The sequence below is a fragment of the Neorhizobium sp. R1-B genome, from assembly GCF_004368875.1.
Lineage (GTDB): Bacteria > Pseudomonadota > Alphaproteobacteria > Rhizobiales > Rhizobiaceae > Neorhizobium > Neorhizobium huautlense.
In genome coordinates this window covers 168,567-226,237 of the sequence record NZ_SOEM01000006.1, presented here as the reverse complement: position 1 = coordinate 226,237, position 57,671 = coordinate 168,567, and the positions used below count along the sequence as shown (strand labels likewise).

The 57,671-nt window shown below is 59.1% G+C and carries 48 protein-coding genes; 24 read left to right on the top strand and 24 right to left on the bottom strand.

The window, feature by feature from the left end:
* Nucleotides 1-80 precede the first annotated feature (80 nt).
* From tssA to EDE05_RS11555, 14 genes are all read left to right on the top strand, one after another.
* Entirely contained in the window at nucleotides 81-1,142 is a 1,062-nt protein-coding gene (gene tssA / locus EDE05_RS11620) for a type VI secretion system protein TssA (protein WP_281033728.1), read from the top strand.
* Nucleotides 1,143-1,229: 87 nt separating this feature from the next.
* Nucleotides 1,230-1,754, top strand: coding sequence for a type VI secretion system contractile sheath small subunit (tssB, locus tag EDE05_RS11615; RefSeq protein WP_112797085.1), 525 nt, complete (start codon nucleotides 1,230-1,232; stop codon nucleotides 1,752-1,754).
* Between the two features lie 126 nt (nucleotides 1,755-1,880).
* Nucleotides 1,881-3,362, top strand: coding sequence for a type VI secretion system contractile sheath large subunit (gene tssC, locus EDE05_RS11610; protein ID WP_112797081.1), 1,482 nt, complete (start codon nucleotides 1,881-1,883; stop codon nucleotides 3,360-3,362).
* Nucleotides 3,363-3,436: 74 nt separating this feature from the next.
* Nucleotides 3,437-4,825 carry a type VI secretion system contractile sheath large subunit gene (gene tssC / locus EDE05_RS11605; RefSeq protein WP_134101162.1) on the top strand — a complete coding sequence of 463 codons (1,389 nt, stop codon included), beginning with the start codon at nucleotides 3,437-3,439 and terminating at the stop codon, nucleotides 4,823-4,825.
* Nucleotides 4,822-5,652 carry a type VI secretion system accessory protein TagJ gene (locus tag EDE05_RS11600; RefSeq protein ID WP_112797075.1) on the top strand — a complete coding sequence of 277 codons (831 nt, stop codon included), beginning with the start codon at nucleotides 4,822-4,824 and terminating at the stop codon, nucleotides 5,650-5,652. Before tssC (EDE05_RS11605) ends, EDE05_RS11600 begins: the two co-directional genes overlap by 4 nt.
* A complete protein-coding gene (tssE, locus tag EDE05_RS11595; RefSeq protein WP_112797073.1) occupies nucleotides 5,645-6,154 on the top strand; it encodes a type VI secretion system baseplate subunit TssE in 510 nt (169 codons plus the stop codon). Before EDE05_RS11600 ends, tssE begins: the two co-directional genes overlap by 8 nt.
* Nucleotides 6,147-7,931, top strand: a complete 1,785-nt coding sequence (tssF, locus tag EDE05_RS11590; RefSeq protein WP_112797071.1) for a type VI secretion system baseplate subunit TssF — start codon at nucleotides 6,147-6,149, stop codon at nucleotides 7,929-7,931. The genes tssE and tssF overlap by 8 nt, the downstream gene beginning before the upstream one ends.
* Before the next feature lie 10 nt (nucleotides 7,932-7,941).
* Nucleotides 7,942-8,973, top strand: a complete 1,032-nt coding sequence (gene tssG / locus EDE05_RS11585) for a type VI secretion system baseplate subunit TssG (protein WP_112797069.1) — start codon at nucleotides 7,942-7,944, stop codon at nucleotides 8,971-8,973.
* Nucleotides 8,963-10,159: an FHA domain-containing protein gene (locus EDE05_RS11580; protein WP_134101160.1), complete on the top strand. Its 1,197-nt coding sequence runs from the start codon at nucleotides 8,963-8,965 to the stop codon at nucleotides 10,157-10,159. The genes tssG and EDE05_RS11580 overlap by 11 nt, the downstream gene beginning before the upstream one ends.
* Entirely contained in the window at nucleotides 10,149-11,489 is a 1,341-nt protein-coding gene (gene tssK / locus EDE05_RS11575) for a type VI secretion system baseplate subunit TssK (RefSeq protein WP_105370954.1), read from the top strand. The genes EDE05_RS11580 and tssK overlap by 11 nt, the downstream gene beginning before the upstream one ends.
* On the top strand, nucleotides 11,486-13,033 hold the full coding sequence (tssL, locus tag EDE05_RS11570; RefSeq protein ID WP_134101157.1) for a type VI secretion system protein TssL, long form: 1,548 nt from the start codon (nucleotides 11,486-11,488) through the stop codon (nucleotides 13,031-13,033). Before tssK ends, tssL begins: the two co-directional genes overlap by 4 nt.
* The gene (gene tssM, locus EDE05_RS11565; protein ID WP_134101155.1) at nucleotides 13,030-16,509 is read left to right on the top strand and encodes a type VI secretion system membrane subunit TssM; all 3,480 of its coding nucleotides are present in this window, start codon (nucleotides 13,030-13,032) and stop codon (nucleotides 16,507-16,509) included. Before tssL ends, tssM begins: the two co-directional genes overlap by 4 nt.
* A 40-nt stretch (nucleotides 16,510-16,549) precedes the next feature.
* Nucleotides 16,550-17,908, top strand: a complete 1,359-nt coding sequence (gene tagF / locus EDE05_RS11560) for a type VI secretion system-associated protein TagF (RefSeq protein ID WP_245519898.1) — start codon at nucleotides 16,550-16,552, stop codon at nucleotides 17,906-17,908.
* Nucleotides 17,898-18,812, top strand: a complete 915-nt coding sequence (locus EDE05_RS11555; RefSeq protein WP_134101150.1) for a serine/threonine-protein kinase — start codon at nucleotides 17,898-17,900, stop codon at nucleotides 18,810-18,812. Before tagF ends, EDE05_RS11555 begins: the two co-directional genes overlap by 11 nt.
* Nucleotides 18,813-18,818: 6 nt before the next feature.
* Here EDE05_RS11555 and EDE05_RS11550 read toward each other — a convergent pair whose 3' ends face one another.
* The 9 genes from EDE05_RS11550 to EDE05_RS11510 form a co-directional block, all read right to left on the bottom strand.
* Nucleotides 18,819-19,955 carry a polysaccharide biosynthesis/export family protein gene (locus EDE05_RS11550; protein ID WP_134101147.1) on the bottom strand — a complete coding sequence of 379 codons (1,137 nt, stop codon included), beginning with the start codon at nucleotides 19,953-19,955 and terminating at the stop codon, nucleotides 18,819-18,821.
* 154 nt (nucleotides 19,956-20,109) lie between these two features.
* Nucleotides 20,110-21,603 carry an acetyl-CoA hydrolase/transferase family protein gene (locus tag EDE05_RS11545; protein ID WP_134101145.1) on the bottom strand — a complete coding sequence of 498 codons (1,494 nt, stop codon included), beginning with the start codon at nucleotides 21,601-21,603 and terminating at the stop codon, nucleotides 20,110-20,112.
* Between the two features lie 104 nt (nucleotides 21,604-21,707).
* A complete protein-coding gene (locus tag EDE05_RS11540) occupies nucleotides 21,708-22,430 on the bottom strand; it encodes an ABC transporter ATP-binding protein (RefSeq protein ID WP_134101142.1) in 723 nt (240 codons plus the stop codon).
* Nucleotides 22,427-23,176 (bottom strand): ABC transporter ATP-binding protein, encoded by a 750-nt coding sequence (locus tag EDE05_RS11535; RefSeq protein WP_134101139.1) that lies wholly within the window; start codon nucleotides 23,174-23,176, stop codon nucleotides 22,427-22,429. The genes EDE05_RS11540 and EDE05_RS11535 overlap by 4 nt, the downstream gene beginning before the upstream one ends.
* The gene (locus tag EDE05_RS11530; protein ID WP_245519903.1) at nucleotides 23,173-24,189 is read right to left on the bottom strand and encodes a branched-chain amino acid ABC transporter permease; all 1,017 of its coding nucleotides are present in this window, start codon (nucleotides 24,187-24,189) and stop codon (nucleotides 23,173-23,175) included. Before EDE05_RS11530 ends, EDE05_RS11535 begins: the two co-directional genes overlap by 4 nt.
* Nucleotides 24,190-24,212: 23 nt before the next feature.
* A complete protein-coding gene (locus EDE05_RS11525; RefSeq protein ID WP_105370945.1) occupies nucleotides 24,213-25,070 on the bottom strand; it encodes a branched-chain amino acid ABC transporter permease in 858 nt (285 codons plus the stop codon).
* Nucleotides 25,071-25,247: 177 nt separating this feature from the next.
* Nucleotides 25,248-26,426, bottom strand: a complete 1,179-nt coding sequence (locus tag EDE05_RS11520) for an ABC transporter substrate-binding protein (RefSeq protein WP_134101133.1) — start codon at nucleotides 26,424-26,426, stop codon at nucleotides 25,248-25,250.
* A gap of 288 nt (nucleotides 26,427-26,714) precedes the next feature.
* Nucleotides 26,715-27,938, bottom strand: a complete 1,224-nt coding sequence (locus tag EDE05_RS11515) for a LysR family transcriptional regulator (RefSeq protein ID WP_245519897.1) — start codon at nucleotides 27,936-27,938, stop codon at nucleotides 26,715-26,717.
* Between the two features lie 88 nt (nucleotides 27,939-28,026).
* Entirely contained in the window at nucleotides 28,027-29,202 is a 1,176-nt protein-coding gene (locus EDE05_RS11510) for an ABC transporter substrate-binding protein (RefSeq protein ID WP_134101131.1), read from the bottom strand.
* A gap of 704 nt (nucleotides 29,203-29,906) precedes the next feature.
* Between EDE05_RS11510 and EDE05_RS11505 the strand changes: the two genes are divergently transcribed.
* Nucleotides 29,907-30,647 (top strand): alpha/beta hydrolase fold domain-containing protein, encoded by a 741-nt coding sequence (locus EDE05_RS11505; protein WP_245519896.1) that lies wholly within the window; start codon nucleotides 29,907-29,909, stop codon nucleotides 30,645-30,647.
* Between the two features lie 61 nt (nucleotides 30,648-30,708).
* On the opposite strand, the gene EDE05_RS11500 is transcribed toward EDE05_RS11505, so the two are convergent.
* The 7 genes from EDE05_RS11500 to panC all read right to left on the bottom strand — a co-directional run bounded on the left by EDE05_RS11500 (nucleotide 30,709) and on the right by panC (nucleotide 38,942).
* Nucleotides 30,709-32,526, bottom strand: a complete 1,818-nt coding sequence (locus EDE05_RS11500) for a DEAD/DEAH box helicase (protein ID WP_134101125.1) — start codon at nucleotides 32,524-32,526, stop codon at nucleotides 30,709-30,711.
* 251 nt (nucleotides 32,527-32,777) lie between these two features.
* Entirely contained in the window at nucleotides 32,778-33,632 is an 855-nt protein-coding gene (gene nadC / locus EDE05_RS11495) for a carboxylating nicotinate-nucleotide diphosphorylase (protein WP_134101123.1), read from the bottom strand.
* 1 nt (nucleotide 33,633) lies between these two features.
* Nucleotides 33,634-35,175, bottom strand: coding sequence for an L-aspartate oxidase (locus tag EDE05_RS11490; RefSeq protein ID WP_134101120.1), 1,542 nt, complete (start codon nucleotides 35,173-35,175; stop codon nucleotides 33,634-33,636).
* The gene (gene nadA / locus EDE05_RS11485) at nucleotides 35,172-36,143 is read right to left on the bottom strand and encodes a quinolinate synthase NadA (RefSeq protein WP_134101117.1); all 972 of its coding nucleotides are present in this window, start codon (nucleotides 36,141-36,143) and stop codon (nucleotides 35,172-35,174) included. Before nadA ends, EDE05_RS11490 begins: the two co-directional genes overlap by 4 nt.
* 67 nt (nucleotides 36,144-36,210) lie before the next feature.
* Entirely contained in the window at nucleotides 36,211-37,125 is a 915-nt protein-coding gene (locus EDE05_RS11480) for a hypothetical protein (protein WP_134101231.1), read from the bottom strand.
* 123 nt (nucleotides 37,126-37,248) lie between these two features.
* A complete protein-coding gene (gene panB / locus EDE05_RS11475; protein ID WP_105370936.1) occupies nucleotides 37,249-38,070 on the bottom strand; it encodes a 3-methyl-2-oxobutanoate hydroxymethyltransferase in 822 nt (273 codons plus the stop codon).
* Nucleotides 38,067-38,942, bottom strand: a complete 876-nt coding sequence (gene panC / locus EDE05_RS11470; RefSeq protein WP_134101114.1) for a pantoate--beta-alanine ligase — start codon at nucleotides 38,940-38,942, stop codon at nucleotides 38,067-38,069. The genes panB and panC overlap by 4 nt, the downstream gene beginning before the upstream one ends.
* A 320-nt stretch (nucleotides 38,943-39,262) precedes the next feature.
* On the opposite strand from panC, the gene EDE05_RS11465 reads away from it, so the two are divergent.
* The 7 genes from EDE05_RS11465 to EDE05_RS11435 all read left to right on the top strand — a co-directional run bounded on the left by EDE05_RS11465 (nucleotide 39,263) and on the right by EDE05_RS11435 (nucleotide 46,325).
* Nucleotides 39,263-40,867 carry an ABC transporter substrate-binding protein gene (locus EDE05_RS11465; protein ID WP_134101111.1) on the top strand — a complete coding sequence of 535 codons (1,605 nt, stop codon included), beginning with the start codon at nucleotides 39,263-39,265 and terminating at the stop codon, nucleotides 40,865-40,867.
* A 61-nt stretch (nucleotides 40,868-40,928) separates the two neighbouring features.
* Entirely contained in the window at nucleotides 40,929-41,945 is a 1,017-nt protein-coding gene (locus tag EDE05_RS11460) for an ABC transporter permease (protein WP_134101109.1), read from the top strand.
* A gap of 37 nt (nucleotides 41,946-41,982) precedes the next feature.
* Nucleotides 41,983-42,852 (top strand): ABC transporter permease, encoded by an 870-nt coding sequence (locus EDE05_RS11455; RefSeq protein ID WP_134101228.1) that lies wholly within the window; start codon nucleotides 41,983-41,985, stop codon nucleotides 42,850-42,852.
* A gap of 28 nt (nucleotides 42,853-42,880) precedes the next feature.
* Entirely contained in the window at nucleotides 42,881-43,738 is an 858-nt protein-coding gene (locus EDE05_RS11450; protein WP_134101106.1) for an ABC transporter ATP-binding protein, read from the top strand.
* On the top strand, nucleotides 43,735-44,493 hold the full coding sequence (locus EDE05_RS11445) for an ABC transporter ATP-binding protein (protein ID WP_105370931.1): 759 nt from the start codon (nucleotides 43,735-43,737) through the stop codon (nucleotides 44,491-44,493). Before EDE05_RS11450 ends, EDE05_RS11445 begins: the two co-directional genes overlap by 4 nt.
* Before the next feature lie 30 nt (nucleotides 44,494-44,523).
* Nucleotides 44,524-45,273: a FadR/GntR family transcriptional regulator gene (locus EDE05_RS11440; RefSeq protein ID WP_134101103.1), complete on the top strand. Its 750-nt coding sequence runs from the start codon at nucleotides 44,524-44,526 to the stop codon at nucleotides 45,271-45,273.
* Nucleotides 45,274-45,287: 14 nt separating this feature from the next.
* On the top strand, nucleotides 45,288-46,325 hold the full coding sequence (locus EDE05_RS11435) for a dienelactone hydrolase family protein (RefSeq protein ID WP_245519895.1): 1,038 nt from the start codon (nucleotides 45,288-45,290) through the stop codon (nucleotides 46,323-46,325).
* A gap of 21 nt (nucleotides 46,326-46,346) precedes the next feature.
* On the opposite strand, the gene EDE05_RS11430 is transcribed toward EDE05_RS11435, so the two are convergent.
* The 3 genes from EDE05_RS11430 to EDE05_RS11420 form a co-directional block, all read right to left on the bottom strand.
* Complete coding sequence (locus EDE05_RS11430; RefSeq protein ID WP_134101098.1) at nucleotides 46,347-47,495, bottom strand: mandelate racemase family protein; 1,149 nt, start codon at nucleotides 47,493-47,495, stop codon at nucleotides 46,347-46,349.
* A gap of 525 nt (nucleotides 47,496-48,020) precedes the next feature.
* Nucleotides 48,021-48,284 carry a hypothetical protein gene (locus EDE05_RS11425; RefSeq protein ID WP_105370927.1) on the bottom strand — a complete coding sequence of 88 codons (264 nt, stop codon included), beginning with the start codon at nucleotides 48,282-48,284 and terminating at the stop codon, nucleotides 48,021-48,023.
* A gap of 82 nt (nucleotides 48,285-48,366) precedes the next feature.
* Nucleotides 48,367-48,603 (bottom strand): hypothetical protein, encoded by a 237-nt coding sequence (locus EDE05_RS11420; protein ID WP_112797045.1) that lies wholly within the window; start codon nucleotides 48,601-48,603, stop codon nucleotides 48,367-48,369.
* 703 nt (nucleotides 48,604-49,306) lie between these two features.
* On the opposite strand from EDE05_RS11420, the gene EDE05_RS11415 reads away from it, so the two are divergent.
* A complete protein-coding gene (locus EDE05_RS11415; RefSeq protein WP_134101095.1) occupies nucleotides 49,307-49,645 on the top strand; it encodes a hypothetical protein in 339 nt (112 codons plus the stop codon).
* A gap of 289 nt (nucleotides 49,646-49,934) precedes the next feature.
* Entirely contained in the window at nucleotides 49,935-50,090 is a 156-nt protein-coding gene (locus tag EDE05_RS26800; protein WP_166675449.1) for a hypothetical protein, read from the top strand.
* Nucleotides 50,091-50,344: 254 nt separating this feature from the next.
* On the opposite strand, the gene EDE05_RS11410 is transcribed toward EDE05_RS26800, so the two are convergent.
* The 5 genes from EDE05_RS11410 to EDE05_RS11390 all read right to left on the bottom strand — a co-directional run bounded on the left by EDE05_RS11410 (nucleotide 50,345) and on the right by EDE05_RS11390 (nucleotide 57,420).
* Complete coding sequence (locus EDE05_RS11410; RefSeq protein ID WP_166675448.1) at nucleotides 50,345-51,061, bottom strand: ThiF family adenylyltransferase; 717 nt, start codon at nucleotides 51,059-51,061, stop codon at nucleotides 50,345-50,347.
* Between the two features lie 64 nt (nucleotides 51,062-51,125).
* Entirely contained in the window at nucleotides 51,126-52,571 is a 1,446-nt protein-coding gene (locus EDE05_RS11405; RefSeq protein WP_134101090.1) for a hypothetical protein, read from the bottom strand.
* A gap of 268 nt (nucleotides 52,572-52,839) precedes the next feature.
* Entirely contained in the window at nucleotides 52,840-54,534 is a 1,695-nt protein-coding gene (locus EDE05_RS11400) for a S8 family serine peptidase (protein ID WP_134101225.1), read from the bottom strand.
* A 35-nt stretch (nucleotides 54,535-54,569) separates the two neighbouring features.
* The gene (locus EDE05_RS11395) at nucleotides 54,570-55,595 is read right to left on the bottom strand and encodes a phosphatase PAP2 family protein (RefSeq protein ID WP_134101087.1); all 1,026 of its coding nucleotides are present in this window, start codon (nucleotides 55,593-55,595) and stop codon (nucleotides 54,570-54,572) included.
* Nucleotides 55,596-55,638: 43 nt separating this feature from the next.
* Nucleotides 55,639-57,420 carry an SARP family transcriptional regulator gene (locus EDE05_RS11390; protein ID WP_166675447.1) on the bottom strand — a complete coding sequence of 594 codons (1,782 nt, stop codon included), beginning with the start codon at nucleotides 57,418-57,420 and terminating at the stop codon, nucleotides 55,639-55,641.
* Nucleotides 57,421-57,671 lie beyond the last annotated feature (251 nt).

The window sequence follows — 57,671 nt, the reverse complement described above, 5'->3', positions numbered from 1 at the left end:
CACGGTTGACAAGCCAGTATAGGTCCAACAAGATACCGCATAACGTACTGGACCCGGTGATTTTAGGGGGAAAATTAAGAGTGAATGTCCTCGCAATAGTAGATCCACTTGCGGAAGACAGACCTTGCGGAGAAAATCTGCGCAACAATACTTCTTTGCGACAAATATACTATAGAATTAAGGACGCGAGGAGCGCTGCAAGGACCGCAGAACGCGGCATGGCGCCAGGAGAAATTATTGGTGTTTCTCCTGAATGGAGTGACGTTAGCAATCTGGGATTGCAAATTCTTTCTTCCCAGAGTAAAGATATCGAAGTATTGGCTTGGCTTGCAGAGGCCCAACTGAGGCTCCGGGGCTTTGAAGGATTGCGCGATGTCTACATCGCGATGATGTCGCTTTTAGACAATTATTTTGATGCACTTCATTCCATCGGAGACGAGGACCTTGACGAGCGCTTCGCCCCGCTCGCCGGCCTCAATGGTGTCGGTGGAGAAGGCACGATTATTCAGGCGATCCGACTGACTTCATTGGTTCCGGGCGGAAAATTCGGGCAACTGTCGCTTTGGGATTTTCAGCTGTCACAACGCGCAGGTGAAGAGTCCCGCCGGGAGCAACTCCAGCAGGCCGCAGCAGACGCCGGTGTCGCACGAATGTCTGCCCAGCTGAATGTTCTCATGGAATGCATCGCTGCTTTCGATCGCCTGGTGGAAATACTTGACACTCGCTGCGGCGAGCATGCCCCGCCCAGCTCGAATACACGCAGGGTGTTACATGAGGCCGCGTCCGCAATCAGGGTCATTGCAGGTCTCAGCGCCCCAGACGCGGCGGAGCCGCTTACGGCAGGTCCGGACTTGAAGGCGGCGAATGCCAATCAGGCAGAAGAATCATCAATCCCGATGCGTATCCCCCCTGCGGAGTCGATCCGCTCACGCGAGGAAGCGTTGGAGCTTCTGACGTCCGTTGCCCGCTATTTTCGTCGGACCGAGCCACATTCTCCGATCTCGATGTCGATAGAGACGCTCGTCCGCCGGGCCCGGATGGATTTTTCGGAGCTTCTTGCTGAATTGCTTCCGGAACAGCAGGCGCGCAATGCCGTCCTCTCGGCGGCCGGCATCAAGCCTCTGGCTGAACGGGGAGGCTGAACGTTCTCCCAATCATGAGGGCATGGCCCGCTCATCAGTTTTACAGTCCTAAATCGCGATCCGCCGACGGCATTAAGGAGAATTCGAATGGCAAGTGTGCATGAAAAATTGGAACGGGTGCGCAAACCGCGGGTCCACATCAAATATGAGGTGGAAACCGAAGGCGCGATGGTGGTCAAGGAATTGCCCTTCGTCGTGGGGGTTCTCGGCGACTTTTCCGGAAATCCGACGCAGCCCCTCAAGCCGTTCGGCGAACGCAAGTTTGTGCAGATCGACCGTGACAACTTCGATGATGTCATGCGCCGCATGACACCCGGCCTTACCATCTCGGTTGACAACACATTGCAAAACGACGGAACCCAGCTGCCGGTTTCGTTGAAATTCGAAAGCATGGAAGATTTCGAGCCTGGCTCGATCGTCAATCAGGTGCCGGCGCTGAAAGGGCTCCTGGATGCGCGAAACGAACTGCGGGACCTGATGAGCAAGGCCGATCGCTCCGAGGAGCTGGAGCGGCTCCTTGAGGACATCCTCCAGAACAAGGCGGATCTTTCTCAACTCGTTGCTCAGCTTGGCGGCAACAAAGCCGATGAAAAAAAGAACCCGGTCAATTGAATGAGGGATGTGCGGGCCGGAAACCCGGGCATCTTCAAATTCTTGCTTCTCTTTGGTTGAGCAACGGACTTCTCGGGAAAGGACCTCGTCCTTCAAAACCGCGGCTCTCAAAAAAAGGATCACGACATGAGCGCTGACACGCAATTGCAGACGAAGGAAGAGGTCGGATTCGCTCCGGATCAGGATCTGCTTTCAAAGGTCGTCGCTGCCACCCGGCAGACAGAACCCAACCGAGCCCAGGACTTGCTGCGTACCCTGACAGACCAGGCCCTCAAGGGCACCGTCACCTATGATCGCAATCTGACGATCACCCTGAACAATGCCATTGCGGAGATCGACAAGAAAATCTCCGAGCAACTTGCCGCCATCATGCAGGCTCCCGAATTCCTCAAGCTGGAAGGCACCTGGCGGGGCTTGAACTATCTCGTCAAAAACAGCGAGACGAGCGCCAACTTGAAGATCCGGGTTTTGAACGCCTCGAAGCGGGAGATTTCCAAAGATCTGGCCAAGGCGGTCGAGTTCGATCAGTCACGGCTTTTCAAATCAGTCTACGAGGACGAATTCGGAACGCCTGGCGGCGAGCCCATGGGCGCACTCGTCGGCGACTATGAATTCGACAATTCGTTCGAGGATGTCCAGCTTCTGCAGGGCATCTCTTCGATTGCCGCGGCAGCCTTCGCGCCCTTTATCTCGGCGGCAAGCCCACGCATGTTCGGCTTTGAGGATTTCAGAGGACTCGCCAAACCCCGTGACCTCGAGAAGATCTTTGAAACAGCCGAATACGCAAAGTGGCGTGGCCTGCGCGACAGCGACGATTCCCGCTTCGTGACTCTGGCCCTGCCGCGTGTTCTTGCCCGCATGCCCTATGGCCCGAAGACCAGCCCGATCGACGAATTCAACTACGACGAGACGAACGGATCGAAGACCGGTGAGTTGCCGCACGGTTCCTATTGCTGGATGAACGCCGCCTACGTGATGGGAACGCGACTGACGGAGGCTTTCGCCAAGAGCGGTTGGTGCACGGCAATCCGCGGTGCCGAAAACGGGGGCAAGGTGGAAGGCCTGCCGATGCACATCTTCTCCAGTGATGATGGCGATCTCGATCTCAAGTGCCCGACGGAAGTCGGCATTACGGACCGTCGGGATGCCGAATTGGGCAAACTCGGCTTTCTGCCGCTCTGCCACTACAAGAACACCGATTATGCTGTGTTCTTTGGGGCCCAGACCACGCATAAGCCCAAACTCTACGACCGGCCGGAGGCAACTGCAAACGCTGCCGTTTCGGCCCGCCTGCCGTATATGATGGCGACCTCGCGCTTTGCTCACTACCTGAAGGTCATGGGCCGCGACAAGATCGGTTCCTTCATGGAGGCGGAAGATTGCGAAGCCTGGCTCAACCGCTGGATTTCGAACTATGTCAACGCGAACGATGACGCGGGCGAAGAATCGAGAGCCAAGTACCCTCTAAGGGAGGCCAAAGTCACGGTGCAGGAGGTTCCCGGAAAACCCGGAGCCTACAATGCGGTGGCCTGGATGCGTCCCTGGCTGCAGATGGAGGAGTTGACCACCTCGCTCCGTATGGTCGCTCGGATCCCCTCCAAATCCTGATGTGACCGCACGCGCGGCGCCATCCCCTGCGCCGCGCGTGACCTCTCGATTCACGGATTGACCACAGGACGGCTATGGCTTCGAGCAGCACATGGCAGCGCCGCGCAGATCAGGTAATCGCCTTGATCGATGAAGCGCTTAACCAGCAGATCAACATGATCCTGCATCATCCGGACTTCCAGGCTATGGAAGCACGGTGGCGGGCGCTTGCCATGCTGGTGCGGCAGGCCGGCCGCGGTGGTGACGTCAAGATCAAGCTCTTAAGTCTTGGCTGGCGAGACCTTGCGCGCAGTATGGAGCGCGCCGCAGAATTCGATCAGAGCCACCTCTTCGAACTCGTCTACAGCCGCGAATTCGGCATGCCCGGCGGTGAGCCTTTCGGCCTGCTGGTCGGAGACTACTATTTCTCCCCTGACGAACCGGAGGGCGGCGATGCAATCAGCACGCTCTCGCAGCTCGGCATGGTAGCAGCAGCAGCTTTCTGCCCCTTCGTAGCAGGCGCCTCGCCCGGAGCGATCGGGCTTGAAAGTTTCGACGAACTGAACCGTGTCCACGATTTTTCATGGCTCGCGAACGATCCTCGCCGAATCCGCTGGAACGGGCTTCGATCCCGCGAAGATTCCCGTTTCCTTGGGCTTGTGGCGCCGCGCATCCTGCTGCGACCGCCGCTTGAACCTTATTCCCGCCGACGTGACGATGGTTTCCCTTTCCGGGAAAATACCTCCGCCGACGGCAGTTCTCTTTTATGGGGCAACGGCGCATTTGCCTTTGCTACAGTCGTGATCCGCAACTTCATCGAATCCGGCTGGTTCGCAGACATTCGCGGCGTCACCCAGGATGCCATCGATGGCGGCTTACTCGGCGCCAGCGAATTGAGGCCGTATGACTTCGGTACCGAAAGCAACGGGCTTTCAGCTCAGGCGCCGGTCGAAATTCGGATCACCAGCGCCCAAGAGCAGCAATTCAGCGATCTGGGAATAATCCCGATTGCCACGACCTATCTTTCTGCTTCGGCGATCTTCAACTCGAACCAGTCGCTGCACGCGCCGGCGCATTATTCCAACGAGCACGCGCGGCAGAACGCGCGCCTGGCAGCAATGCTGCAATACGTGCTCTGCGCCTCGCGTTTCTCGCATTACCTCAAGGTCATCATGCGCGACGAGATCGGCCAGCTTTCCGATACCATTTCGATCGAGCGGAAGCTGACGGACTGGCTTACCGGCTACACACTCGGCAACGACGATGCCGATCTGGCGTTGCGAACCCGTTTTCCGCTTCGCTCTGCCGGCATCGTTGTCAGCGAGATTCCAGGCAAGCCCGGCACCTTCTCGTGCACTGTCCGACTGCAACCCCATTTCCAGCTGGACGACGTTTCAACAAGTTTCCACCTCATCGCCGAGACCGCGACCTCCGGCAGGACCTCAACCCATTCTGCCGCCGTGCCCGAAAGGATGTCCGCATGACACTGTCCGAAAGTATCGTAAGATCGCTGAGCGACAACCTTCTGGAGGACGCGCTGGAGGAGACTAGGACGCACTTGAAGGGAAAGCCCTCCGACCAGAAGGCGCGGCACCTTTACATCGACTTGCTGGTGCTCGCCGGCGACTATGAACGCGCCGACAGCCAATGCAGTCTCGCCGCGACATTGGCTCCGGAGAGCACGATGGGATTTGCTCTGTTGCGCAACGAACTTCGCGCCATGGTCGCCCGTGAAGCATGGTTTGAAAGCGGCGCGGTGCCGGGTTTGCCGCAAGGGCCGAGCGAATTGGACAAACTTGCCATCCGTCTCGGCATCGCCCATCGCCGGGGCGATGCAGATGATGCAAAGACCGCACTTGGCAGTCTGGAAGAAAGCCGCGGCGAACGTCCGATGATCTGGAACGGAAAACAGGTTTCCGATTTCCGCGACCTGGATGACCGCCTGCCGCACGGGTTGGAAGTGATCATGAGCGGAGGTGCCTATCTCTGGGTCGATTTGGCCAAGGTTGCAGAAGTGACCCTATCCCCCATCGCCCGACCACGCGACCTTGCCTTCCGCCCTGCCGAACTGACATTGACGGACGGTGCCGTGGCTTCCGTCCTTCTGCCGGCGATCTATTACGGCACCGGTCAAGAGGCGCAACTCAGGCTCGGGCGCGAAAGCGATTGGATCGATGAGCCGACCGGTATCACCACCGGCCGCGGCCAGCGTTGTTTCCTTGCCGGCGAGGAACTGGTTTCGTTCCATGAAACCAATAGTCTGCAGGCAATTGCAACAACGACTGCCAGCAAGCGGGTTGCGCATGGTTGACCCGCTCGAACGCTACCGCCCGCGTGATCGCCTCTTGGCGCGGTCGATCCTCGACAGGCTGATTGATGAGGCTCCCGATCGGACCTTCGACGCGCCGAAAAGCCTGACGGTACAGACACGAGAGATGCGGGAAGCCATTCGAAGGGATCTGGAGGCCCTGCTCAACACACGCCGTTGCCCGGCGGAGGCACCCGCCTTGCTGTCTGACTTGAAGGATGCATTGGTCAACTACGGCGTCGACGGGATGGTTTCGGCCAACCTCGTCACGGACGAGGCAAAACTCCGGCTGGCGCAAATGATCGAGCGGCGCATATCGATGTTCGAGACACGCCTCTCCGACATTCGCGTAACGATTCGGAAAAGCCGGACAATGACCGAGCGAGCGTTACGGATGAGGATCCAGGCAAGTTTCCGCCTCCACGAAGGCATGCCACCGATCAGCTTCGAATCGACAATCGATCCCTCCACCCAACGCTTTCTGGTGGAGGCCGCAAATGGCTGAAGGCTTCCTTCATCGTTACAATGACGAACTCAAAGCGCTTCGCCGTCGGGCCGCGCGATTTGCCGAAGCCTTTCCCAAGGTCGCCGGTCGCCTGCGCTTGACCGGAGATGTCGCCGATGACCCCCATGTAGAACGGCTTATCCAGAGTTTCGCCTATTCAGCTGCACGCATACGCCAGAAGCTCGACGACGAATTTCCGGAACTAACCGACGGTCTGCTTGAGACCCTTTATCCTCACTATCTTGCCCCTCTGCCGTCGATGAGCATCGTACGCTTCCGCCCAAGCGACACGTTGGCCTCCATACAGTCGGTGCCTCGGCACACGGAGATCCTTGCAGAACCGGTCGGGGGGGAAGCCTGCCGTTTCCGTACCACACAGGATGTGGAGATGGCACCGATCGAGATCGTGGCAGCCAAGCTATCGGGCCAGCCCATAAACGCCCCTGCATCTCCCTATTCCGGCATAGCCGGATGCCTGCGCCTGTCGATCCGCTCCCTCGACCCTCGCAGGCCGCTTGCCGATCTCAGAATGAAGCGGCTGCGCCTGCACATCCCTTCAGCATGGCAGCAGGCCGTCGCGATTTATGAATTGCTGGTAAATCAGTCTCTCGGGATCGCGCTCGCAAAGCATGCGGACGATGACCAGGCGATCTTCCTGCCGAGCAGCAACCTGAAGCCGGTGGGTTTCGAACTTCAGGAGGCAATGCTGCCTTATCCGGCGCCCAGTTTTACTGGCTACCGGCTGCTTACGGAATTCTTCGCGCTGCCGCAGAGGTTTCTGTTTATCGACATCGAGGGACTCGATGTCTGGAAGGGCGAGACCCTGGAGCTCTTCGTTTACCTGAAAGATACCGACCCAAAACTCGAGCGGATGATCTCGGCGGCCGATTTTGCTCTCCACGCCACCCCGATCGTCAATCTCTTCCGGCAGACCTGTGAGCCCATCACGGTGGACGGCACGCGGACGGAGTATCGTCTGATGCCGGATGCGCGACGCCAGAAGACCCGGGAAATCTACTCCGTCGATCGCGTGTTGCTGACTGGTCCGCGTGGAGAGGAACAATTCTGCCAACCTTTCTTTGGCCGCTCCCAGCGCCCCGCCGCCACAAGCAGCACCTTCTGGCAGGTTTACCGGCGTTTCGACGCGGATGACCGAACCAGCGACATGGAAATCGCCTTCGTCGATCGAGACCGCCGGTACGCAGCGCCGATAGATGCTGTCGCGAGCGTCGATAGTCTGTGCATCAATCGCGACCTTCCTGAACAGCTTCCTTTTGGCGGCGGCCATCCGTTGCTGGAGCTGGCATCGGGCCATGAGGCCGTCGCCGGCGCGGAAGCTCTCATTCCGCCCACTCCCTCGGTGCGCCTGAACGACCAGGACGGTCGAAACTGGCGATTGATGTCGCATCTGATGCTGAACCACCTCTCGCTCTTCGACAATGAAGGAGCTGCGCTGAAGGATGTTCTCTCGCTCTATGCTTTCCGTGACAATCCGGAGACGAAACAGCTCGTCGACGCTTTGGTCGGCATCAGGGCGGAGAACTCGACCGCGCGGCTCGGCAACGGCGGCATGGTTCCCGGGACGAAGATAGTTTTGGAATTTGATCCCGCTTCCATCGATCGCCCTTCGGCTTTTCTGTTCGGGAGCATACTCGACCGCTTCTTCGGCCTTTATACCTCCATCAACACCTTCACCCGTCTCACCGTCTCGATGAAAGGACAATCGCGCCCAATCGCGACTTGGCCTGCACGGGCTGCCGACCGCCCATTGCTCTAGGAAAGGAAACATGGATCTCTCGACCTCGCGCCAGACTGACGCCTTAGCCGACTTGCTCGAACGCGATCCAGGTTGTTTCGAGCCTGTGACGGCATTTCGCGTCGCGCAGGCATCCGTCGAACGAGATCTCAGCGTGGTTTCCCATGTCGGCGTTTCACTGGCGCCGCTTGCCGTCAGTGGTCTTGAACGAAGGGGGTCGCAGGCTGCACTTCGGGTGGCACTGGCCGGTCCTATAGGACCGATCGGATCTTTGCCCCCGGCCTACAACGAACTCATCATGCGCGAGGAGCGCAACAAGTCACGGGCTTTGGCGAGCTTCTTCGACCTGTTTACCGCTCGTCTGACCGAACTCTTTGCCGACGCCTGCGAGAAGTACCGGATTGCCAGACGGCTGCGGTGGGGCCGGGACCAGAAGCGCAACGCATTTATCACAGCTCTTCTTTCGCTCACAGGCTTCGGCACCGAGCGGCTGGCAAAACAAAGCGGCTTCCATGAAGACGTGATCCTGCGGTTCTCGGGTTTCTTTGCCGCACGCACCCGCAACGCCGCCAATCTGTGTGCCATGTTGCGCGAATTCACTGGCTTGCCGGTAGAGATCGAGCTTTTCCGTGCCAGGTGGCTGACAATTCCCGAGGAAGATCGCAGTCGCATGGGACAACCCCATGGCGTCCAGCTCGGCGTGAACGCTACGGCCGGTGCCGCCATTCAAGATTTCAGCGGCGGCTTCAGGTTGGTGATCGGCCCACTCGGTTACGCCGACTATCTGGCGCTTGCTCCTGGCGGGCGCAAGATTGCCGAGCTCTTTGCGCTCACCCGTCTCTATGTCGGTTCCGGCTTCGATTTCGATGTTCAGGTGGTCTTGAAAAAGGAGGACATTCCTTTGTGCCAGCTTGGCCCAGGTGGAGCGGGAGCGGGTGACCCGCCCCGGCTTGGCTGGAATAGCTGGGCTCGCCTGGCTCCAGCGTCTCAAGATAGCGGCGATGCAATCATCGTGGAGCATCTTGCGGCACAGGTTCGGGGAGGCAGGGATCATGCGGCTTGAATTGAAGCCTCTTTCGAGCGGCTCCACAGCATTCCCCACGCGGCAGAAGTGGTTCCTCGAACGGGGCCGGCGCACATTGGGCCGCGCGCCGGATTGTGACTGGCAGGTGCCTGAAGATCAACGCTCCGTTTCGAAGCTCCACTGCGTCATCGAGCGCGACAGTCGCGGTTATCTCCTTCGCGATCAAAGCGCCAACGGTTCCAAGGTGGACGGAGTCATTATTCACGAAGGCGAGGTGGCACGGCTAGCGGATCAATCCCGTTTGGAGCTTGGCGGTCTTGCCTTCCTGGTCGAAATCTCCGGGCAGAAAGACGCAGCAATAGAGGATCCCGACGCCAGCCTCACCGTCAGCGACGAACCGCTGACCATATCCGCGATCCTGGCTGACATCGCGCCGGGCGGGAGCATCGCCACCGGCATCCTCGGCGAGCGGCCGGAGGACGAATGGGCAGGGTCCATTTTTGGCTCAAGGGAGGGTCAGGGAAGATCTCGGCATGTCGAGATCGGTTGGAGCGGGCCGCCCGAGATACAATCCGTCTCAAAGATCCTACCCGACGACTGGCTTTCCGATCTTAATCTTTCGTCGGACTATGGCAGCCAGATCGAACACGGCACCGCGACGCGTGTCTCAGTACCGATCGGCTCCGCGCGAACGGTTCCAATACGGAATACCCCCGAATATGACCCGCCATCAGCTAAGTCTGAAGACTTGCCCGCCGTTTCACCAGTCGTGCAGAGCTACATCGGGGAACGGTTGGAACCCCTTCTCGGCAGGCTGGAGGAAACGGTCGAGGATGCCTTCGCGCTTTTCGGCCTGAGCGCTCCAGCTGGTCTGCCTCAACCGGAATTTTCCGACAGGGGCGCCGATGAGGCTCTAGTTAACCGCGTTGAGAGGCTGCTCGAGCACCAGCTTAAACTCAACTCGGCGCTGCAGGCTCTGGTGCACGAAGCGGGCAGGACCCTGGAGCCGAGAGTTCTCGAAGCACGGGTTGACGCCGGCAGAATGAGCCCCGCCTGGGGCCGTGACCGCCGCTATTGGCAAGCTTACCGGGCACAATTCGACAAGAACGGCAAGACACTGTCGATCCTGGAACTCCTCCGGGATGCGATGGCTCAGGCCTCCGGCAGAACCGCTGACGCAGCACCGGGAATTGGGAAGGAAGAAGGTATACCGCATGAGGAATGAGAACAGGGTAGCCTGGAGCGAAGGCATGTTTCTCCGCGTACAACACTTCCAGCAGGCAGACCGATGGACCGAACGGCTGGTCCGTACCAGCACGCGCGGCCTCTCGCCCTATCCATGGGGTGTTCTTGAGATTGGCATCGATCGCAGCGCACTGGCAATTGGCCATTTCGCATTGTCAAACCTGCGCGGCATCCTTCCGGACGGCACTCCTTTCGAAGCCCCCATCGATACGGACCTGCCGCCGCCGCTCGAACTCGATGAAGGCGTCAGAAATTCGGTCATCTATCTCGCGCTACCGGTCAGGCAACCCGGCAAGGCAGACGTCGCGCTGAATGGCGGCGCAGCCCTCAACAGCGTACGCTTCGTGGCTTCCCACTACGAGGCACCGGATGCCAATGTCGAGACTGATTTCATGGCTCCAATCGATGTGGGGCGCCTCAAACTCCGCTACCTTAAAAGCGGAGATGAACTTGCCGGCTACGAACTCATCGGCCTTGCCCGCGTGATCGAGGTGCGTTCCGACCGAGCCGTCATTCTCGATCCGGAATATATAGCCCCGAGCCTCAACTGCGCGGCGGAAGCACGGCTGACGGAACTGATGACCGAACTCCTCGGCATCGTGCGCCACCGTGCAGAAGCAATCGCCGAGCGGATCGGTGATCCGACGATCCGGGGCACGGCGGAAGTGGGCGATTACTTCCTGCTGCAGATCCTGAACCGCGCAGATCCGATGCTGAAGCATATCCTGGCCAATGCGACGCGGATACATCCAATCGAATTCTACGAGACATGCATTCAGCTGGCCGGTGAACTCGCCACCTTCACCACCGATCGCAAGCGTTCTACCGATTTTCCGCCGTATCGACACGAGGACCTCAAGGCAACTTTTGCTTCCGTGTTCGAAGACCTTCGCATGTCGCTCTCGGCTGTACTGGAGCAGGCTGCCGTCGCCATCGAGCTTGCCGAACGCCGACACGGCGTGCGGGTCGGCACCATCAACGACCGCTCGCTGCTTAAGGATGCCGGTTTCGTCCTGGCGGTTCGGGCGGAAATGTCGGCCGAGGAGGTTCGCCGCAAGCTGCCGGCGCAGATCAAGGTCGGGCCCGTTGAGCGCATCGCGGATCTTGTCAACGTCGCGCTGCCCGGCATCCCGGTCCGGCCGTTGCCCGTGCTGCCTCGCCAGCTGCCCTATCGGGCTGGCACCATCTATTTCGAACTCGACACCAAAAATCCGCTTTGGAAGCAACTCGATACGTCAAGTGCCATCGCCATGCATCTTGCGGGCGATTTTCCTGGCCTTGAAATGGAACTGTGGGCCCTGAGAGAATGAAGAACGAACCCGCATCCTCCTGGCAGAACCTGCCGACCATCGTCGAACTCACTGACGACGGCATCAAGAAGAAACAGTCCGCCCGCAAGATGGCGGAAATGCTGGATGACGTCTTGGACTTCCCCGACGGCGCCGTGGGAACCGAAACCGACCGGACGAACTCCAGGAGTGGCTGGTCCGTCGAAGCACTGCTGCGTGATTTCAGGTTCGGTGGAGAGGAAGTCCCGACGCTTGTCCGCTCGGCAGCCCCTCTGCTCCACCTCGCGCACGCCCTCCGTTACAGTGACGACCAGCCGGATATCGATGAGCTTCGGCGGTCTTCCGTCCAGGCCGTCAACCGATATGAACGCGATCTGGCAAGCGCCCGGATTAGTCCTGAACGCGCCCGTGCTGCTCATTACGTCGTCTGCGCGACCGTCGACGACGTAGTCCTTAGCAAACCCTGGGGTGTACGCGCAGGCTGGGCGCGCTCCGGTCTTGTTTCCACATTCCATATGGACGTGACCGGCGGTGACCGGGTATTTGACCTGTTGGACCATTTCCACCAGAGTCCCGGTGCGAACAGGGACCTGCTGCTGCTCATCTACCTCTGCCTGTCGCTTGCATTCGAAGGTCGCACCCGCGTTTCACCACGCGGCAACCTGGAGCTCGGCCGCATCCGCGACAGCCTCTACAAAACCCTCCTCGGTCAGTTCGGCGTTTTCGAACGCGAACTTTCCCCACACTGGAAGGGCGTTTCTGCCCGCCACAAGCCGCTGCGAACAGCTGCGGCTCTCTGGACCCTTCTTTCCGTGCTCGCGTTGGTCTTCGCGCTCGGTTATCTCTTCTTTACGCTCTCGCTCAACAGGGCATCCGACGGAACATTTCAACGTCTTGCGAGCCTCCCGCCGCGCGAACCGCCGAGCGTATTGATCACAGCACCCACACCGGAACCAGAGCCGGCGCCGGTAGCGGCACAACCTGTGCCCGCGCCTCCGGCCGAGCCTCCCGTGGCCGCGGCACCGCCGGTGCCGAGCCGGCTCGATAACCTGCTCGCCTTCCTTCAACCGGAAGTCGACAAGAAGCTCGTCACCCTCTCGGATTCGAACGGCCGGCTTCTGGTGCGCATAAACAATTCCGGTCTGTTCGAGGTCGGCAGCGCTGAGGTCAGCACCGAGTTCCACGACCTGCTGCAGAGAATCGGCGGTGCGCTGGCAGCCGACAATTTCAGGGCCGTGGTTGTCGGTTACACGGACAATGTGCCGATCCGCACGATCCAATTTCCCTCGAACTGGCACCTGTCGGAAGCCCGTGCCAAAGCCGTGGGGCAGATACTCAGTTCTTTCACCGGTCCGGAAGCGATCCTCACCGAAGGCCGCGCGGACAGCGACCCGATTGCCGACAACGCCACGCCGGAAGGTCGCGAAATGAACCGGCGCACGGAAATTCTGGTCCTCACCAACCCGTCCGAGCGGCTGAACGGTTCCCCCCTCAGGGTCCCGCCTATTCAGTCTGAACGGCCGGCTGCACCCGCGGGCGCAATGACAGGAGGCGCTTCGAGATGAACCCCTTAAGCCTCTTTTATACGCTTCGCTCCTATGTGGAGGCTTATGCGGGCCTACTCGGACGGCGTTTCATTTCCATCATCTGGGTGGCCGCCATCTGCGTCGTCATCTGGTTTTACGGCCATCTCGCCGCCTATGGCGATTTTAAGCCGCTCGCAAGCGCCAACGCCCGCCTCACGCTGATCGCTGTCGTGATCGCAGGCTGGGTTGCATATCTTGCCTATACGATCATCCGCGACCGGCGCCGGGACAAGCAGCTCGTCGAAGGCATAGAGCGGGATGCCGCGGCCGAGGCCGCAGCCAGCCAGCAGGCGGAAATCGGCGAGATCCACAGCCGCCTCAAGGAGGCCCTGCAGCTCCTCCGTCGCATCACCCGCAAGCGTTTCGGCTACATTTATGAGCTACCTTGGTATGTGATCTTCGGAGCACCCGGCTCCGGCAAAACGACTGCTCTTACCAACTCCGGGCTCAAATTTCCGCTTGGTGACGCGCTCGGAAGCAATTCCGTGCAAGGTATCGGAGGCACGCGTCACTGCAACTGGTGGTTTGCCGATGAGGCAATCCTTATCGATACCGCCGGACGTTATACGACCCAGGACGATCTGAACGGTGCCGCCAAGGCGGGTTGGGAGGGTTTCCTGGGACTTCTGCGCAAATATCGCCCCTCCCAGCCGATCAACGGCGCATTGGTGACGCTCTCCGTGGGCGACCTGCTCACACGCGATGCGGAAGCGCAGCGCGAGGAAATCAGGATCATTCGCCAGCGGCTTTCGGAACTGGACGAGTTTCTGCAAGCCCGCGTTCCGGTCTATCTGGTGCTGACAAAAGTCGATCTTCTGACCGGTTTCGTCGAGTTCTTCGATAGTTTCAATAAAAGCGACCGCGAACAGGTCTGGGGAACCACATTTGGATTGGAGGAGAGTTACAAAGCCACCACCCTTCCCGATCGTTTCCTCGAAGAGTTTGCAATGCTGCAGGAACGCGTCGGCGCCATGCTGATAGAACGCCTGCAACAGGAGCCGAACCCGGAATTGCGGGGCCGGATTTTCCGTTTTCCCGCTGAACTAGCCTCGCTGAAGGAACGCCTGCACGAGGTTATGACGGAGCTATGCTCCGGTTCAAAACTGATCGAGCCACCCTTGCTGCGGGGGATCTACTTTGCCTCCGGCACGCAAGCGCAAGCCATGGCCTCAGCGGGTGCTCCACGTTCGCGGCGCAGCTATTTTCTATCCCGCCTCTTTAAGGATGTGATCTTCGACGAGGCCTCGCTCGTCGCTCGCGACAAGCGGCTGTCCAGCCGACAAGTCTTCCTCCGTCGCACCGTCTATGCCTGCGCAGTTGCGCTGCTTGCCGTGGTCCTGACGAGCTGGATCGCGACCTATTTCCAGAACACCTCGGCGCTCGCAAGCGCTGAACAGCGCATCGACGCCTATGAGCAGCTCGTGCGGGACGTGCCGGTGCGCGAGGTCACCGATACGGATTTCCTGCGGGTGTTGCCGGCGCTCGACAACCTGGCCGCGGTGACGACGGACTTTTCTCGAGAACGCGTCTGGCCTCTCAGTTTCGGCCTCGACCAGGAAAGCAAAGTTTCAGGCCGACAGCGTGATGCCTATCAGCGGGCTTTAAACGCACTCCTGCTGCCACGCATCCTGGTCCAGCTCCAAAAGGAGATGACCGAAACAACGGAAGTCTCCAAAGTCTTCAATGCGCTGAAACTCTATGGAATGCTCGGCGGTCTCGGCCGGCTGGATCCCGCCTTCGTTACCGCAAAAGCCGAAGACATGTTCACGACTTTATACCCCGGCGAAGGACGTGCCTCAGCGCGGCAAGCCCTGATTGCTCACGCCAGCGCGATGGCGACCGGTTCGCTGCCGCCGATCGAGCTCGATAGTATCTTGATTGCCAAGGCTAGGGAGACTATTCGCTCGCAAAGCATCGCTGCCCGTGCCTACGATATTCTCGCAGACTACCCGCAGGCGCGTGCGCTCCCCGCCTGGGTTCCCGCCACTGCGCTTGGTCCCCTCGGCGAACAGGCATTCGAGCGAAGCTCCAGAATCCCTTTGAGTGACGGCGTTCCAGGCTTATTCTCCAGTACGGGATATCGTCTGGTCGTGTTGCCGAAGATTACTGAGGCGGCGCGTGAGGCACTGGATGAACACTGGGTACGAGGCGTCGCCAACCCTGCCGGAGCCACCGTCGACACGATTAGCCAGGCCGCTCTGCAGCTTTATTTCGGCAGCTTTCAGCAACGATGGTCTTCGCTGCTCGCCGACATGCGGGTGAAGCCGTCTCAAACTATAGCCGACGCGGCCGAAACCACGCGTATCTTGGCCGGGGACTCAAACCCGGTGGAAACGATCGTCAAGTCGATCGCCGCTGCTACCGATTTGCGCGTCCCCGGCAAGGAGGTCGCTTCTGCGGCTGATATTCCCCTTCCGGCGTCCACTACAGGACTCGACGGCGCTGCAGATGCACCGGATCTTTTCGGTTCGCTACGCGAGGCCCTCGAGCCGCCTGCGGGTCAGACATCACCTGCCGATCAAAAAGACGTACCGAAATCCCGGATCGCCCAGCTCAAGCCGGTGTTGCAGAAGGTCCACGAACAGCTGTCGCGGGCGACCACCTCCACAGCCGAAGTGGCAAAGGTCTTTGATGTCGACAGCCAGCTTACCGACGCCAATCAAAACCTCCTGCAGCAGGCTCGCCGTCTTCCCGCGCCCGTCGATACGTGGATGGCCGGTGTCGCAGCCAATGTCGGCTCTCTTCCCGTGAAAACGGCTCGCTCTCGTATGAGTGACGCTTGGGCTGCCCAAGGTGGGGCTTTCTGCTCCAATGTGGTCAGTGGCCGATATCCCTTTGACCGCGAGTCTCCCCGTGACGTAGCGATGAGCGACTTCGTTCGCCTGTTTGGCCCGCAAGGCCTGTTCAAGACGTTCTTCAACGAGAAACTGGCGGCCTTCGTGGATACCACATCAACTCCCTGGGGATGGAAGGGCACCTTCGGTGCGCCCAGTATCCCGAGCGAAGCGATCGCCCAGTTTGAAAATGCCGACAAGATCAATCGGGCCTTCTTTCCGGCGGGTAGCGAAAATCCGGCAATCACCATCAACATCAAGCCTGTCTCGTTATCGAACGATGCCAATGCTGTGATGCTGGAGATCGAGGGACAGCGGGTGGTTTATTTCCATGGGCCCGTCCAATCCAAGTCGATTGTCTGGCCGTCGACTGAAGCGAGCAATGTCTCGCGTCTGGCTTTTCAGCCCGGCGGCTGGCAGCAGGCCCTGACAGAAAACGGCGACTGGTCGCCCTTCCGACTTTTCGACGACGCAAATATCACCCTGCAGGGCGACGACCTCTTCCGCGCAAAATTTCAGCAGAACGCTCAGGCGGCGGAGTTCGACGTCCAGTTCGGCTCGGTGCTGAACCCCTTCCGGCTGGAGGCACTCAGAGCCTTCTCATGTCCCACGCAGTTCTGATCGCTCCGCCATGAACGAGCACGCCGCCCTTGATCACACAATGACCGACGCCGACCGGATCGGCTTTTTCGGCAAGCTGCCAACGCATGGCGATTTCGTTTCGACGGGCCTAAGCCGAAATGTGCAAGGCGCCCTCGACAGCTGGCTCCAGGCAGGTCTTCAGGCTACACAGCAGGAGATGGGCGACGGGTGGGAAGACCGGTTCCGGTCGATGTCCGCCTGGCGCTTCATCATCGAACGCGGCCTTTGGGGACCGGTGACGCTTGCGGGTGTCATCGTTCCGAGTACGGATCGCGTCGGGCGTAGCTTTCCGCTGGTCATCGCCGCTCAACTTTACGGTTTTATGGACCATCCGCGCAGGCTTTACCTCGATGCACCTTGGTTCACCGCATCCGAAGCTATCGCTGAAAGTGCTGCCAAGCGTGACTTCGATATCGCTCGTTTCACCACAAGCCTTCAGCGGCTGAGGAACCCCCGACCAGCCGACGCCGACGAAGGCGAGGTGGATCCAAATCCTGTCTCCCGGCGAGGAACGCTGTGGTGGCGCATCGATTCGACAGACCTTCGTGCCAAAGGCTTTCGCTCGGAAGGGCCGCCGCAACCGGCGATTTTTCCGAAGCTGGTATGCGAAACCGATGTCTCAACCCCAATACCATCAGACGCTCCGCCGGTTGAAACTCGCCAACAAAAATTGGTTCATCGGGTCGAACCACGCCGTGGCCTAAGCCTAAGCCTCACCCACAGCTATGCCAGCCATCCTGGGACACGCCTGGCACTAAACGCAGATTCACTGCTCGTCTCGCGAAATCCACCGTTATTCGCAATCGCCGATGGCGTCGGGGATGACACCGGCGCGGTCGAAGCCGGACGCATCGTGACCAACGCGCTTAAAGAAGCTGCCCCGCAGGAGACCATCGAAGCACTCGCGCACGAGATCAAAGGCAAATTGGGCCGCGCTCATGGCCTTCTTCAGTCAACCCACCTTTCATCGGACCGGGAACCGGCCTCGGCGAGTGTCGTGGTGCTGGCAAACACCGACGACCGTTTTGCAGTCTTTTGGGCCGGCGATGCGCGATGCTATCTTATCCGTGAGGGCATGATGCGTTGTTTGACCCGCGATCACGTTGAAGTCGGCCTGCGGCGCAGGCTCTCCCGCGGCGTCGGGATCAGGGGCCAGCTCAGTCCCGAGCTGAGTTTGGACAAGCTGCTTTCGGGCGATCGGTTTTTGCTGTGCAGCAGCACCCTTCCCCGCGTCCTGCCTGAGCGGACCATCGCCGAAATTCTTCTGTCCGTAAACCTCGATGAGGTGTCCGCAGTCCTCGCGCAAGAGGCGCTGATTGCCAATTGCCGCGAGAATGTCAGCGCCATTGTAATCGACGCACTGGCCAATGATCGCTGACGAACCTGACGAGCACGTCGAAGAGCTTGCGCGTCGCTTCTCCGATCTATGGCAAGCCCTCATCAATGGGGAAAAAGGACCGCATTCTGAAGATCACAGAACAATGCTTGCGGATCGTATCCGTGACGCGCTGGATCGCGGCATGGACAAGCTCGATACGTCGGACAAGAACATCATCGCCAACAGTTTTACATTGGAGGCTTTGGTCCACAGCGGTACTGCCACCGATGTTTTTCGCGCCCGTCATCGGGATCTCGGCACCTACCACGCGATCAAGATGCTTCGTACGGACCATTCCCACGACCCGATTGCGCGCAGGCTTCTGTTGCGCGAGGCGCAGATCGGGATGGCGTTGCGCCATCCTCGTATCGCCGTAACCCAGACGATACTGCGTCTAACTGATGGACGGCCCGCCCTTATCGCCGAATGGATCGATCACCGCATCGCAGACCTTCTTCCCGGGTCGCTTTCGCTCAAAGACGTGGCGACGACCATGACTGCGGTGCTGACGGGGCTCTCCGCCGTGCATGCCGCAGGTTTTGTCCACTGCGACCTGTCGCCTTCAAACATCCTTCACGGAAACGGGTTTCGGGATATCAAAATCGTCGATTTCGGAATTGCGCTGGAAATCGGCCGCAGACATAACGAGCTCGATCTTGCGCTTGCGGGTCAACCGGAGTTCGCCTCGCCGGAACAAATCGCGGGAGAAGCACTGGATCCGCGCTCGGACCTCTACGCCGCCGGGCTTTTGCTGTCGCTGCTTCTGCGGAATTGTCGCGAAACAGGCGAGAAGGCAGAAGAACTAAAAACTCTCGCGATCCGATTGTCGCAACGGCGTCCGGAAGACAGACCGGAAAGTGCGGAGGCCGCCCTGTGTCTGCTAGGCGGCCTGAAAGAGCTTTAACGATCTCTAGTTGGAGCCTGGAAGCGGAGCTGCCGCCGTCGGCGCACTCTTCTGGTATACGGTAAACAGCTTTGCGAAATCCACCAGGCCGGAATTGCTGGCGTATAGAATGTCGCCATCCATGACTTTGAACTGCTGCATCAGCGCCAGATTAGAGACATCGTTCAGATCTACCCGGTAGATCGCCGGCTTGTTGGTCACGAAGGGCGCACCAGGATTTTTGGCGGCATTCACCGCTGCGGCCTGGGTGTAGACGGGCTGATTGCGCAGAACGTAAAAATTGCTCGCGTCAGCGCGATCGTCGAGCAAGCCGCCGGCTCGGCCAAGCGCCTGAGCCAACGTTAGCTTGCCCGGCTCGAATTCGAATTCGCCAACACTCTTGAACGCGCCGAAGGCGGTGAAGGTCACCGCGTCCTTTCCGATGTAAAGCTGATCGTCGGGCAGGAGATGGACGTTGTGCCGGTCCTCGTTCAACACCCGCTCAAGCGGTGCGCTGGCGCGCTGCTTGCCGCGAATGAGCGTCACGGTTGCAGCGCTTGGTGCAGACGATGCACCCCCGGCAAGCGCGATCGCATCGAGCACCTTTTCCCTGCGGGCCGTGAGGGGGAAGCGTCCGGCCGAGCGGACATCGCCATTGACGGTAAAGCCGCTCGTCGGTTTGTCGACAACCGTAACGATTGCCTGCGGGTTGACTGCAGATCCTTTTAGTCCGGTAACAATGCGTGCCTGCAGTGCCTCGGGCGACGATTCGAGCACACGTTGCCGCCCCACAAATGGGAGAGTTACAGTTCCGGCCGAGTCGACTGTGAAACGACCAAGATTGAGGGTTTTGCTCTGGGTCGAGGAGAAAAGTCCCTCTTCACCGGTGTCGAGAATCGTCACCTCGATCACATCGCCGCGACGCAACCGGTTGTCGGCAAAACCGCCGGAGCGCATAACACTAAGGCCTGGATCCGCCCCCGAATAGGCGAGCGGAGATACCGCCACGGGATCCATCGGCGCGTCCGCAAGCCTGACGACACGAATTTTTTCATTCGTTCGGGGATCGGTAGCGCTATAGAAACTGCCGGCCGTCGGGCCATCCGATGGGCGTGCGCACGCAGCGAGAACCGCGACAAAGACGAAGGGTACCAGCTTCCGCATCACCTATCCTATGGCAGTGTTCTGATGATTCAGAGAAATACCAATCTGGATTCCGGCGACAACATCTGGTTGCTAAAAAAATTGATTTGTGACGACAACAAGGCATTGAATGTGGCTTATCGGCAACCCTACCGAGCGGGGAACCGAAACCTCTTCACCCGAGGCGCATCGTACCGGTTTTACGGCTTTGCTCATGCCATGCGAAAGCTTCGTCGAGGAGATGAGGAGTTTGCCCGCCTCTAGCACAGGCACGGGTGAAATAATCCGACAGACGATCGCGGAAATCGGGATGAGCACAGTTGGCGATGATCCGCTCCGCGCGTTCGCGTGGCGCCAGTTCTCGTAAATCCGCCAGCCCATGTTCTGTCACGATGATATCGACATCGTGCTCGGTATGATCCACATGCGGCACCATCGGAACAACGGCAGAAATGCGACCTCCCTTCGCCACGGATTTGCTGACGAAGATGGAAAGGTAGGCATTGCGCGCAAAATCGCCGGAGCCACCGATGCCGTTCATCATGTGCGTGCCATTCACATGGGTCGAATTGACGTTGCCATAGATATCGACCTCGAGAGCGGTGTTGATGCCGATCACCCCCAGCCGGCGGATCACCTCCGGATGGTTGCTGATCTCCTGGGGGCGAAGCACCAACTTGTCCCTGTATTTGTGGAACTGCCCAAAAACTCTCTCGGCACAGGCGGCCGACAGGGTAATGGAGGAGCCTGACGCGAAGGTCAGTTTCCCGGCGTCAAAGAGATCGAAGGTGCTGTCCTGCAGCACCTCGCTATACATCCGCAGATGGTGGAATGGCCCGGCGGCCAGCCCGGTCAGAACTGAGTTTGCGATCGTGCCGATCCCGGCTTGCAGAGGCTGCAGCGTCAGGTCCAGACGCCCGTCCTTGATCTCCTGCTCCAGAAAACGAATCAGATGCTCGGCAATCGCATCCGTGTCGGCATCGGCAGGCTCGACCGTCGAAAAACTGTCCTTCTCGTCGGTTACAACGATCGCTACGATCTTCTCCGGATCAATAGGCACATAAGGGAAGCCTACACGACTATCGCAGGCGACAACCGGGATAGGCACGCGGGACGGTCGCTTTGTCGGCGTGTAGATGTCGTGCAGGCCTTCTAACTCGGCGAGTTGACTAAGATTGATCTCGACAATGATCTTTTTTGCCAGAATGGCGAAACTGGCGGAGTTGCCGATCGAGGTCGAAGGCACGAGATAGCCATCCTCGGTGATCGCAGCCACTTCTACAACCGCATAGTCGATGGGACCAAGCTGGTTCGACCGCAGGTGTTCGACGGTTTCCGAAAGATGCTGATCTATAAACATCACCTCGCCGCGGTTGATAGCAGCCCGCAGTGTCGCATCGGACTGGAAAGGGATCCGGCGAGCCAGAACGCCCGCCTCCGTCAGCATGCGATCGATATCATGGCCGAGCGAGGCGCCTGTGATCAAGGTAATCTTGAAGGGATCCGTTTTCGCCCGCTCCGCCATCGCGATCGGTACAGCTTTGGCATCGCCGGCGCGGGTGAAGCCACTCATGCCGATGATCATGCCATCCTTGATCAGGCTGGCTGCCTTTTGCGGCGTGGTTATACGATCGAGAAGCGATGGGCGGCGAATACGGGTTTCGAGCATGGCAACATTCTGATGACTGAACGGCGAGACCTTTAGACAGCTTGTCTATGCCTCTCATTGACCAACGTCAAAGCTGAGGCAGGCTCGCTTAGCCTCATATTCCTTCAGTGCCTTGCACCACCCTTCTCCACTCCGAGATGCTGGCCAAGCACCGCCTCGTCGGCAAGCAACTCGGCGCTGGTGCCCTGGTAGACGATTGCGCCGCGATCGAGAATGACTGCCTCGTCGGAAAGAGGCAGGACCTTGCGTGCCTTCTGCTCGATGATGATCGCCGACATACCCTCGCCCTGGGTAATTCGCTGGATCGCAGCGAGCAGCTCGTCGACGATGATCGGCGCCAGACCTTCGGTCGGTTCGTCAAGCAATAACAGTCTGGGATTGACCATCAAGGCGCGGCCGACTGCCAGCATCTGCTGTTCTCCGCCGGACAGCTGATTGCCAAGGTTTTTGCGCCTCTCCTTCAAGCGGGGAAACATGCCGTAGACACGCTCGACATTCCACACCCCGGGACGCGCGATTGCGGTGAGATTTTCCTCGACTGTCAGAGACTTGAAAATGTTGCGCTCCTGCGGCACCCAGCCGATGCCTGCGGCAGTCCTCCTATCGGCCCTGAGCTTGGTGATATCGCGGCCCATCAGATGGATCGACCCGGAATGATGTGTCGTAACCCCTGCAAGCGTATTGACGAAGGTCGTCTTTCCTGTGCCGTTACGGCCGAGCAGCGCCAGTGTCCGACCTTCGGCAATCGTCAGGCTGATACCGGCAAGCACACTCGCCTCACCGTAGCCCGCAACGAGTTTTTCTGTCACCAGAACCGGCGCGCTCATGCATTTTCCCCGAGATAGACGGCCTTGACGCGCGGATCGGCAGAAATTTCCGCGACCGTGCCTTCTGTGAAGAGCGCGCCGGCAACCAGAACAGAAATGCGGTTGGCAAAAGAAAAAACCAGATCCATATCGTGCTCGATCAGAAGCACCGTCACGTCGCTCGGCAGGTCCGACACGATCGCCAAGACTTCGTGCCGTTCGTCTTCGGGTACACCGGCAGCCGGCTCGTCGAGCAACAGGACGCGCGGTCTGGAAGCGAAGGCGAGCGCGATTTCCAATAGACGCTGCTTGCCATAGGGCAAAATTACGCTTCGCTCGCCCATCACCGAAGCAAGACCAAAACGAGCCAGAAGCCCTGCCGCTTCATCCACGACGGCGCCGTAGCCAGCAATCGAAGTCCACAGGTTGTGACCGATTCCTTGCCGTTCGGCGATTGCCAATGCGACCGTCTCAAGTGGGGTAAAGTCGTTAAAGAGCTGATTGATCTGGAAGGTCCGGGTTAGTCCACGTTTGACCCGGCGGAACGACGCGAGCGAGGTGATATCCTCCCCTTCCAGGAAGACCTGCCCTTCGGACGGCGGCAGAACACCCGTCAACAGATTGATCAGGGTGGTTTTGCCGGCTCCGTTCGGTCCGATCAGGGCGTGGCGGGCACCACGCTCCACTTTAAGACTCACGTCATTGGTTGCGAGGAATGCTCCGAAGCTCCGCTTCAAGTTCCTGGTCTCGAGAACGATATCGCTCATCTGCCCTCCTCCTTCGACTTCGAAAGATGCTCCGGCAGATATTCGATCCACCGCGCCAGGCGGTCACGACCGACCAAAACCAGAACGACAAGGATCAGCCCGATATAGAACATCCAGTACTGCGGTGTGACGATCGAGAGCCAGTCTTTCACCAAGGTGAACAGCACCGCCCCGAAGATCCCTCCGTAGAGGTAACCGGTGCCGCCAATCGTCAGCACGAGCAGCACGTCGGCAGAGCGGTGGAATGCCAGCACGTCCGGCGACACAAAGCTTGTCGTCTGGGCCAGCAACGCGCCAGCCATGCCCGCGAAGACGGCAGCGATGGTGTAGACCGTCACGATGCGCTTGCGAGCCGGGATCGCGATCATTCCCGCCCGCATCGGGTTTGCCTTGATGGCCTTCAGCGACAGTCCGAATGGCGAAAAGGCAAGGCGCCGCATCAGCATCGTACCGACGAACAGTACGACAAGGCAATAAATGTACCCGGTCTTGCCGAAGAGATCGAACTCGAACAGCCCGAGAATTGGGCCAAGCGAAAAGCCGCTGAGGCCGTCCGCACCACCGGTCAGCCATGCCATCTGATTAGCCATTTCCGCCATCATCAAGCCGATACCGAGCGTCGTCATCAGGCGCGTCAGATCCGACCCGCGCAGAATGAGGAAGCTGGTAACGAAACCGAGGAGGCCGGCACCGATGCCCGCCGCCAAGAGCCCCACCACCGGCTCCGCCACGTAATGCAGGGCAACCAGGCCGGCTATATAGGCGCCCAGGCCAAAGAACGCGGTATGACCAAGCGACACGATCCCGGCAAAACCGAGAACCAGATCCAATGAGACGGCAAACAACGCCAGGATGGCGATCTCGGTCAGAATCAACATCTTCGACGGCAGCACAAAAAAAGCGGCAATCGCGGCAAGCCAGACGATGATTTCATAAAAGCGCACGCGGCTCCTGCGCTTCATCAGCTTGGCGGCGCGGCTCGCTGCCGCAGTCGGGGAGGACGTCGCAACCATGGTCGCTTCCTGTGGGAGAACACTCATCGGCCACCTCTGGCGAAGAGACCGTTCGGACGAACGATCAGCATCACGATCATCAGCGCGTAGATTACAAACGGCCCGATGGCGGGAACGTAATATTTGCCGGCAACATCGGCGATGCCGAGCAACATGGCGGCAAGGAATGGACCGGAGACGGTCGAGGTACCGCCAACCGATACGACGATCAGGAAATAGATCATGAACTTCAACGGGAAATTCGGATCAAGACCCAGAATTTCCGCACCCATCGCGCCGCCGAGCCCGGCCAGGCCTGAACCGAAGGCGAAGGTCAGTGCGAAAACCAGCGGCACATTGATGCCGAGCCCCATTGCGACCCGGCGGTCGTCGACAGCGGCGCGCAACCGGCTTCCAAAGCGGGTCTTGGACAGGATCAGCTGCAGGGCGAGAGCAAGGGCTGCGCAGACAATGATGGTGAAAAGCCGATATCGACCAACTCCTACACCGAATACGTCCATCCTGCCGGAAAGCTCCGGCGGAAGATTGATAAGCTGCTGCTGGCCGCCCATGAAATAGTCGGTCGCCGCAACCGCCATGAACACGATCCCGATCGAAAACAGAACCTGATCAAGATGGCTGACCTGATAGAGCCATTGGTAGAGCGTCCGCTCCAGCACCAACCCGATCAGCGCCGAGACGATGAAGGCTGCCGGCAAGCACCAATAAAAGGATATGCCATAGCGGTTCATCATTACGACGGTTACATAGCCGCCCGCCATGGCAAAGGCACCATGTGCGAGGTTGATGAAATTCATCAGGCCAAGCGTCACCGTCAACCCGCAGGCCAAGATGAACAACAACATACCGTAGGCGACGCCATCGAACAGGATTGTCAGCATTTGGATCTTCTTTGGGAGCGATCATTGACGCTTTCAGGAAGCCATGATCGCAGGATTTAGCGCAACCGACCATGGCCCTTATCGCCGGAGCCACGGTCGTGATCGAAGATGTCAGGCTTTCGCGGCAGGGGGAAGAAGCCGCGGCTCCAGTCCCGCCGCCTGCCGCTGAAGCAGAACTTATTTCGCTTCTGCCTTTTCCGGATCCTTAAGCGCCGCAAATGTCTTGAACTCGACGTTTTGCAGTTCGCCGTTCACGTCCTTGACTTCCCGTATGTAGATATTCTGGATGATGTCGCGGGTATCGGGATCGATCGAGACGGGGCCGCGAGGGCTCGTCCAGGAAAGCCCCTTGACGGCTGCCATGAAAGCCGGGCCGGTTGCATCGCCCTTGGTCTTTTCGAGCGCCGCATAAATCAGTGCCATGCCATCATAACCGCCAACCGACATGAAGTTCGGCCGCATGTTGTTGTTGGCCTTCTTGAAAGCTTCAACATAGGCCTTGTTTTCCGGGCTGTCATGCGCGGTGGCATAAAAGTGGCCCGTGATGGTGCCGATCGCCGGTTTGCCCATGCTGTTGAGGATGTCGTCGTCGGTGACGTCGCCAGTTGCAATCAGCTTGATGCCGGCCTCGGCAAGGCCACGGTCGGCGAACTGTTTCATGAACAGCGAGCCAACGCCGGACGGCAGGAAAACGAAGACTGCGTCAGGCTTTGCATCGCGCACCCGCTGCAGGAAGGGCGCGAAGTCCGGGTTCTGCAGCGGGACCCGCACCGCTTCGACGATTTCGCCGCCCTTGGATTTGAACTCCTTGGTGAACCACTTTTCCGCATCGATGCCCGGACCATAGTCCGTTACGAGCGTCACCACCTTCTTGATACCGTTTTCGGCCGCCCAGGTTCCTACGGGAAGGGAATATTGAGGCAAGGTGCCCGAGGTGCGAGTGATGTATTCCGATGCCTTGGTGATCGAGGCCGTACCGGCGGCCATCACCACCGTCGGCACCTTCGCCTGGGTCGCGACCGGTGCGACCGACATCGCAAGTGGCGTCAGACCGAACCCGGCAAGCACTTTGGCGCCGTCATTGACGACCAGTTCCTGCGCAATTCTGCGCGTCTGGTCGGCGACCCCGGCGTCATCGCGGATGATCAACTCGATCTTCTTGCCCGCAACCGTATCGCCATGAGTTTCGATGAAAGTTTTGACGCCGGCCGAAACCTGCCTGCCCGTCGATGCAAACGGGCCTGTCATCGGCAGGATGAGACCAATTTTTACCGCTTCCTGCGCCGCTGCCGGAAACTGCGCAAGGCAACCAAGCGCCACGCTCGCAGCAGCAAGCAATGTTCTTCTGTTGAGCATACCTTCCCTCCTCCTCTTGAATGCTTAGATCCCGTGCAGACACCCAAGGACTGCCGAAAACGAACCAGTTGGTAAACCTGCAGCTCCCTCGCGGGCTTGTCCCAGATTGGTGGCGGCAGTCACCGCAAGATGCTTTGATGCCCCACTATCTTCACTTTCCTCAACTTAGCAACCCGAGAGATCACCGCTTGGCAGATTGGGTCGGCATCATCCGAATTTCTTCCGTTCATCCTAAACGCGCGTTTCATTTCTCGTTAATCAGATCATCTGCCCGGGCATAACTTTTCGTTATAGATCCCTTTCCGGCGGCGTCGGCAAAAGTTCCAGAAAAGTTCTCTGAGCGGCCGTGGGCAACCAGTCTTTACGCACGGTCACCCCAATCGGTCGAGACGTCTTGCTCATATCAAACGGCAGGGCCTGCATGAGGCCTCGCGCTATCTCCGCTTCCGCCTGAAGTCGGGACGTGCAGCCCAGATGTTCGGAAGTGTCCAGGAGTTCACGCATCAGGATAAGTGATCCCGTCTCCACGATATTCTTTGGCGCCCCACCTTCGGCATCGGAAAAAATTTGGTCGAAATAGCGCCTGATGGGCGTTCCCGTCTGGGCTACGACCCAGGGGAAGCCTGTCAAATCTTCGATTGCAATTTCACGCCGACCTGCCAGCGGGTGGCTGCAGCCTGAAACGAGTACGATCGTATCATGAAACAGCACTTTTTGTTCCACGTCGCCGATGGGTGGAGGATCTCGCAAGGCTCCGAGCAGGAAATCGACATCCCCACGGCGAAGAGCGGTTAAAAGATCGCCGTAGGGGCCTTCCTGTATCTGAATGGGCAGATTGGGGCGAAACTTCCGAAAGCTCGCGATCGCTTTCGGCAGCAGGTAGGATTTTGCCAGCGGAGTTGCCCCGACAACAATCCGTCCGATCTCGGCGGCAGTCAATTCGGCAAGATCGGCATCGGCCTGCTCCAATTCAAGCAACGCGAGCCGGGCAGCCTGCGCCAGAGCTTGCGCCGGTCGTGTCGCGACGAGGCCATAGGGGGATCGCTCAAAAAGCGGGCGAGCCGCCACTTCCTCAAGCTGGCTTACCGCGCGATATACCGCAGGTTGGCTGAGGCCCAATTGCCGGGCGGCCAGCGTGAAATTTTCCGTTTCCCTTACCGCGATCAACGCTTTCAGCTGGGAAGTCGTCGCCGTGACACGCAGTCTTGGCGACAGTTCCGATAACGCAGGGTCCAGATAGCCAAAGGCACGCTCGACACGTCTGGCGAGCACCTCCCCGGCCGAATTGGCAAAAATACGCTGTGGCGTACGGGAAAACAGCATCAGCCCAGCCGTCTTTTCGATCTTCGACAGGGCTTGCGTAACAGCAGGCTGCGATACGAAACAGAGTTCAGCAGCCCTTGTAATCGAACCGGTATCGATGACCGCGAGAAACGCCCTGAGATGCCGCAGGCTGTGCTGCTGAATCTTGGATTCAGAGAGGATGGGCGGAGACATCATGGCGCCCATCATCTACGGGAACTGCCGTCCAGGCTCAAGCAGCGGCGCACTCTCTTTCATCGATCGGATGGCGGCAGACCCGCCATCCGATTGCGCTGCGTTACTTGGCCGCCGCATTGGGATCCTTGATCTTGGGATAAGTAGCAAACTCGACATTGTAGAGTTCGCCATTCACCTCCTTGACCTCACGCATGTAGATGTCTTGAACGATATCACGGGTCTCCGGATCAATCGTGATTGGGCCACGCGGGCTTGTCCAGGACATGCCCTTCATGGCATCGACGAGCTTTGCCCCATCGGTGTCGCCATTTGTCTTCTTGAGGCTTTCATAAGCCAGATGGATGGCATCGTAACCGCCGACCGACATGAAATTCGGCCGCATGCCCTTGTTGGCCTTTTTCACCTGCTCGACGAAGGCCTTATTTTCCGGGCTGTCATGCAGAGCGGAATAGAAATGGCCGGTGATCACACCCTTTGCGGCCGCGCCAATTCCGTTCAGCAGGTCGTCGTCCGTGATATCACCGGTACCGATCAACTTAATCCCCGCATCCGCCAGACCACGCTCGACGAACTGCTTCATGAAAAGCGAACCGACACCCGACGGGACAAAAACAAAAACGGCATCGGGCTTTGAGTCACGGACGCGCTGCAGGAAGGGAGCGAAATCTGGATTGGCGAGTGGAACGCGCACGGCTTCCACGATCGTGCCGCCTTCCTTCTTGAACTGGTTGGTAAAACCCTTTTCGATGTCGATGCCCGGACCGTAGTCGGAGACTAGCGTCACGACGCGTTTCAGATTGTTCTGCACCGCCCAGGTGGCGACCGGGACCGCCGACTGCGGGCCTGCCATCGAGGTGCGGACGAAATACTGCGACTGCGGCATGATCGCCGAAGTCGTTGCCGACGTGATGATAGCCGGGACCTTCGCCTGGTTGAGAACCGGCGCAACCGACATGGCAAGTGGCGTCAAACCGAAGCCCATCAACAGCTTGACCCCGTCGTTGACGACAAGTTCCTGAGCTATGCGCCGGGTCTGGTCCGCAACGCCGGCATCGTCGCGCAGCACGACTTCAACCTTCTTGCCTGCCACGGTATCGCCGTTGATGGCCATGTAGGCTTTCACGCCCGCCTCGACCTGGCGGCCGGTGGATGCGAACGGTCCGGTCATTGGCAGGACGAGGCCGATCTTGACCACCTCCTGGGCGACGGCCGGCAGAGCCGCCATCGTGCCCAGCGCAACGCCTGCAGCGGTAATAAGTGTTCTTCTGGTAATCATCTTCTTCCTCCTCCTAAGACGAACCATCGAAAGCTCTTGTCGGGCGGCATCCTCCTCAAGAGCGCCCTTTAGATTGCCCCAACAGACGCCGCATGCTCAACGACGATCGATTGGTCATGGGAATAACGGCGTCGACGCCGGCATCCTCATCCTATTCTGTAGACACCGCTCTTTGTATACACACCCCCGTAATCTTCCTCCGCGACAGACCCCGCAAATTCATGCAACTCCGTCTTTTCCCTAGACCCGTTGCGAACGAAATCTCGCGGGGACATCATCATGGCCGTCCGTGGGTGCCCAAGCAGCTTCCATTTCCTCACATTTCTTCCAAAGACTTAAGTCTGTATACATGAAGTGTCAATATTGACCTTTGGCGGGTGCTTTGCGCTCAAACGCATCCACCGTCGGGAACATTCCGATGACCTGCCTGTTGTCGAAGGCGATATTGGAAGGCTCATCAGGCGAATGCTGGAGCTGGAATGGAAACTGCGCCAGGGGCGATCTTTGACCAACGCGACATCCGGCGAGCGCAGATGCTAAACCGCGCGCTTGGTCTGCTTCCCCGTTATCACCCGGGCCGACGGGTAAATGCTTCCATCCTAAATACTCTGATTGGAGCGGGCCAGCGCGTTTTCCCGAAATTCCGTGCGGCTCGAGGCGTCAAGTTCGAAACGGTTGCTGCTGAAACGGGCCAGCGAAGGATAATGCTTCGAGTGCTTCGCGGCCACAGCGGCTCCGCACCGCGCGGCGTCTATCTGCATTTCCATGGAGGAGCCTGGGTTCTCGGCAACGCGCGCCTCGACGACGGGTGGAACGCCGACATGGTGCGTGCCTGCAACGTCACCGCCGTTTGCGGCGACTTTCACTTGGCTGTCGATGACCGGCTTGAGCAAACGATAGAGGACGCCGTTGCGATAACGCAGTGGGTCCTTGACCACTTTCCCGAGCTCCAGGCGGAGCGCATCGTCATTGGAGGCGAGTCTTCCGGTGCTCATCTTGCCGCCATCGCGCTCATCCGTCTTGCCGCCAAGCGATCAATAAATTCGGTCGCAGGCTTCCTCTCCTTTTGCGGGGCATTCGACATGCAAGGGTCGGCAAGTCTCAGGGCGGCAGGAGAAACAAGCCTTGTTATCGACGCCCGCTCGGCACTCGAGAACCTCAAGCGGCTGACGCAAGGCATGTCGGATCACGCGCACCGTTCTGCCGAGCTTTCCCCCTGTTACGCTGATCTCAAGAAAATGCCGCCGGCGCTTTTCATCGCGGGAGCGCTCGATCCAATAGTCGATGATAGCCGCAAGATGTATGAGCGGTGGCAGGAATTCAATGGCAACGCCGAACTCATCGTCGCGCCCGAAGCTCCTCACGGATTTGAGCGCCTTCCCACATGCCTCGCATCCAAAGCCAAAGCTTATGCTCGAGAATGGATGAAGGAACGGCTTACATAGGAGCGAGCACTCCGCCAGAAGCCTTCACTGGGTATTATAAGAACGGCATGCGAAAACAAGCCTATTCTCCTCGTCCACCTGTTTTTGGCTTCTTCTTCTGAAAGGGACGGGTGGGGCCGGGACGTTTCCCGGCGTTTTTGTTGGGCTTGCCCTTTTGCTGGAAGTCAGCCTTCGGACCTCCGGAAAATGCTTTCTTCGCCTTGGGTTGCGACCCCGCCGAGCGATCAAAATCGGGAACGCCGGGCAGTTTCACGACCTTGATGCCGCGCTCAAGCGTCTTGTCCTTGCCGATGGACTGCGCGAAGCTCTCGGCGTGATCCGCTGCGATCTCGACAAAGGTTTCCTCCGCCTGCATCTTGATGGCGCCGATTTCTGACTTGGTAAGATTGCCGTTGCGGCAGAGCATCGGGATGAGCCAACGCGGCTCGGCATTCTGCTTGCGGCCGACCGACAGCGAAAACCAGACTGCCGGGCCGAATTCTGCGCGCGGCGTGCGGGGCGTGCTGGGGAATTCGGAAGCATGACCGCCGCCTTCGCGCGGCTTGCGAGCCGCTCCCTGCTGAACCGAAATCTCTAGAAGATCTTCCGGCGCCGACTGCTTGGCGCGGTAGAGATTGACAAAGGCGGCCGCAAGCTTCTCCGCGCCGTAGGCGGACACCAATCTCGCGACCAGGTCCTGCTCTTCCTCACGCGGTGCCTCATTGAAGATCGGATCGGCCAGCAGGCGCTCCTGGTCTCGCGCGATCACCTCTTCCGCCGACGGCGGCCGCGCCCAGGTCGGCGTGATTTCGGCCCCCGCCAACAGGCGCTCGGCCTTGCGGCGAGCATTGACCGGCACGATGAGGGCGCTGATACCCTTTCGGCCCGCACGACCCGTACGACCGCTTCGATGAAGCAAGGTTTCGGAATTGGTGGGCAGGTCGGCGTGGATCACCAGATCGAGACCGGGCAGATCAATACCACGTGCGGCGACGTCGGTTGCGATGCAGACACGCGCACGGCCGTCGCGCATGGCCTGCAACGCATGGGTACGCTCATTCTGCGTCAGTTCCCCGGAAAGGGCGACTACGTCAAAATTGCGATTGTTGAATCGAGCCGTGAGATGGTTGACGGCGGCACGCGTCGAGCAGAAGACGATGGCGTTGGTCGCATCGTAGTAGCGCAACACGTTGATGATCGCATTCTCGCGATCGGAAGGCGCGACGGCCAGGGCACGGTATTCGATATCGGCGTGCTGCTTTTCCTCTGTCGTCGTGGAAATGCGAACGGCGTTCCTCTGATAGCGCTTCGCAAGTTTGGCGATGCCGGCCGGGACGGTGGCCGAGTACATCAATGTGCGGCGATCATCGGGCGCCGACTCCAGGATGAACTCCAGATCTTCGCGGAAGCCAAGATCGAGCATCTCGTCCGCCTCGTCCAGCACCGCGACCCTCAGGTCGGAGAGATCGAGCGCATTGCGGCGTATGTGGTCGCAAATTCGGCCGGGCGTGCCGACGACGATATGGGCTCCGCGTTCGAGCGCACGCCGTTCGTTGCGGATGTCCATGCCTCCGACGCAACTGGTAATCACAGCACCAGTCACCTCGTAAAGCCAGTCGAGCTCGCGCTTCACCTGCATCGCAAGTTCCCGGGTCGGCGCTATGACGAGCGCCAGGGGATTGCGAGCCTGCCCAAAACGCTCCCGCTCGGCAAGCAACGTCGGCGCCATGGCAATGCCGAAGGCCACAGTCTTACCCGAACCCGTTTGGGCCGAAACAAGCGCATCGGAGGCGACAAGCGCAGGATCGAGCATTGCCTGCTGAACAGGGGTAAGCGTTGAATAGCCGCGGCTCGACAACGCCTTCGCAATCGCCGGAACGGCGCCGTGGTGATCGGACATTAAATTAACTTTCGGATCTAAGGCGCATGCGCCGGCGCCGCAAAGACGCGGCTAAACTTTAAGCACCTCCTACTCGGGCAACCAGCCAATGTCAAAGAGCGACTTTTGCCCAGTGCAGAGCAATTCAGGTCAGCTTGATGCGTCAGCCAGTTATCTGCGATAAAACCTCGTTACTGACAGCTCGAAAACATGACCCTTAAGCGGCTCGGAGGTGCCGCCCGAGTGGTCATGATCATGCAACCGTTGCGTCTTCATGCTTCGACGAAGTCAAGTCCGATGTCGAGCGTTGGCGCGCTGTGGGTGATCCAGCCTAAGGAGAGCAGGTCGACGCCGGATGCCGCCACGGATGCCGCCGTTTCAGGCGTGATGCCGCCCGAAGCTTCGGTAATAGCGCGCCCGGCGACGAAATGCACCGCCTCGTGCAGTTGAATCGGCGTCATGTTGTCGAGCAGCACCGCATCCACCCCGACTTCCATTGCCTCCCGAAGCTGGTCGAGCGTATCGACCTCGACTTCGACTTTTACCATATGGCCTGCGACAGACTTTGCGCGCCGGATGGCTTCGGAAACGCCCCCGGCAATGGCTATATGATTGTCCTTGATCAGAATGGCGTCATGCAGGGCGAACCGGTGGTTCATACCACCACCCGCCCGGACGGCATATTTTTCAAGAGCCCGCAAACCCGGTGTCGTTTTGCGGGTGCAGACCACTGCGGCCTTCGTATCTTTGATCGCGCCAACGATCTTAGCCGTCACCGTGGCAATACCGGAGAGATGACCCAGGAAATTGAGCGCCGTGCGCTCGCCAGTCAGGAGCCCCCGCGATGGCCCTTCGAAGGTTGCGATGACCTCGCCCGGCTGGACGCTGCCGCCGTCCGGAACGTGGCGCGTTACCGAAATCCTGGAATCAACCAGTGCGAATGCGAGTTCAACGGCATCGAGACCGGCGACGACACCGCATTTGCGGGCAGCCATGACGACAGTCGAGCGATGATCTTCGGGTATCACCGCCGCCGAAGTCAGGTCGCCGGCAAGCCCGAGGTCCTCCATGAGAGCTGCGCGAACGGCAGGTTCGACGACAATGCGGGGAAGAGCAGCAAGTTTCATGTTACGCAGTCCTAGCAAGCGGTTGGCGGACGGTGAAGCGAGCAACATGCAGCGCTTCGGCAAGGCTCATCCTGCGCCGCTGTGTATCGGCAAGCTTGGCTGGAAAATCGGTGCGTGCGTGCGCGCCGCGGGATTCTTGTCGCAAGCTTGCAAAAACTGCGATCAGCAATGCAACAATTGCCGGGTCGGCGCCTATCCCTTCGCTCTCCACCAGCGGCAGCAGGCTGGCGATGGCGCTGTTGATGGCCTCGGCGTTACGCAATACGCCGAGATGGCGGGACACGATCGGCCGGACGGCGGACAGATCCGGTGGCATAGGCAAAGTGGCAGGCGCAACCGTTGCGACCTCAGTTGCCGGAATGCTCGCAACGTCATGTGCCGCCCGCATACCCATGACGGCTGCTTCGAGCAGCGAGTTGCTGGCAAGCCGATTGGCACCGTGAAGCCCCGCGCAAGCGGCCTCCCCAACGACCCACAGCCCGTCAACCGAGCTCCGCCCGCTGTTATCCGTTGCAACGCCGCCCATGTGGTAGTGAGCGGCGGGCCGGACCGGGATGAGTTCACATGACGGATCGATGTCTGCCTCTTGGCAGAGGGCGGCAATTGTTGGAAAACGGTTGGCGAAGCGGCTTCCAAGCGCCCGCCGGGCGTCCAGGAAGACGCGGCCGCCGCGCGCGATCTCTCCCGCGATGGCACGCGCCACGATATCCCGTGGCGCAAGTTCAGCGCCTGACTCTCCGGCAAGAAAACGGTCGCCCCGTTCGTTTACCAGGATCGCGCCCTCGCCGCGCACCGCCTCGCTGACCAGCCCAAGCGGTCGCCGCGATGAATCAAGCGCCGTCGGATGAAACTGCACGAACTCCATATCGGCAAGGACAGCACCGGCCCGAGCCGCCAGCATAATGCCCTGACCGAAATTGCCGAGCGGGTTCGTGGTCGCATCATAAAGGCCACCGAGGCCGCCGGTCGCCAGAACGACACGCGACGTCCGCAAGACCGCAGGTCCGCGGCCGGTCGCACAAAGCAGTCCGGCGACCACTCCGTTTTCCATCAGGATGCGGCGCACCTCCACATGCGCGAGAATGGTGATGGACGGTGTTTTCAGAACCGCTTCGACGAGCACTTTCATAACCGCCGCGCCGGAACCGTCGCCCGCCACATGCACTATCCGCCTGCGGCTATGGGCTGCTTCAAGTCCAAGCGCATAACCGCCGCCATCCGCTCGATCAAACCGGACCCCGTGGCGCTCCAGCGCCGCGACGGCAAGCGGTGCATCCCGGAGGATCGAACCGGCAATGGCCCGGTCGCAGAGACCGTCACCCGCAGCAAGCGTGTCGGCAAGATGCAGCTCGGCACTGTCGTCATCGGCAAGGCTTGCCGCCATGCCACCCTGCGCCCAGCCGCTCGAAGTCGCTTGGCCAAGTCCGTCTCTGGTCACCAGAACCACAGGCTGCGGAGCGAGCGTAAGTGCCGCCATCAGTCCCGCCAACCCGCCGCCGACGACGGCGACCTGTCCGCTGAGGTGCCTGATCTCGTCGATCATATCGCGAGCATCCTTTCGACCGAGCGACGGGCGGCGGCCGCGATCGACGGATCGACGGTGACCTCGTGGCGATTCTCCTCAAGCGCACGGCGGATATTGGAAAGCGTGATGCGCTTCATATGAGGGCAGAGATTGCAGGGGCGGATAAATTCTACATTCGGATGATGTACCGCGACATTGTCGCTCATCGAGCATTCCGTCAGCAGCACCACCCTTGCCGGTTTCTTCTCGGCGACATAATCCGACATGACGGCCGTCGACCCGGCAAAGTCGGCCTCCGCAACCACATCCGGGGGGCATTCAGGATGGGCCAGGACCGTGATCCCCGTATGAGCCTCTCGAAGGTCGCGGACATCCTGCGCACTGAAGAGTTCGTGGACCTCGCAATGCCCGTGCCAGGCGACGACCTCGACATTCGTCTCGCGGGCCACGTTCTGCGCAAGATATTCGTCCGGGATCATCAACACCTTCGGCACGCCGAGCGACTCAACGACCCGCTTTGCGTTTCCGGATGTGCAGCAGATATCGGAAGCAGCCTTTACGGCAGCCGATGTGTTGACATAGGTGATAATGGGCACGCCCGGATGCGCCTGCCGGAGCAAGGCAACATCCTCTGGCGTTATCGACTCCGCCAGCGAGCAACCTGCCTCCATATCGGGAATCAGCACCGTCTTTCCTGGATTGAGGAGCTTGGCGGTCTCGGCCATGAAATGGACGCCCGCGAGAACGATCACGTCGGCATCCACCTCGGCCGCTTTGCGAGCCAGCGCGAGACTGTCGCCGATGATATCGGCAACGCCGTGGAATATTTCCGGCGTCTGATAGTTGTGGGCGAGGATGACGGCGTTGCGCGAGCGTTTCAAAGCCAGGATCGCATCGATATCTTCCTCAAAAGTCATCCACTCGGCCCTGGGAATGACGCGACTGACGCGATCGTAGAGTGAGGATGCGGAAATCGAAGTGTGCACGCGCTTTCTCCTTATACTCTGGATGAGTATATCCTGGGCACAGAGATATTCTCTATTCGAGTTTATGTCAATTGCGCGAGAGAGGAAGTTTCGAGCCGGACAAAGCACGTTCCTCGAGCACGGCGTGACGGTAGCGGAAGAGCTTCGCCGGACGACCGCCGGTTTCGCTGGTGACCTCGCCGGTTTCCTCGATCAGTTGCTGCTGGTCGATCAGGCGACGGAAATTCGGCTTATGCAACGTTAAGCCTGCGAGCGCTTCCACAGTGCGCTGCAACTGCAGGAGCGTGAAGCTTTCAGGCATGAGCTCGAAGACAACGGGGCGGTATTTAATCTTGGCCCGCAAGCGGGCGATTCCGGTTGCGAGAATGCGGCGATGGTCGGCAAACATCGGACGTCCACTGGAGATCTCGGCTGCTCCATGACCCGCCTCGGCGACCAGTCCGGCTTCATACATCAATTCGTAGCGCTGCAAGGTGAGATCCTCGTTCCACGCCGCATCGTGAAGGCCGAAGGCGAACTCCACGCGGCGCTTCCGATGCTCGCGGCGAGGCAATTCAGCCTCTGCCCAGGCCTGTAGCTGGTCGGAAATGTCGGAGAGGACTGCGGGCTTGCCGTTCCGGTGATCCTCCCAGGGAAAATACTCGTACCAGCCATGCCAGCCCGGTTTTCCTGCACCGGGAGCCGCTTGTTCGCGAACAAGACCGAGATAACTGATCGAAATCGAGCGCCGCTTGGCGCTCTCGTGAGTGCGGTCTCGATCTGCAAATGTGTAGAGCTGCTCCAGGTAGCCGACGGGATGACCGGTCTGGTCCTGAACCCACTCCCGCAGGCCGGACTGCAGGCTTCGGTGGCCGAGCTCGAACGGACCGGAGGGCAGAGCCTCCCCTCGCCTCACCGTCATGACCTTGGGCTCCCCTTGGGTCACGGCGGTCAGCACGGCTATGAGTTCAGCAAGGGCAAGGCCGACCGTCACGCGGATCATCTCCAACTGGTATCGGCCGCCTTTATAACCAGCAGCGCACGAATTGGTAGAGCTGGAGGCGTCCCGGCATTCGTAAACGCAGTGGCGAACGAAAGCTTTCGAGGCCTTGGGAGGCGGAGAGTATTATGGCCGAGCCTTAAACGTATGTTGCTCCGCCGGAAATTCCCGCGCACGAACCTCACGGGCATATTCCTCGACAGCCTTCGATACTCTTTGGCCAAGCTCGTCATATCGTTTGACGAACCGCGGCGTGAAGTCGTTGAACAGTCCCAGCATATCATCGGAAACCAGAATCTGGCCGTCACAGGCGGAAGATGCGCCGATGCCAATCGTCGGGATATCGATCAACCCGGTCAGTTCGCGGGCCAGAGGTTCAACCGTTCCTTCGACGACGACGGCGAAAGAACCTGAAGTGCCGATGGCGGCCGCGTCACGACGAAGCTTTGCACCTTCCTGTTCGGAATGTCCGACCGACCGGTAGCCGCCTGCAGTGTGCACCTGCTGAGGCATCAGGCCGATATGACCAAGGACCGGGATTCCTCGCGCAGTCAGGAAGGCGATTGTATCGGCCATTTCCGTTCCACCCTCCAGCTTGACGGCGTCGCACCCCGTTTCCTGAAGGACACGAGCGGCATTTCTAAACGCAACTTCCTTCGATTCTTGATAGGTCCCGAACGGCATGTCGACTACGACACAGGCATTGGCTGCGCCCCGCATCACCGCCTGTCCATGGGCAATCATCATATCCAGCGTGACGCCGAGCGTGGTCGGCATCCCGTAAAGCACCATGCCGAGCGAGTCCCCCACGAGCAGCAGGTCGCAGTGCGTATCGAGCAACCGCGCCATCGGTGTGGTGTAGGCGGTCAGGCAAACGATCGGATCGCCGCCTTTCATCGCCCGGATGCGCGGGGGTGTCAGCCGCTTCTGTCCTCCCACAGCGCTCATTCGACAATTCCTTCCAGTCTCTTTCGAGGGCCTGAGATAACCCTGTTGTCTAGCAATCGGGTGGAGCCGAAGCGGACAAAAAGAGCCACGACAACCGGTTCGTCGATTGAACTGACGGGGCGCAATGTCGAAGCGTCCCTCACTGCGACGACCTCCGTATATGCCAAAGGTTCGCGCGCCAAGAAAGCGCGCAGTTTTTCCTCAAGCTCATTCGGGTCCCCCAAGCCGGCCGCAACCAGCCGTTCGGCTTCGGCAAGCGCCTGCGGCACGATGACTGCCGCAGCTCGTTCCGCTTCAGTGAGGTAGACGTTGCGCGACGATAGCGCCAACCCGTCTTTATCCCGCACCGTCGGCACGGCAACGACATGGACCGGCAAGGCGAGGTCTTCCACCATTCGTTTGATGATGATGACCTGCTGATAATCCTTCTCGCCGAAATAAGCCGCCTGCGGCTGGACGATGTTGAAAAGCTTGCAAACGACCGTCGCAACGCCGGCAAAGTGCCCAGGCCGAACCGCGCCTTCAAGTTCGCCTCCGAGCCCTGGGACGTCAACCACGGTTTCCATCGGGCGCGGATACATATCCTCGACACCCGGGGCAAACAGGATATCGACGCCCGCTTCTTCGAGCATGCCGCTGTCGCGCGGCAGGTCGCGGGGATATCTCGCCAGATCCTCGTTGGGACCGAATTGGAGCGGGTTTACGAAAATAGAGGCAACAACGACCTCGTTTTCCGCTCTCGCACGCTTCACAAGTTCCATATGGCCGGAATGTAGATAGCCCATGGTCGGAACGAACCCGACACTTCTTCCGGTCGCCGTAAGCTGCCGGAGATGTTCCCGCAGCTCGCCAATGGCACGAATGACACGCATAATCCCTCCATGATCAAGCTTGGCCAGGGCGCGTAATACCAACCCCTGCCTTGGTCAATGCACGCGGGGTATTAATAACGATTAGCACCGGCCGCGTATTCGCTTGAAGAGCAATGCGCGTTGTCGCTGCCTGGCAGAGCGCCACTCGCTGCGCCTGTGGCGAGTGCACTTGGCGCTTGGCCGAAAATCTCCCGCCGTCCTGCTGAATCATCACACGGCCGCCCAGACGGCAGGTTGACACATGTCATAAGACGTCATATCACAATTAGGACATTTGAAGCTGCCGGTGAGGAGACCTGCAGCGCAAGGGAGGATCGATCATGAAGTCACTTCTCAAACTGGTTGCCCCGGTTTTGCTGGGCTCTACACTGCTTTCGCCACCGGTATATGCAGAAACCCCACCGAACATGCTGGTCGTTGGTTTCTCGATGAACAACATTCTCACGCTCGACCCAGCGGCTATTACCGGCAAAGAAACCGTACAGGTTCTCACAAACATATATGATAACTTGGTTGCGCTGAATGCCACCAACCGGTCCCAGGTCGATCCGCAGCTTGCGGAGAGCTGGACCATCAGTGACGACAATTCCGCAATAACCTTCAAACTGCGCAGCGGCGCGACATTCGCTTCCGGCAATCCGGTCACCTCGGCCGATGTGATCTGGTCCTTCAAGCGCCTGATGAAACTCAATCTCGCCCAGGCGTCGTTCCTCAAGACGCATGGCTTCTCCGCTGCAAATGCGGACGCAAGCTTCACCGCCCCCGACGATCAGACCGTGGTCGTCAGGCTGCCAAAAAAGGTCGATCCGCAGATCATCGTCCAGACGCTCGGCATCGTCGGTCCCGGCTCCATTCTCGACAGCAAGGCCGTCATGGAGCACGACAAGGATGGGGACATGGGTGCTGCCTGGCTCACCAACAACTCGGCCGGTTCGGGTCCCTTTACGCTCGGTCAATGGCAATCCAACGAGCGGGTCACGCTGGAACAAAATCCGAAATATTGGGGCGAGAAGCCCGCGATGCGGCGCATCATGATGCGGCATCTCGCTGAATCGCAGAGCCAGCGGCTGATGCTCGAAAAAGGCGACATTGATATCGCCTATTCCATGTCGGCAGCAGACCTGAAGGCACTCGAGGCCAACAAGGACGTGAAGATCCAAACCAACGGCGGCAGCGGCTTCTATTACCTCGCGGTGTCGATGAAAGATGAGAAGTTCCAGAAGCCCAAGGTCCGCGAGGCGCTTCGCTATCTGATCGATTACCAGGGGCTGAATGACAGCGTATTGCCCTATTTCGGCAGGCTCCGCGACCGCCCTATCCAGACGGGCTTGCTCGGCGCCCTTCCCAATGCGGGCTACAAGCTCGACGTCGCAAAGGCCAAGGCCCTGTTGGCCGAGGCAGGTTATCCGGACGGCTTCTCGACGACGCTGAGAGCAATCTCGGACGTCCCGTTCATGAATGCCGCAACGGCGATCCAGGCTACACTCGCTCAGGCAGGCATCAAAGCCGAGATCATCACCGGCGCCGGCGACCAGATCTATGGTGCGATGCGTGAGCGCAAATATGAGCTGATCGTCGGTCGCGGCGGCGGCGGACAGCTCCCGCATCCAGACTCCAACCTGCGTGCAATCGTCTACAATCCCGACAATTCGGATCAGGCCAAGCTGACTAATTTCCAGGGCTGGCGCACGTCGTTCTACGATGAAAAGATCAACAAGATGGTCGACGAGGCTCTGATCGAGGGCAACAAGGACAAACAGCTCAAGAGCTACCAGGATATCCAGAGCTATTACGCGGAGATGGTACCAGCAATCCAGCCATTCTCCGAGGTGGTCGACAGTGTCGGCTTCCGCGCCGATATTAAGGGGCTGGAACTGAACCCGTCCTGGTCTACGCAGCTGCGGACGGTCAAAAAAGAGCGGTAATCGCAGATGCCGCAGCGCCGCCGGCGCTGCGGCTTTTCACAATACGCTATCGAGGTGCCCCATGGGAAACGAGCGTCTATCCGCTTTCACGCGGCAGGCCGGCACGATATTGGCGACTCTTGTGGGCCTGCTGATCCTGACGTTCTGCATTGGTCGGCTCATGCCGGTCGACCCGGTGCGCGCGATCGTTGGCGAAGAGGCCGATCAGGCCACCTATGAGATGGTCGCAGAGCGGATCGGCGCCCACCTGCCGCTCTACCAGCAGTTCATCCGCTACATGAACGACCTTCTGCATGGCGATTTCGGCATCTCGATCCGCACCGGGCAACCGGTGATCAACGACATATTGCATGTCATGCCGGCAACGATCGAACTTGCCACATTTGCCATTCTCTTTGGCGCCGGCTTCGGTATCCCGCTCGGCATCCTGGCGGCGGTGCGCCGCAATCGGCCGGTCGATCATGTGATCCGCTTCGTCACCCTCATCGGTCATTCTATGCCAATCTTTTGGACCGGCATGATCGGATTGATCGTCTTTTATGCGGTATTGGATCTGGTCGGCGGCGGTGGTCGCCTATCGGACTATTACATCGGCCTCGTGCCGGAGACCACAGGCCTCCTGCTGATCGATGCCGTCCTGGCAGGCGATTGGGAAGTCTTCTGGGACGCCGTCAATCATCTGCTTCTGCCCGCAAGCATCCTCGGCTATTCGTCGATGGCATATATCACCCGCATGACCCGCAGTTTCATGCTCGACCAGCTGAACCAGGAATACATCATCACCGCCCGTGTCAAAGGTCTGTCGAAGGGGCGCACCGTCTGGCATCATGCCTTCGCCAACATTCGCGTGCAGCTCGTCACCATCGTAGCACTCGCCTATGGCAGTCTGCTTGAAGGGGCGGTGCTCATTGAGACCGTGTTCTCCTGGCCGGGCTTCGGTCAATACATCACCAACAACATGCTGATCGGCGACATGAACGCGGTGATGACCTGCGTGCTTCTCGTCGGCATCATCTTCATTGCGCTCAATCTGCTCTCCGATGCGCTCTACAAGATTTTTGATCCAAGGACGCGGTGAGATGACAGTCAGCTTTCTCTCCATGCAGGATGTCGCCATGCCAAGCCCCCGTTCACACCGAAATTCGGCCTTTCACCGGCTGTTGGCGGTCATCCGTGAGCTTCTCGGCAACCCATCCTCCGGTTTCGGCTTCATCGTCATCAGCATCCTGCTCCTGACAGCACTCGTCGCGCCGCTGATCGCTCCTTACGACCCCAACGTTATCGATCTCGGGCAGACGCTACAGGCGCCGAGCGCCCAGCATTGGTTCGGCACAGACGAGCTCGGCCGTGACATCCTGAGCCGCATCATCTACGGCACCCGTATAAGCTTGACGATCATCACCATCGTGTCCGTCATCGTCGGGCCTGTCGGCCTCGTCGTCGGAACGACCGCCGGTTATTTCGGCGGCTGGTACGATACGATCATGATGCGTATCACCGATATTTTCCTGTCCTTCCCGAGCCTCATTCTGTCGCTCGCCTTCGTCGCTGCCCTCGGGGCGGGACTCGAAAATGCGATCATCGCCATTGGCCTCACCGCCTGGCCGCCGATCGCCCGTCTGGCGCGCGCCGAAACGCTGACTTTTCGGGGCGCGGATTATATCTCGGCATCCCGCATGCAGGGTGCTTCCCCGCTGCGCATCATCGTCAAGTCGATCATGCCGATGTGCCTTCCTTCCGTGCTTGTCCGCATCACACTCAGCATGGCGACCGTGATCCTGACCGCTGCCGGCCTCGGTTTCCTCGGTCTCGGCGCTCAGCCGCCGCTGCCGGAATGGGGCGCGATGATCGCGACCGGCCGGCGCTATATGCTGGACAACTGGTGGCTGGTCGCTTTCCCGGGCGGCGCCATCCTGCTCGTCAGCCTCGCCTTCAACCTTCTGGGCGACGGCCTGCGCGACGCGCTGGATCCCAAGCAAAGATAGGCCCGAAACAGCGTTAGGATTTTCCGCCATGGACAACAGCCAAACTCTCCTGCGTGTTGAAAACCTCCGCGTCAGCTATCGTGCTGGCAAGGCTTACAACACGGTCGTCAAAGGCGTCTCCTTCGATCTCGGCCGCGAGCGCCTCGGCATCGTCGGCGAATCCGGCTCTGGCAAGTCGACCATCGGCCGCGCGCTGCTGAAGCTTCTACCGACGGCGAAAATCGAAGCCGACCGCATGGACTTCAGCGGCACCGACCTTCTCGCCGCTAACGAAAGGCAGATGCTGTCGATCCGCGGCCGGCGCATCTCGATGATCCTGCAGGATCCGAAATTTTCGCTCAACCCCGTCCACCGGGTCGGCGACCAGATCGCCGAGGCCTATCGGGTCCACTACCGGGCCTCCGCCCAGATCGCCCGGCAGAAGACGCTCGAAATGCTGGAGGCGGTGAAGATCCGCGATCCGGAACGGGTGTTCGGTCTTTATCCCCATGAAGTGTCCGGCGGCATGGGCCAGCGCATCATGATTGCCATGATGCTGATCCCGGAACCGCAGATCATCATCGCCGACGAGCCGACATCCGCTCTCGACGTTACCGTGCGCATGCAGGTTCTCAACATCCTGAACGAACTGGTGACAAACAAGGGTATCGGGCTCATCATGATCAGCCACGACCTCAATCTGGTCCGCAATTTCTGCGACCGCGTGCTGGTCATGCGCTACGGCGAAGTCGTTGAGGAACGTGCCGCTCGCGACATGAGGAACTGCACCCATCCCTATACCCAAGGACTGCTCGCCGCCCAGCCCCATATCGGCGGCAGCCGCAGGCCGCTTCCGGTCTTGAGCCGTGAGACCTCTCCAGCCGTCGTCAAGGAGGTGCGCCCATGACCGCCATCGATGTCAGCAATCTCTCGATCGATCTCGGCTATGGTTCGGCGAAGAAGCGAATCCTGGGAGATGTCTGCTTTTCGGTCGAAGCGGGGGAATCCTTCGGCCTGGTCGGCGAATCCGGCTCAGGCAAGTCGACCATCCTGCGATGCATCGCCCGCCTCCTCACGCTGTGGGAAGGCGACATCGAGCTCGAGGGCCGCTCTGTCAAGAACATGCCGTTTGCCGAATATTGCCGGATGGTCCAGATGGTTTTCCAAGACCCCTACGGCTCCTTGCATCCCCGTCAGTCGATCCGCACCGCGTTGCAGGAGCCGCTGCGCATCCATCGCATGGACCGGCAGATGGACCGCATGGAGCGGGCATTGGTCGATGTCGGGCTCAATCCGGATTTCCTGTCGCGCTATCCCCACGAACTTTCCGGCGGCCAGCGGCAGCGCGTGGCGATCGCCCGCGCGCTCATCCTCGAACCGCGCATCCTGCTTCTCGACGAACCGACCTCGGCGCTTGACGTCTCGGTCCAAGCGGAAGTGCTGAACCTGCTGGCCGATCTGCGGGCCAGGCGCAATCTCACCTATCTTTTCGTCTCCCACGATCTTGCCGTTATCGATCATATGTGCGAGCGGCTGGCGGTCATGCAGCACGGCCGGGTGGTCGAGGTCATGGGCCGTGAGGTGCTCGCAACAGGCCGGGCCAAGGATCCCTATGCGAGGGAACTGATCCAGGCGAGCCTCGAATACGATCAGGCTGTTTAAAGCTCCGCATCTGGCAGGGAGGTGTCTTGGATGTTAACCGAAGGCGAAAAACTGGGTCTGCCGTCCTCTCTGCGTAACAGGAGGGAGACGCTGAGTTCGCAGGTGGTGCGCACCATAGCCGAGCGGATCAAGCTCGAGATGTATCCACGAGGATCGAAGCTTCCCACGGAAAAGGAGCTGATCGAAGATCTCGGGGTCAGCCGGACGGTCATACGCGAAGCGATCGCCAATCTGAGAGCCAGCGGCCATGTGTCGATCCATCACGGGATCGGCGTTTTCGTTCGCCAGGACGCGGGCGTCGCGCCGTTCCGACTGGGCGACGAAAGCTTGATGATGGTCGAGAACGTGCTGAAAGGGCTCGAACTGCGCATCGGCATCGAGTCAGAAGCGGCCGCCCTTGCGGCAGAAAGAAGCACGCAGGCCGATATCGAGGCGATGATCGCGGCATGCGAAGCGATGGATCTGGCTGCCCGTGAGGTGCGCAGAGACACACAGGATGATTTTCGCTTCCATTGTGCGGTAGCCGCCGCGAGCCAGAACGAACATTTCTACGGGATATTCAACTATCTCGGCGAAACCCTGATGCCCCGCATGCGGCTTCAGGCGCATCAGGTCAGTGACGAGACCTTTTCGGCACATCTCGTTCGCGTCAACCAAGAACACCGCGCCATCCTGCATGCGATCGAAGCACGCGACGCCGAAGGCGCCCGCGCGGCCATGCGCAAACACCTGAGCGATAGCCGTGAACGGCATATCGAAAGGGTGCGACGCGGGCCGTGATCGACAGCGAGAACATGTCCAGTCTTGCAACGAGGATGCGCGACAACCTCTCGTTCGCCTGGAACTTCGACCCGGAGAAGGATAGTTTTCCGGATTGGAAGAGACGCACGAGAAAACGGGTGCGGGGCGCGTTAAACGCTCAGAGGATCATACCTGCGAACGCTTCGGTCACCGGAGAGTGGACTGCAGACGGCTGTATCGGCCAGCAACTCGAACTCCGATTTTCGAATGGCGAAAGAACCGCCGCCTACCTGTTGCGCCCGACTACGACTGCGCCGACTCCGGCAGCCCTGCTGTTGCACGACCATGGTTCCTTTTTCTCTATCGGCAAGGAAAAGATGATCAGCCGCCCAGGCGAGGTGCCCGAGATTGGTGCGGACATCAAACAATGGACCACAAAGCTCTATGGCGGGCGCCATGTGGGCAACGAACTTGCCAGGCGCGGATATACGGTCTTGTGCGCCGACGCGCTCGGCTGGGGAAGCCGGAGGGGCAACGGCTATGAGGCGCAACAGGCGCTGGCCGCCAACCTCATGCAGTTCGGCGTCTCACTTGCCTCGGTCATTCTGCGCGAAGACCTGGAGGCGCTCGCCTGGCTTTGCGAGCTCCCGAGCGTCGACGTGAACCGCGTTGCGAGCTTCGGCTATTCCATGGGCGGCTCACGCGCCTGGCAGCTGGCTGCCCTTTCGGATCACGTCAAAGCCTGTGTTGCGGGCGGTTGGATGGGGACCCTCGAGGGTCTCATGCAGCCGGGCAACAATCAGCTTCGCGGCCAGTCGGCTTTCTGCATGCTGCATCCGACGATCGCCGGAAAGCTGGACTACCCGCATTTTGCGGGTCTGGCGGCGCCAAAGCCGGCATTGATCTTCAGCGGCGCAGAGGATCGGCACTTTCCCGAAGCGACCGCCTTGGCAGCGCATCGGCAGATCCATGACATCTGGAATGCAGCCGGTGCCATCGAACGGGTCGAGACGCATCTCTTGCCGGGCGCCCATGGCTTCCCTGCCGATCAGCAGGATTACGCGATCGACTGGCTCGATCGCGTAATCTGACATCAGTCCTCTCGCCGGCTGTCAGCCAACGAGATTTGCATTGATGAATTCGAAGTTGATGTCCTCGCCAAGACCCGGCTTGTCCGAGATGTGAACGAAACCGTCTTCGTCCATCGGATCGACAAGAGCGTTCAGATATTCAAAGCCGTCATCATATTCGAGGAACGGATGCAGCAAGCCGCGCTCGTACCACTTGGCATTCTTGGTGCAGGCCGCGATGATCAGGTTCGGAGCGCCGTTTCCATGGATTTCGCAATTCATTCCAAAGGATTCGGCCAGATGCATGCATTTCATAGCCGGGCTGATGCCGCCGACATCGTGGACGCCGGTACGCAGGATGTCGCAAGCCTTGGAAGTGATCCATTCGGCGCGACTGAAGTGCTTGCCGCCGGCGCTTTCGGGCCCGAGCACCGGAATGTCGAGATTTTCCGCAAGCCAGGCGTAGGAGGCAGAGCTTTGCTCGTCCATCGGCTCCTCGATCCAGTCGAAATCGAGCTTTTCCAGCCCCCTGCCGAGTTCCAGCGCTTCGGTGCGGGTATACCAATGGAAAGCGTCGATCATCAGGTGGATATCCGGGCCGACCGCTTCGCGTACGGCGGCACAGGCCTTCAGGTCCATCTTGACATCAGGCGCCCAGGAAACGGGCGGCATCCAGGTATGCAGCTTGATACCTTTATAGCCGCGCTTGACGAGCGTTTCGGCGAACCGGCCGTAATCCTCCGGTGTGGCCAGACCGTTTTCAAGTTCGTCGCCGCACATGATCGAGCCGTAGGCCGGAATCTTGTCACGATAGCTGCCTATCAGCTTGTGGACCGGCATGTTGAGCTTGCGGCCGGCCAGATCCCAGAGCGCGCAATCGACGATCGCGAGCGCGCGATCAGTCAGCTGCATGGCGCTGCCGCGCTGCCAGTGGGCAAGATCCTGCCACAGCCGTTCGCGGGCGAACGGATCTTCCCCGACCAATACCTTCTTCACAAACTTATCGATGACGTGCGGACGGATGACTTCCTGAGGTGCAAAGCAATAACCTTCGGTTCCATCATCGGCGACAATCGTGAGCAGGGCCTGGTTGACCTTGTGTGGCGGACCGGGATGGGCATGGCCCGCGCTGTCCTGGTGCCGGCGCGTGGTATAAGAAAATACCCGCACATTGACGTCTGCGATCTTCAATCAGTTCTCCTGTTAACAAGCTGAGGCGAATCTTTACGGCCTGCAGGCGCCTTTGAATGGTGAGCGGGTGCATATTCTTCAACTTAACACCCTATCGGTCGCTGATGCGCCTTCCGCCCCAGACAAAAATTGAACCGCGTCGATCTGATCCGCCATCTTATAATATCTATTATCCAATGTCATATTATAAGATAGGAAACGGGCGTCAATGAATTTTTCAACATATTGGCAGGGTGCGCCAATTTCGTATTCACCTCCGAGCATTGGCAAGGCGGCGTACCTTTGAAGGCTTTTAGCGAGGATGCTCTGAGTTCGCCACAACGTGGCACACCTGCGAGGCATAGCCTGGGCGACTCCATGGTACTATAAGTGCCCGATGTCATAATATGACAACCAGCATCCAGGAATAGCTGCCTGTCGATCGCCCAGCGCCATATCATCGGGGAGCGGAGGAAGCCATGTCGATGGTGTGGCAACGGAAAGAGCGCCGGGAGGTCCCGGCGCTCGATATCAATCTCTTTGCGATTAATGGGGACGAGCTGCGCCGTCGTAATAGTCACCGCTGTCGATCATCGGAGATGCCGGCTGATCGAGACCCGGAGCCTTCTTCAACGGCGGATAGCCGTAACGGGTAACGGAGGGGATGCCCAGCGAATCCGTCGTGACAGTCAGATAGTCGCGGTCGCGAGAGGCGCCCTCATAATACTCGCCCTCCTGCGCAAAGGCACCGCCTGCAACGGTGGATGCCAAGAGAGTGGCGAAGATGGTGGAGATGACAGAGTTTTTCATGATAGTCGTTCCTTTTTCTGATCGGTTCCTGGTGCGACCCAACCGATCGATGTCTTGAATGAACTGTTTGAATTTTCGGGGTTCAGTTCTGTTCGTCGCCGGCAAACCGGTTGTCACGACGAGTCGGGGTGCGGACCCGTGCCGCCTCCCGTGTGACATCCGCTTTTGTCTCCGCTTCGGCGACACTCACCTGGGCGGCGAACGAAACCTCGTCTGCAGTCGTCAACCGGTGGCCATCATAGGCAAGCACATGTCCGGCAAACGAGGCCATGCAGGCCGCAGCGACGAGGAAGGCGATCTTTTCTATAGGCACAGTCATTTTTCACTCCATTGTTTGGCGAAACCCGCTTCTGCGGACGTCGTGTTTGATTTTGAGTCCGGCGAAACAACAGTCGCCGTCATCAATTTCCCGAATGACTGGAGGATCTCCTCTCGGCCCGTTGAACGGTCTTGCCGAAGCTCTCTGTGAGCTCTTCATCGTTCGGAGACGAAAGTAGGCATGAGGACCCGCCTCACCGGCATCAAGCTCTTAAGGAGCACTGATACCCCCGCCGATGGAGCGGTTGCCACCGGGGCGGCCAAAGCCAGCCAACCGGACTATGTTCTCTCACCGTCTTTCGTGAGGGGAATTTCTCTCAAATCCGTCATCGTCCCGCCAAAACGGCGTTAAACTTCCGTAAAAAACGGAGGTAATAAGAAAAAACCCTGGAAAGAATGTGATAGAGTATAACTTTGAGCGTCACTGAACCTGAAGCGTCATTCCTGCAACCGATAACAACGCAACGGAATTTTGCCGCACGAATTGCCGTTCCACGAGATCCACAATACTAAGCAAAAGTATAAATACTAATCATCTCTTCTTCAAATCGCTCAGCTGAGTTTTCAGTGCCTGAGGCCTGACGAATTCGAAACAAATCAGCCGCTTGATACCAAGTCGGACGACGCCTCAACGCCAACTGAAAGTTCAGCCCTGAGTCGAACGGGGCTGCCGGACGCGGTTCCAAACGCTGACGGGTAGGCCGATGTCCCTGCGAACCGGTCAGATTCCTTCCCGGCAGGCATGCTTCACGAACCTGCCCTATCGACCTGAAGCAAGACCCTATTTGGGATTGGCTTACGAGCGAGGCATTGATCCTATGGAATGGTTCATCTTCGATAGATGCGAGCCAGAAATTCCACAACCCGGCTTGCCGTTAAATGTCGTCGGGAACCGCACGATCGATGCGATGTTCTTCATCTGGAGGATGATGAACATGAACCGCTTACGGCACAATCGTCACGACTGGCTTTTATACATTGGCCTAAACGTCGCCCTCGCCTCGCTGATCGCGATGGCCATGTGGTATTCGCCAAGTTTCTAATAAGGTAGCCACAATGGCCAAGAACGCAATCATTGGCGTGCTCGTGGTGCTCATAGTGGCCTTGATTGCCGCCTTTCTTATGAGAGGACCAAGCACGCCCTCCGATGAGACGCCGCCGCCGGCGACCGCACCTAACACAGGGTAACACTCCTTAACCAGTCCTCGTGTTGGCGCGGATGTTTCGAGAAACGAGCTTGACTTCCGCGTCCTGTGCAAAACCGAGACATGTTAACCCATCGTTAAACTTGAAATGGCGATTGTCCACGCGTCAATTAGTGTGGAGTTTGACATGCGCGGGCAAAACGCTGGATTGCTCTTCCTTATTCCGATTATCGCGTTGCTCTTCTTTGGCATCTCTGTGGCGCTGGACCGTCTTGAAACGGTTGATCTGACGATAACGGGGGCAATAAAACTGATTCCTTCACCGATCACACGCAGCCCGTAGATTGGACTTCATTACAATTATGGGCTTACTCCGTTTCCGGCTTGTCGAACGACGCTTTCGCCTGAACGCTGCGCCTGCTCCTTCGCATCGCTTCCCGATCTCATGCCGGCCATGAAATATGTGCATGGAGGGACGAGTGATATCTGCGCGAAACTGCGTTTGGCATATATCGTCTATAGAACCGGGTTGAGTAACGTCAGCGTCACTGGACTACGCAGAGCGCGATTTCGGGTAGTCCCAAGGAAAGAGGGGCTTCATGGGTGACACACCTTGCAATCAGGGCTCTTGGCAACGGCATGAAGCGAAGCGCTACCCACAGCGGGATTAAAGAGCCAGCGATGGCCGCGCAATGAACTGCGGTGGGTAAGACGCTCGATGGCGATCTGGGAAACCGCAAAACAGGCAATCAGAGCATTATCGGCCGGCGACGGCCGGCCTACGTCGCCCATGTCGATCGGTGCCTGCAACGTCGCACAACAAAAAGGGCAGGCATCATCCGGCTGCGCCACCAGCGGGCCGGCGACACAAATAGAACCATTCTGGCCGACATGCAGGTAAGGTGGAGGCACCGGGGCCGCCGCGTGATATTCGGCAAGAAATTGGGGAGCCAGAGAAACACTGTCCTCCGCAAGTATCAGGAATGGTTTACGCGTACGGGCCAGAATGAGCCGGGCGGCCTCCGCCCCGTCGGCGAACCGGGTCATGATTGCAACTACCGCAGAAAAGCGGGAGGCGAGATAAGTCGCCAACCTGTCGCTCTTCAATTGACCGATATCTCGTGTCGTTGCCCAGCTCAGTCGTCCCAGATTGCTCTCTTCGATGCGGTCGCCATCCACCAGGAAAAAATGGCGAGCCCCGAGTGCCGCAAGCTGGGAAGCGATCTGGGAACCGAGGCTTCCGCATCCGACAATGACGAAATCCGTGTCGTGAACGGCATCAAACAGATCGGCATGATATTCAAAGGCTTTCATCATCATTCACCTTGCTTGATCCAGTCGCAGACTGCTGAAAATTCACAGGAACCGCGCTTGCCCATCACGCGCGCTCCATCAGGATCGGACTCGGCGTCTCCGCCGGCGTGGCAACTCGAATGTCGTGCCAATCGGGAGGCCGACTGGCGGCCTTGCGGATCATGTGGAGGCGGCCGTCGTACCAGAGACTGAGACCTTCGCCGGTGCTCTGCAGCATTGGACGGCCCATTCTCGGATCGATGGGCTGCTCGCCCCGCAGAAGCGCCTGCCCAAGGTCCCAGGCCTGACGATCCACGACACACAGACGCTGGGCATAATAGGCCTGGCGCCGAGCCGCCGGCTCGCATTCGAGGAGCCGGTCGACAAGCGCCAAGACCCCGGCGCCCCAGGAAGGAATGACGGCGATGTCCCGGAGGTCGAGAAGGACATCGCCGCCCAGACGCTCGATCCCCTCACGGGCGATATCGATGAGCGGAATCAGACGGGCAGCATACGCAATAACAAATGCAGCTTCCCGTGCACGGTGCTCAGGCGGTGCTCTGAAAGGCAAGCATGCGATGCGAACGGCGCACTCCCAGGGAACGGCGTAGGCCATGTGCAGGATGCTTTCGAGCGTCTGTAGGCTGTGGGTGTATGGCGATACGTACCGGAGTTCGGCGGGCAGCGGTGACACCGCCGCGCTCGTGTATAACTGCAGCAGGACATGGCCCACTTCGCGCAGAAGTTCTGCTGCAGTTGCCGGATAATCTTCGGCGTCCAACCTTTCCTGTGACAGAACTACGACGGCACTTGCCGGCAGATCCTCCGAGCTGGAGAACGAGTTGGTCGCGCCATGCCTGGTTCCGATGTAGAGCGTATGAAGACCCGCAGTCAGCCGTTGATAGCCTGCGGGATCGACGGCCGATATCAAGGCGATTGCCTTCTCGAGATGATCGGCGATCCGCTCCCGGTCACGGTCGCTCATCCGGGCATATTCGAGGTCGGGGCCGATTGGCAGACCAGCGATGCGCTTTTGCATCGTTCGGCTTGCTGCCATGCTAGCGGCCGGAACAAGACCGATACCGCAGGTCAGCCGCCGAACCGGATGGCGTTCGAGCGCAAGGTCCTCGGCCAATAGATGAGGCTGCAGGTTATGATCCACGACCTCGGAACTGGCACCGTCGACATACCTTTCCAGCCCCCGCTGAAGCTCATCCATCCAGGCAGTCAGAGCGGGAGATCGGTAGGGGTCGCTTCGCACGGGCAGGAACGCTGAAAAGGGCAGGAACGTTTCGGCATCACGGTATCCGCCATCCGCCAGGCCGGGGAAATAACCGGCCAACGCCTCCACCCTCTCGCCGCAATCTGGCAGTTCGGATGCGGCAGCAAGAATTCGGGCATAACGAGGCAACCGCTTCAGCATATTGCCAGCTGCGGCGGCGTTCACGGAACTGGACTTTGCAAAGAGCGGATTGCGCCGGAGCAAGGCCCTGGCCTGATCCGCCAACTGCTCGATCTGATAAGCAGACATCTTAGTTCTCCTCATCCCTCAGGCTTCAAGTCTCATCATGAGACCCGTCATTTCGGGAAGAATGGTTGCTCCGGAACGGCCGTACCTGCGGCCAATCCGGTTTAAAAACCACCGATCTCGTCTTGTCTTTCGTTGAGAGGAGCTTCTTGTGGACCCGTCATCGGCACGCCAGTACCGCGTGAAACTTCCGTTAAAAGAGGGCCGCGGCTCAAAAAAAGACCCCCTTTTTTAGGGGGCCTCAACTTCGTGAAACTCATCGAGAACTACGTCACGGCGTCAACACGGCGGCGACAGCCGCCCGAACATCGGGCAGGCCGAACCCGAAGAAATAGCTCATATCGAGAGCATCTTCGCCGTCGGCATTCATGCAGTCGGCAGTCAACACGCGTACTCCCGGTGCTACTGCCGCATCCAGCCGGGACGTAGTTTGAAGGATGGACTTTACTGCCGGGCCGGAGAGCCGCGCCTCGCTGTCATTTTGGCTCTTATATGCCCTTTGGATCAATGCGCAGATGCCTCCCACCTCCGCAGAGGCTCCGGACGTGCCGCCGAACGTGGTATAGTAACCTCCACCGATGCCCGGATTGGATCCGAACGGCACAATGGACGACCACGGATCGGCACCCCGGTTGTAACCGAATGCGCCGGGCAGATCGGTCGTCAGCAGGGAGAAATGGGAATAGTGATATTCCCGCAGCCCAAATGCTTCGTAATCATGTTGCGCAGCGAAAGGAGACAATCGATCAACGCGCAACTGGTGACGGTTGAAGACCTCGCCGTCGTCGGATGGCGATACGACCGTCAGCCCCTCTCCGTAATTGCTGTATCCTGACCGATAACCCTCGACCGTAACGGCTCCGACCGCGATGATCCCGTTGTCATCGGCAGCCAGATTGGCCGGGTAGATCAGCTGGCTTTCGCCACTGTTTCCCGCCGCGCAAACGATCGGAATATGCTGGCTGATGGCAACAATGAGCTGCTTGAGGACATGCCACGCTCTATCAGGGTTTGACCCCTTCTGCGGGGCTTTGGGTGCCAGCTCAAAGCTGCCCTGTTCCGCAAAGGAGATACGAGCAAACAAATCCGCGGCAATCTGGTTTTTCCAGCGTTCAAGATCGGCTTTCAACTCGTTCTTTGGAATGACCCGGCTGCGCTTCGGGTCCGGCAAGCCCCGTGGCAGGACGATCACGTCGACGCGCTGGTGATAGGCGTAGAGAAATGCAGCAATGAATTGCTGAACATCATCCTCAAAAGACGTCCTGATCGAGATCAGCCGCGAGAAGGGGTCGACACCGAAATAGGGAATAATGTTGCGATTGGCGCTTGGGCATGGCGTACTGCCATCACCATAGAATGCGCTCTCCGGAGGCTCCGACGGCTCTCCCTCTCCCGCGACCACGGCCGGTTCGCCGACGATCAGGCCGGCACAGCAGGTGCCATGGGAGGCAAAAACGGACTCCGGATGGAACAGCCGGCGGACGACGCCCTGCGAAGCAGCATATTCCGCGACAATGTCGTCAAGATATTCCCGATCATCGTTGGACAAACCGAGATTTCCCAAAGGAGTGATGTCGAGCCCGGCGAAGAAGGCTTGCTTTTCCTCCCGATCGAAGGAGGTGGTCGCATCGAGGATTTCGGCAAAGCGTGATCCATAACGATGGCTCGTAAGGTCGATCGAGGCTTCGCGATCAAGGCGGGTCGCCAAATTCGGATGGTCTGGCGATACCCCTACATCGATCAGCGCAACCCGGGCGGGATGGATGGGGCCGGCAGCCGCGATCGTATCCCAGACATTTCCTCCGATCTCCGGATCATGGACCTCGAGTGCGGCAGTCTCGTTTTCGGCCGGCGGCGCGACCGGTGGCGAACCGTAATCCGCATCGATGACGCCCAGGGCCGTCAGATGCCAGAGATAGTAATAGTTCATTGGTGCGGTTTGCGGCGCTTCCATGTCGGCTAGCATCATGACCTTCGTTCTCCCAAAGAATGAAATCTGCCTTAAACCCACTCGTCATGGACGGCCTGGAAAAGCGGCCCAAACGCATCGTGGAGGTAGGGGGCGAAACGGCGGGCCAGATCCCGGCCAGCTTGCGTGTCGCTTGGATAATGGAGGCCTGCCCATTCGCGATTTTCAGCGACATTCTGGGCAATGCGGGCGAGTTCGTCCGTTGCAGGATGTTCGGGCAGTATCGTCGAGAAGGCGAATACGATCGAAAAACATTGGAAGGCATGGTTGCTGGGGTAGGACTCGTGCACCGGCACGGGCAGGAGCGGCCGCAACAGGGATTCGAACTGGTTCGGGCGAAGCCTGTTGAACTGGCTCTTGTAAAGTAGCCCAACATATTCGCAGGCGGTCAAGATCGCCTGAAACAATCCCTCGGTCTGTTCAAAACCGCCAACCTCTTCGATATACAAGGCGCGGGTGAATTCCGATACAGAAATGGTCGCCTCAGCCTGGATGTCGGGCAATCGCCTCGCCCGCTCACGGTCGCGCCGCTGCATGGAGAGCAGCACCGCTGCTTCCAACCGGGTGTAATCCGGGCCGGGTGGTGGTGCAATGTCGAGCATTTCCCAGGTAAAGCGTCGCGCGGCAGTGAAGGCGTTGCGCGACGGCTGCTGATGCAATCGACGCAATTCGAACGCCGGAATAAGTTGCGACATGCCGAGACTTGCGCCGTCCATCGTCGACTTGTTTTTGTTTTTGTTCTTATTCTTGTTTTTATTCTTGTTCTTGTTCAGGCTGGCCTTGTTGAGGACCGACTTGTTCGCGACGCTACTGAGGACCGACGCCGCTGCCACCATTGCCTCCATCATCAACGGGGGCTCATCTATGGGATTATCGTCTTCAGGGGAAAATGCCGAGGCAGGAGAAACGGGGGGCGATGGCTGCTCCACCGGGTCAGGAACCACCTCAACAGCTCTCGGCTCACAAGGAAGAACCGCATCCGGTTCGACTTTAAATTTATAACGGTTCATAAATTCCACAATCTTAGATTGTGGATCAAAAGTTACTTCTCCGACCATGCCCCCTACCTCCTGAAATGAGATCATCCTGAATGTGTTGGTCTCAACGAATTCGGGCGCCGGCCTTGATCAGGCCGTCGAGCAGCAGCTTTCCGCCGCCTGTATCCAGCAGAGGATAACCTGTGCCGCGAAACGACGTTATGGAAAACCCGTTCTCAACCTTATCGAGCCGTTCCACATATCGCCGAGCGACCTCCAAATTGCCGACGTGAGCGTGGCTGGAGGCGAGATAGCGCAGCAGGCTATTGAAGTTCGGCCGGGAATGCAGCGCATCCTCGCCGGCCGCTATCGCTGCCATATGATCACCCGCCAGCCCGGCGCTGATGGATTTCGTCGTGTCGAAGTAATATTTATGAGGGCTGTAGACGCCGAGCTCCTGGACCCACCGCGCCATTGCGCTTGCCTTTTCCGGCTGTCCCGCATAGCAATGCAGCATGGCATAGAGATCCCAACCCATCGGCAGGGCCGGGTTCAGGCGGATCGACTTCTCGAACAGTCCGGCTGCATAATCGTATTCCCGGAACAGGAAGGAATGGACATGTCCGACCAGTGCCAGGGAGACGGAATTGTTCGGATCGAGTTCCAGAGCCTTTCGAGCATAGGCCTGCGCCTCTTCGATCAGATGCGCGTCCAGCGCACTGAACCGCTGACCCACCTGGAAAGTGCGGATGAAGGACAACCAGGCAAAAGCAGACGCTCGCGGTTGATATTGAACCTGTTCCTGCAGCCGCATTTCCGCTTTTTCAAGATCGCCTCTGGAAAGCCGGAAGATCGCGTTGACCGCATCGATGAACAGGCCATCTCTGGTCATGCGACCGTCAATAGCGCTCATCTCCTGAAACAGTGACAGCTGGTCAACCGCCTGGCTGATCAATGCAGCAGCGATCCCGTATTCGGCCCGTTCCATCTGGGTGCGTCCGATCATACGGCTGCCTAGCCAAATGATCCTGTTGTCAAGCAGGTGCTTGATTGCCAGCTCCACGAACACCATACTGCCATCGAATGTCAGCCGTAGTTGAAGGCACAGCGGAAGGCCCATCTTTCGGTCCGGCTGACCAAGGTGCGGATCGAACGACAGATCGGTAATGCCAAGCCCCAATCCATCGAAGATCGCCTTGGCGAGCAGGTTCTGAAATTGCAATGCCGCGATCTGCCCGCCATCTCCGGCGCCGATGACGATGGGCGGCTGAAGCGCGACCGTCCACTGAAGGTTATCCGGCGAAGGCGGTATGTCCGGATCGTTGCTTGAAGCCGCCAGGGGAATATTCGGCGTGCGCTGGTCAGGCAGGCCCGTCATAGGCAATAGCGCTGACTGGGTGCTGACGTCGCGGCGAGGTTGCTGCCGTGGTTCGAAGACGTCGTCGACGCGACCTTCCTCAATGCGCCGATACCAGTTCTGTCTCTCGACCGTCAGCCAATCTTCGAATTCGGGATCACGGATATCCATGCCCTCAAGCAGTTCATCGGTGATCTGATCCGCCATGCGCTCGCTGCGAAGCATCTCGTCGGTGTCGAGCGCGATGCGGTCCATGTCCAGCCACACGGTATTCTTGTCCGCGATGATGAGATCACGCGCCGAACCCAACGCTTTATGAATATCCAGCAGGGCCTGCCTCAGGCTCGCAGCCGCCTGATCCTCCGACCGGTCGCTCCACAATTTGTCTCTCAACCAGACCCGCGAACGAGATCCCCGCGCAGACAGCGCAAGCATTGCCAGAATTGCCTGAGCTTTTTGAGACTTGGGCGTGGCGGATTTGCCTTTGCCGTCGACGAGACTAAAAGGGCCGAGCAGGTACATCCGGAACACTGCATGTTTTTCATCCATGCGATCCATCGGTCCAACTCGTGTTGTGCCCCTCTCGATGATCTCATCGAACGCAGGCTGCCCGTCCGACAGACAGTCTGACACAAAAGCGGCCCTTGACAAGAGCGCTACAGGCGTACTTACGATTCGGCAGCGCATGCCAGCGTTGTGGCCATCGACGAATTGAAGCATGGAAAGCATCCCCGGGAACGAGCAACTCTCCCCTAGCGCACCGCTGTCAAAGCAGCGTCAAACCAACGTCAAAAAATCCC

What these genes read in the sequence shown, in the direction of transcription:
- EDE05_RS11540 (WP_134101142.1), bottom strand. Translation starts at nt 22,430, where the DNA reads ATGAGCGCGCCGGTTCTGGTGACAGAAAAACTCGTTGCGGGCTACGGT.
- EDE05_RS11520 (WP_134101133.1), bottom strand. Translation starts at nt 26,426, where the DNA reads ATGCTCAACAGAAGAACATTGCTTGCTGCTGCGAGCGTGGCGCTTGGT.
- EDE05_RS11505 (WP_245519896.1), top strand. Translation starts at nt 29,907, where the DNA reads ATGCTTCGAGTGCTTCGCGGCCACAGCGGCTCCGCACCGCGCGGCGTC.
- EDE05_RS11460 (WP_134101109.1), top strand. Translation starts at nt 40,929, where the DNA reads ATGGGAAACGAGCGTCTATCCGCTTTCACGCGGCAGGCCGGCACGATA.
- tagF (WP_245519898.1), top strand. Translation starts at nt 16,550, where the DNA reads ATGACCGACGCCGACCGGATCGGCTTTTTCGGCAAGCTGCCAACGCAT.
- EDE05_RS11455 (WP_134101228.1), top strand. Translation starts at nt 41,983, where the DNA reads ATGCCAAGCCCCCGTTCACACCGAAATTCGGCCTTTCACCGGCTGTTG.
- EDE05_RS11480 (WP_134101231.1), bottom strand. Translation starts at nt 37,125, where the DNA reads ATGATCCGCGTGACGGTCGGCCTTGCCCTTGCTGAACTCATAGCCGTG.
- tssM (WP_134101155.1), top strand. Translation starts at nt 13,030, where the DNA reads ATGAACCCCTTAAGCCTCTTTTATACGCTTCGCTCCTATGTGGAGGCT.
- EDE05_RS11530 (WP_245519903.1), bottom strand. Translation starts at nt 24,189, where the DNA reads ATGGTTGCGACGTCCTCCCCGACTGCGGCAGCGAGCCGCGCCGCCAAG.
- EDE05_RS11450 (WP_134101106.1), top strand. Translation starts at nt 42,881, where the DNA reads ATGGACAACAGCCAAACTCTCCTGCGTGTTGAAAACCTCCGCGTCAGC.
- tssB (WP_112797085.1), top strand. Translation starts at nt 1,230, where the DNA reads ATGGCAAGTGTGCATGAAAAATTGGAACGGGTGCGCAAACCGCGGGTC.
- EDE05_RS11435 (WP_245519895.1), top strand. Translation starts at nt 45,288, where the DNA reads ATGTCCAGTCTTGCAACGAGGATGCGCGACAACCTCTCGTTCGCCTGG.
- EDE05_RS11395 (WP_134101087.1), bottom strand. Translation starts at nt 55,595, where the DNA reads ATGGTCGGAGAAGTAACTTTTGATCCACAATCTAAGATTGTGGAATTT.
- EDE05_RS11490 (WP_134101120.1), bottom strand. Translation starts at nt 35,175, where the DNA reads ATGATCGACGAGATCAGGCACCTCAGCGGACAGGTCGCCGTCGTCGGC.
- EDE05_RS11545 (WP_134101145.1), bottom strand. Translation starts at nt 21,603, where the DNA reads ATGCTCGAAACCCGTATTCGCCGCCCATCGCTTCTCGATCGTATAACC.
- EDE05_RS11445 (WP_105370931.1), top strand. Translation starts at nt 43,735, where the DNA reads ATGACCGCCATCGATGTCAGCAATCTCTCGATCGATCTCGGCTATGGT.
- EDE05_RS11510 (WP_134101131.1), bottom strand. Translation starts at nt 29,202, where the DNA reads ATGATTACCAGAAGAACACTTATTACCGCTGCAGGCGTTGCGCTGGGC.
- panB (WP_105370936.1), bottom strand. Translation starts at nt 38,070, where the DNA reads ATGAGCGCTGTGGGAGGACAGAAGCGGCTGACACCCCCGCGCATCCGG.
- EDE05_RS11555 (WP_134101150.1), top strand. Translation starts at nt 17,898, where the DNA reads ATGATCGCTGACGAACCTGACGAGCACGTCGAAGAGCTTGCGCGTCGC.
- EDE05_RS11425 (WP_105370927.1), bottom strand. Translation starts at nt 48,284, where the DNA reads ATGAAAAACTCTGTCATCTCCACCATCTTCGCCACTCTCTTGGCATCC.
- EDE05_RS11400 (WP_134101225.1), bottom strand. Translation starts at nt 54,534, where the DNA reads ATGCTAGCCGACATGGAAGCGCCGCAAACCGCACCAATGAACTATTAC.
- EDE05_RS11405 (WP_134101090.1), bottom strand. Translation starts at nt 52,571, where the DNA reads ATGTCTGCTTATCAGATCGAGCAGTTGGCGGATCAGGCCAGGGCCTTG.
- tssK (WP_105370954.1), top strand. Translation starts at nt 10,149, where the DNA reads ATGAGGAATGAGAACAGGGTAGCCTGGAGCGAAGGCATGTTTCTCCGC.
- EDE05_RS11580 (WP_134101160.1), top strand. Translation starts at nt 8,963, where the DNA reads ATGCGGCTTGAATTGAAGCCTCTTTCGAGCGGCTCCACAGCATTCCCC.
- tssC (WP_112797081.1), top strand. Translation starts at nt 1,881, where the DNA reads ATGAGCGCTGACACGCAATTGCAGACGAAGGAAGAGGTCGGATTCGCT.
- tssL (WP_134101157.1), top strand. Translation starts at nt 11,486, where the DNA reads ATGAAGAACGAACCCGCATCCTCCTGGCAGAACCTGCCGACCATCGTC.
- nadC (WP_134101123.1), bottom strand. Translation starts at nt 33,632, where the DNA reads ATGAAACTTGCTGCTCTTCCCCGCATTGTCGTCGAACCTGCCGTTCGC.
- EDE05_RS11600 (WP_112797075.1), top strand. Translation starts at nt 4,822, where the DNA reads ATGACACTGTCCGAAAGTATCGTAAGATCGCTGAGCGACAACCTTCTG.
- EDE05_RS26800 (WP_166675449.1), top strand. Translation starts at nt 49,935, where the DNA reads ATGCGCGGGCAAAACGCTGGATTGCTCTTCCTTATTCCGATTATCGCG.
- tssC (WP_134101162.1), top strand. Translation starts at nt 3,437, where the DNA reads ATGGCTTCGAGCAGCACATGGCAGCGCCGCGCAGATCAGGTAATCGCC.
- tssE (WP_112797073.1), top strand. Translation starts at nt 5,645, where the DNA reads ATGGTTGACCCGCTCGAACGCTACCGCCCGCGTGATCGCCTCTTGGCG.
- EDE05_RS11415 (WP_134101095.1), top strand. Translation starts at nt 49,307, where the DNA reads ATGTCCCTGCGAACCGGTCAGATTCCTTCCCGGCAGGCATGCTTCACG.
- EDE05_RS11465 (WP_134101111.1), top strand. Translation starts at nt 39,263, where the DNA reads ATGAAGTCACTTCTCAAACTGGTTGCCCCGGTTTTGCTGGGCTCTACA.
- EDE05_RS11525 (WP_105370945.1), bottom strand. Translation starts at nt 25,070, where the DNA reads ATGCTGACAATCCTGTTCGATGGCGTCGCCTACGGTATGTTGTTGTTC.
- panC (WP_134101114.1), bottom strand. Translation starts at nt 38,942, where the DNA reads ATGCGTGTCATTCGTGCCATTGGCGAGCTGCGGGAACATCTCCGGCAG.
- EDE05_RS11420 (WP_112797045.1), bottom strand. Translation starts at nt 48,603, where the DNA reads ATGACTGTGCCTATAGAAAAGATCGCCTTCCTCGTCGCTGCGGCCTGC.
- tssG (WP_112797069.1), top strand. Translation starts at nt 7,942, where the DNA reads ATGGATCTCTCGACCTCGCGCCAGACTGACGCCTTAGCCGACTTGCTC.
- EDE05_RS11535 (WP_134101139.1), bottom strand. Translation starts at nt 23,176, where the DNA reads ATGAGCGATATCGTTCTCGAGACCAGGAACTTGAAGCGGAGCTTCGGA.
- EDE05_RS11440 (WP_134101103.1), top strand. Translation starts at nt 44,524, where the DNA reads ATGTTAACCGAAGGCGAAAAACTGGGTCTGCCGTCCTCTCTGCGTAAC.
- EDE05_RS11390 (WP_166675447.1), bottom strand. Translation starts at nt 57,420, where the DNA reads ATGGATGAAAAACATGCAGTGTTCCGGATGTACCTGCTCGGCCCTTTT.
- EDE05_RS11410 (WP_166675448.1), bottom strand. Translation starts at nt 51,061, where the DNA reads ATGAAAGCCTTTGAATATCATGCCGATCTGTTTGATGCCGTTCACGAC.
- EDE05_RS11550 (WP_134101147.1), bottom strand. Translation starts at nt 19,955, where the DNA reads ATGCGGAAGCTGGTACCCTTCGTCTTTGTCGCGGTTCTCGCTGCGTGC.
- EDE05_RS11515 (WP_245519897.1), bottom strand. Translation starts at nt 27,938, where the DNA reads ATGATGGGCGCCATGATGTCTCCGCCCATCCTCTCTGAATCCAAGATT.
- tssF (WP_112797071.1), top strand. Translation starts at nt 6,147, where the DNA reads ATGGCTGAAGGCTTCCTTCATCGTTACAATGACGAACTCAAAGCGCTT.
- EDE05_RS11500 (WP_134101125.1), bottom strand. Translation starts at nt 32,526, where the DNA reads ATGTCCGATCACCACGGCGCCGTTCCGGCGATTGCGAAGGCGTTGTCG.